This is a genomic window from Bacillus sp. PS237, assembly GCF_037963345.1.
Classification (GTDB): domain Bacteria; phylum Bacillota; class Bacilli; order Bacillales; family Bacillaceae; genus Bacillus; species Bacillus subtilis.
In genome coordinates, this window is record NZ_CP150156.1 from 932,501 (window position 1) to 989,481 (window position 56,981).

The window sequence follows — 56,981 nt, forward strand, 5'->3', positions numbered from 1 at the left end:
ATCGATCGAGGGCTTAACCATATTTTTGAATGATGTCACACCTGTTATCTAGTTTTGAGAGAATAAGTTTTTCAAAAAAACACTTGATTTTCTCAAGAATACATAGTATAATGTTAAATGTCACTGAAATTGTCTGGTGATGATGGCGAAGAGGTCACACCCGTTCCCATGCCGAACACGGAAGTTAAGCTCTTCAGCGCCGATGGTAGTCGGGGGTTTCCCCCTGTGAGAGTAGGACATCGCCAGGCAGACTTCATTCCGCAGTAGCTCAGTGGTAGAGCTATCGGCTGTTAACCGATCGGTCGTAGGTTCGAATCCTACCTGCGGAGCCATTATTGGAGAGCTGTCCGAGTGGTCGAAGGAGCACGATTGGAAATCGTGTAGGCGGTCAACTCCGTCTCAAGGGTTCGAATCCCTTGCTCTCCGCCACTGATACTTATACATAATTACAATTGAAAGTCTGGGCCCGTTGGTCAAGCGGTTAAGACACCGCCCTTTCACGGCGGTAACACGGGTTCGAATCCCGTACGGGTCATTATATGATGGAGGATTAGCTCAGCTGGGAGAGCATCTGCCTTACAAGCAGAGGGTCGGCGGTTCGAGCCCGTCATCCTCCACCATTATATCATCGCGGGGTGGAGCAGTTCGGTAGCTCGTCGGGCTCATAACCCGAAGGTCGCAGGTTCAAATCCTGCCCCCGCAACCAAATTTTAAAATGGTCCGGTAGTTCAGTTGGTTAGAATGCCTGCCTGTCACGCAGGAGGTCGCGGGTTCGAGTCCCGTCCGGACCGCCATTTGAATACTTAGGCTCGGTAGCTCAGTTGGTAGAGCAACGGACTGAAAATCCGTGTGTCGGCGGTTCGATTCCGTCCCGAGCCACCACCTATGCCGGTGTAGCTCAATTGGTAGAGCAACTGACTTGTAATCAGTAGGTTGGGGGTTCAAGTCCTCTTGCCGGCACTGTTTTTTCAAAATTTAATGTGGAGGGGTAGCGAAGTGGCTAAACGCGGCGGACTGTAAATCCGCTCCCTCAGGGTTCGGCAGTTCGAATCTGCCCCCCTCCACCATTTATAGGGGCATAGTTTAACGGTAGAACAGAGGTCTCCAAAACCTCCGGTGTGGGTTCGATTCCTACTGCCCCTGCCAAATTTATGACATCTTGAGATTATGGCGGTTGTGGCGAAGTGGTTAACGCACCAGATTGTGGCTCTGGCACTCGTGGGTTCGATTCCCATCAATCGCCCCATATTATCATTGGGCTATAGCCAAGCGGTAAGGCAACGGACTTTGACTCCGTCATGCGTTGGTTCGAATCCAGCTAGCCCAGTCTCACTTTTTATATCAACTGCATATAATGTATTAAGTCCATTAAAAATGCGGAAGTAGTTCAGTGGTAGAACACCACCTTGCCAAGGTGGGGGTCGCGGGTTCGAATCCCGTCTTCCGCTCCAATTACGGCGGCATAGCCAAGTGGTAAGGCAGAGGTCTGCAAAACCTTTATCCCCGGTTCGAATCCGGGTGTCGCCTTCTTATTGCCGGGGTGGTGGAATTGGCAGACACACAGGACTTAAAATCCTGCGGTAGGTGACTACCGTGCCGGTTCAAGTCCGGCCCTCGGCACCAATTTTACTTACATGGTAAGTTGAATTGGTGTTTGTGTTTTATCATTATAACTAATCATATTAATGATCTACATAAGTAGATCATTTTTTTAATGCTTTGATTTATCATAACAAGTTAAGTTCCGAGGCCTATTATAAAGCGGCTGTATAGCTAGTCTTTCAACACTTTTATTTTATATTTCCATAAAAACTTTTTTGAAATACGTTGACACTTTATGAGATCCATGATATATTTATATTCGTCGGTTAGATACGACGTAAAACTTGCCGGTGTGGCGGAATTGGCAGACGCGCACGACTCAAAATCGTGTTCCTTCTGGAGTGTCGGTTCGACCCCGACCACCGGTATACTGAAAAACCCGTTTCTTAACAGAAACGGGTTTTTATTTTTTATTAAAGAAAAGGAGCCTCGGCTCCTTTTTATACTTACTCAGCGTATTGGTCTAGGATCTCTTCTAGCACCTCTTCTAGCTCTTCTGTATCTTCAAGCTCTGATTGGCTGAAACGGACGCGTACAAGCTGTTCTCCGTCATTATACATCTCTTCCAACCACCCTCGGAGTCCTCTTGCTCTGCGGTCGACTTCGAAAATGATTTCCAAACCGTCTTCGTCTAAAAGGAAAATGAGCTCTAATTCATCAAGCATCTGACGATAATATCCGGAAGTCGGAACGAATTCGAATTCTTGAACGAACGGAAGACGACGCTGGAAGTAGGGCGCTTGTTCGCAGTCTGCTTCGTTAAGACGGAAGCCCAGGTTTTCGATTGCTTCAAGCACATTTTCAATCCAAGGGTGCGCTTCAACGAAAATGCGGTCATGATCGGATTTATCGATACCGCCTTGAATGTCAAGGTCTGTCACCACGGCAACCTCTACTTTCCCTACAGTGATCGGCGTATCTAGAGGCAGAGTGAATGTGAACGGAAATTGATGCTCTTCACCAGGCTGTATGGTAAATGAACCAGTGACCCGGAAAGAATGAATTGTAGCGTATTTCCGGTGCTCTTCATCGTCTTTTACAATGACATACCGTGTGCTAAGCTGTAAATCGATATAACGGATGTCCTGAGCGATTTTTCCGCCTTTGACATGTACCGTTCCCTGTACTTCTTCTCCTGGAAAATATGCGTCTTTTTCTAAAATTGTATCTACTTTTGCAGCTCCAATTCCGGCACTTGCCGCAAGCTTCTTAAAAAATGACATGTTAGATCTTCCCCTTTTTCTTTTTTCTCAACAGATATACGTAAGAAGGAGGAAAAAAGATTCGTTTGATTCATACTTTTTTCCTATTATTCGTCTCGGCCTAGGGACAGACTAAGAATAATATTGAAAATAAAGGAGTCGATGGAAGTGAATAAAGAAAGTTTGGTTGCAGATGAATTACACAGAATGTTTTTGGCTGGTGAGCTGCAAATCACAGTAGAGGAGGATATAAACAATATTTCCGAAAGGCTGAGAAACGGCGATCTCAGTTTAGACCGATTAAGCGGTGAAGACGTGTTTATAAAAGAAACGGTAAATGAGGCTTTAAGAAGAGTGGAGCAATAAAAAAGAGACGGCATCTCATCTTTGAGATCCCGTCTCTTTTTGTGGTCTTTGCTGTAAGATAAAAGCGAATCGATTTGGAATTGCTCACCCGAGCCACCCCTTTTCTAACAGAAGATCTGACAGTTCATCATGGAGATAAACAGCTGTATCTAATTGATCATGCAATGCTCTTCTGATGTGGGGATTTTCGGTTGCTGTTGTTGCGACAGTGTATTTGTTAATGCTGGTTTTTATTGTTGTTAACAAATCAAGAATATCTTTGGGACAAAGACTTTGTTCAATGGGAAACCACCTCCTTTGTTTTTTTAGCAGCTCCTGATAAGAAAGTATTTGACTTTGTTTCTTGCTTCTATACAAAATGCTATAATAAGCAACAAATTTTGTTGGGGGGTGTGATGATGAAGCAGATTATTGCGATGGGGGGCGGGGGTTTTTCGATGGAGCCGGATAATTTGTCCCTCGATCAATATATCCTCAATCAATCAAAACGAGAGCAGCCTCGTATTTGTTTTTTGCCGACGGCGAGCGGAGATTCCCAAAACTATATTCAGCGGTTTTATCATGCATTTCAAACATTGGATTGCGTGCCGTCTCATTTATCTTTGTTTAAGCCACCATCATCAGATTTAGTTTCTTTTGTTATGGAAATGGACGTGATTTATGTTGGCGGGGGAAATACGCGGAATTTACTTGTGTTATGGAAAGAGTGGGGGCTGGACCATATTCTCAGGGAAGCATGGAAGAACGGTGTGGTTGTAGCTGGAATAAGTGCCGGTGCGATCTGCTGGTTTGAAGAAGGGGTGACAGATTCAGCCGGACCGCTGACAAGTTTGAAAAGTTTAGGTTTTTTGCAAGGGAGCTTTTGTCCCCATTATGACGGGGAAAAGGATCGGAGACCGGCATACCACCAGCTGATATCTAACAAGTTCTTATGCAGTGGCTATGCAGCGGATGATGGGGCTGCTCTCCATTTCATAAATGATCAGCTGTTTCAGACTGTGAGTTCAAGGTCGGGTGCAAAGGCATATCGGGTGATGATGGCTGAACATGAAATAGCTGAAATCCCGTTGCCGGTCAAATATTTAGGGTGAAATTGGCTGAATATTATCTATATTCCTCTTTTTTTCAGATTGATTTTATGATAAGATGAGTGCGAAATCAATAGTTACTGGGGGTGCCCGCTTTCGGGCTGAGAGAGAAGGCAAGCTTCTTAACCCTTTGGACCTGATCTGGTTCGTACCAGCGTGGGGAAGTAGAGGAATTGTTTTTGTTATTGTCTTGCTGGGCAATAATATGTTTCTTTCTGACTGTAACCGGGTTCATTTATATGAATCCGGTTTTTTGTGCTGGTTATGGGCTTGATTTTGTCCTTTCAAACGTAGAAAGGGGAAGGAAAAGTAATGCAAAACAATTCAGTGCAGCAAGCCAACATTTCCATTATGTCAAGTTTTTCAGGCAGCAAGAAGGTATACGTGGAGGGTTCTTCTTCGGACATCCAAGTGCCGATGAGGGAGATTGCATTGAGTCCGACGACGGGATCGTTCGGCGAAGAGGAAAACGCGCCTGTGCGTGTCTATGATACAAGCGGACCGTATACGGACCCTGAAGTAACCATTAATATTCAAGAAGGATTAAAGCCGCTCCGCCAAAAATGGATCACAGAGCGCGGTGACGTGGAAGAGTATGAAGGTCGGGCTATAAAACCAGAAGATAACGGTTATAAAAAAGCAAAACCAAACGTAAGCTATCCAGGATTAAAGCGGAAACCGCTGAGGGCGAAGGCAGGTCAAAATGTCACACAAATGCACTATGCAAAAAAGGGGATCATTACACCTGAGATGGAATTTATCGCCATTCGTGAGCATGTGTCTCCTGAATTCGTCAGAGACGAGGTAGCCAGCGGCCGGGCGATTATTCCTTCAAACATTAATCACCCTGAAAGTGAGCCAATGATTATCGGCCGGAATTTTCATGTGAAGATTAATGCAAATATCGGGAATTCAGCGGTTACGTCATCCATTGAAGAAGAAGTGGAAAAAATGACGTGGGCCATCCGCTGGGGAGCGGATACGATGATGGATCTCTCTACCGGAAAAGATATTCATACGACGCGTGAATGGATTATCCGCAATTGCCCCGTGCCTGTGGGAACTGTTCCGATTTATCAGGCGCTTGAAAAAGTAAACGGCGTAGCTGAGGATTTAACGTGGGAGATTTATCGTGATACGCTAATCGAGCAGGCAGAGCAGGGAGTGGATTATTTTACGATTCACGCGGGTGTTTTGCTTAGGTATGTACCGCTGACTGCCAAACGGACAACTGGTATCGTGTCACGCGGGGGAGCGATTATGGCGCAGTGGTGTCTGGCTCATCATCAAGAAAGCTTTTTATACACACATTTTGAAGAAATATGTGAGATTATGAAAATGTATGATATTGCTTTCTCTCTTGGGGATGGTTTGCGTCCCGGATCAATTGCTGATGCCAATGACGAAGCGCAGTTTGCTGAATTAGAGACGCTTGGAGAGCTGACGCAAATTGCCTGGAAGCATGATGTTCAGGTGATGATTGAGGGTCCTGGACATGTTCCGATGCATAAAATCAAAGAGAACGTCGATAAACAAATGGACATTTGTAAAGAAGCGCCTTTTTACACATTGGGGCCGTTGACAACGGATATTGCTCCGGGATATGACCATATTACTTCAGCGATCGGAGCGGCGATGATCGGTTGGTACGGGACAGCAATGCTTTGTTATGTAACGCCGAAGGAGCATTTGGGGCTGCCAAACCGTGATGATGTTCGTGAAGGAGTCATTACATATAAGATCGCTGCGCACGCTGCGGACCTTGCAAAAGGGCATCCCGGAGCGCAAATCCGGGATGATGCGTTATCGAAAGCCCGTTTTGAATTCCGCTGGCGGGATCAGTTTAATTTATCTCTTGATCCGGAGAGAGCCCTTGAATACCATGATGAAACCCTGCCTGCTGAAGGAGCAAAAACCGCTCACTTTTGTTCCATGTGCGGTCCGAAATTTTGCAGCATGAGAATTTCACAGGATATTCGGGATTATGCGAAGAAAAACGATCTCAGTGAAGCAGAAGCCATAAATAAAGGATTAAAAGAAAAAGCAAAAGAGTTTGTCGATACGGGAAGCAATTTATATCAATAAAAAAAATGAAGATGGAGAATGCTCCATCTTCATTTTTTTAGAAAAACAGAGAGCGTCGAAGCGGAGGAATACTCTGTTCAAAGCGGAAAACATTTTCTGGATCATATGTCGTTTTGACACGGCGGAGTCGTTCAACGTTTTCGCCGTAATATGTTCTTGGCCAGTTTCTGATTTCGATATCTGGCCAATTTACGTAGTCTCCCATCGTTTCTTTCGAAAGGGACGTTCTCAGCCCCTCAATCCAGCGGACATTTTGTCTTTTTTCTCCAGGGGATGTCCAGTTTGTTAAGTATTCCTGGGCGATGATTGCGTCACGATAATAAAATGCCGTTTGGTCGGGAGCGACCCGTCCGGCTGCCCCGCCGAGTGCTTGCTGCCAGACACTGGCGTTTTGATTCGGAGCGTGCTCTAAAAAGTGTTTTATTGTTGAGATCGCACGTTCTGATAATGGCTTTTCAATGAAAGAGCCGGAGCGTTTCATTTTTTGAGGCTGATTGCCTCCCGGGCTGTTAAAAAAGGTTACCGCTTCAATGAATGGCGTTGTTTTTACCATTCCGCTTGTCGGACTTCCTGCTTTCAATAAAGGCTTTAACAGTTTTTTTAACTCTGTTTTTGGCCCGACAAATTGGCCGAGGGCTTCTATGCGGTTTACTTCTTTAGGCCAAAACTCTATTGATGATGTAAGCCGGTCATCTGTATACGGGGCCCAGTTCTGCCACGTGTTATATACTTCCTCAAAATCATCCCATCCCCATGTAATAGAAAAAATCGACACTTGAGAGATGGGCACTGCTTTAAATGTCATGGAGGTGACTATGCCGAAATTGCCTCCTCCGCCTCCCTGAGACGCCCAAAATAAGTCTGGATGATTTGAACAGCTGACTGTAATCAGATCAGCGCCCTCTTTTTCGTCTGCTACGATCATCTCAAGCTGCACGAGGCTGTCGCAAGTAAGACCGGCAGCCCTTGTTAAAAGTCCAATTCCCCCTCCGAGAGTTAAACCTGTGAGCCCTACATTAGCAATGGTGCCTGCGGGAAGCGTCAGGCCGTATTGCCAGAGTGTCCGATAGACTTCTCCCAATTCAGCCCCCGCTTCAATATAGGCCAGCTTTTTATCCTGATTCACAGTTATTTTTTTCATCTCGCTTAAATCAATAACAAGACCGTTATTTAAAAGGGAAAAGTTCTCATAGCTGTGTCTGCCGCCTCTAATACGGAAAGGCACACGGTTTTCACGCGCCCATTTCAGCGCATTGAGTGCATCCTGTTTGTTTTGGCAAAACACAATGATGTCAGGATACCTTTCTAAGCTTAGGTTAATATTGGTTCTTGCTTCGTTATAGTCCGGATCATCCCGTGTCACGATACGTCCGGTCAATTTTGTCTTTTCCACACTCCCACATCTCTTTCTCTCGTATTCTAGTTTCTCTAGCTTATGCGTCAGGGGAAAAGAGTGTATAAGGAAAAAGCGGGGATGCAATCTGATACAGTGTCAACACCCTCAAAAAATAGTTGACAGGTCGGTATTGTATGAATTAACATGGTCAGTACAAATTTTTCAAATTTATCGCGCTGATCGGAACACCGAAGGCTCTTATCGTTTAGATAAGGGCCTTTTTTGTATGAAAAAGGGGGGATTATTGATGGGAGTCAAAAAAGAAAAGGGGAGAAAACGATTCAGGAAGCGAAAAACCTACGGGAATCAGATTTTGCCGCTTGAGCTGCTGATTGAAAAAAACAAACGAGAGATTATAAACAGCGCGGAACTCATGGAAGAAATTTATATGAAGATTGATGAGAAGCATACGCAATGTGTAACTAAATATAAAAAAACCCGCTGACTACAACGGGTTTTTGCATTTCTCCATTAAGAATCTTTTTTAATCGGCAATCCAAGGCCTTCTGCCACGCGTTTTCCGTATTCAGGATCCGCTTTGTAGAAGTGCTCGATTTGGCGCAGCTTGATTTCTTCTTTTTCTACCGGCTTCATGGCATTAACGATATTTTCAACAAGGCGGGTACGTTCATCTTCACTCATTAAACGATACAGATCGCCGGCTTGAGTGTAGTGATCGTAGTGATCGTAGCTTACGCTGTCAGCGATACCTTGTACCGGATATGCTGCTTGCTTATCCTCAGGTGACTCTTTTGGACCGCCGAAGCTGTTAGGCTCGTAATACACAGATCCGCCGCCGTTATCATCAAAACGCATTTGCCCATCACGCTGATAATTGTTTACTTTGTTGCGTGCGCGGTTGATTGGCAGCGCTTGATGGTTTGCACCGACACGGTAGCGGTGTGCATCATGATAAGCAAAAAGTCGACCTTGAAGCATTTTATCCGGTGAAACATCAATACCAGGCACGAGGGTTCCAGGTGAAAATGTCGCTTGTTCTACCTCTGCAAAGTAGTTTTCCGGATTTCTGTCTAGAACCATGCGTCCGACCTCGATTAACGGGTAGTCTTTTTGAGACCAAACTTTTGTGACATCAAACGGATCGAAACGGTACGTATTTGCATCTTCTAAAGGCATGATTTGCACATATAGTTTCCATGCAGGATAATCACCGTTTTCGATTGCGTTGAAAAGGTCTTCTGTATGGTAATCAGGGTTTTCACCGGCAATTTTTGCTGCCGTATTGACATCAAGGTTTTTCACGCCTTGTTCTGTTTTAAAGTGATATTTAATCCATACGCCTTCGCCTTCGGCATTTGTCCATTTGAATGTATGGCTTCCGAAGCCGTGCATGTGGCGAAGTGTCGCAGGAATTCCGCGGTCAGACATCAGGATTGTCACTTGGTGCAGTGACTCTGGTGAAAGTGACCAGAAATCCCATACAGCCGTAGGGTTTTTCAGGTGTGTTTTTGGATCTCTTTTTTGTGTATGGATGAAATCAGGGAACTTAATCGCATCGCGGATAAAGAATACAGGCGTATTGTTGCCGACGATGTCGTAGTTTCCTTCTTCAGTATAAAATTTAACAGCAAATCCGCGCGGGTCGCGAACTGTGTCAGCAGAGCCAAGTTCACCGGCAACTGTTGAGAAACGGATGAACAACGGTGTGCGTTTGCCGACTTCAGAAAGGAAAGCGGCTTTCGTGTATTTTGTTACGTCGTTTGTCACTTCAAAATATCCGTGTGCGCCTGCTCCTTTGGCGTGAACAACACGTTCAGGAACACGTTCTCGGTTGAAATGGGCCAATTTTTCGAGTAAATGTACATCTTGAATTAAAGTTGGTCCGCGAGAACCGGCAGTCATTGAGTTTTGATTATCTCCAACCGGAGCGCCCCAGCTAGTTGTCAGTTTATTTGAACTCATGTTATCACCTCTTGGAATTTATAAGAACATAATATCATCTCTAAGTAAAAAGTCAATATTATTTTATAATTATTATAAAATAGTTATCTCTATTAATCGATATATAGTATCGAAATTGTTGAAAAACCTTGTTGTAACAGCTTTTTATGACACTTAATAATTTTTGGAGAAATAATTTTTCCTTCTCTATTTGCGAAACAAGCAGAGTAAGTGATAAACAAGGATATCAAAAATCGTATTTAAAAAAGAGTTGACATATCGGAATAATTTGAATTAACATGTTATTCAAACAAAAAAACAATTGGGCAGCTGATCGGACCGCCGAAGGCTCTCATCTCTACAAGAACAGAGATGGGGGCCTTTTTGTTTTTTTTGAAGGCGGGGTTGGCAGAAAGAGAGGGATAAAAGTGGCTGTGACCATCAGCATCAAAGAAAAGGCATTTGTTCAAGAAGGCCGCAAAAACACGGTCTTAGAAAACATAGAATTATCAATCGCACCAGGCGAATTTCTAACGCTTATCGGACCGAGCGGGTGCGGAAAAAGCACCCTGTTAAAGATTATTGCAGGGCTTGATTCTGAATATGACGGGAGTGTGGAAATTAACGGCCGCAGCGTAACAGCTCCGGGTATTCAGCAAGGATTTATTTTTCAGGAACACCGCCTCTTTCCTTGGCTGACTGTTGAGCAGAATATTGCAGCCGACTTGAATTTGAAGGACCCAAAAGTCAAACAAAAGGTGGATGAACTGATCGAGATTGTCAGATTGAAAGGATCGGAAAAAGCATATCCGCGCGAGCTGTCAGGCGGCATGTCACAAAGAGTAGCCATCGCCCGGGCCCTGCTGCGGGAGCCTGAGGTGCTGCTTTTAGATGAACCGTTTGGTGCACTCGACGCTTTTACAAGAAAACACCTGCAGGACGTGCTGCTGGATATATGGAGGAAGAAAAAAACAACGATGATTCTCGTGACTCATGATATAGATGAATCTGTTTATTTAGGAAATGAGCTTGCGATCCTTAAGGCCAAACCGGGGAAAATCCATAAGCTGATGCCCATTCACCTGGCGTATCCGCGAAACCGGACGACTCCGGATTTCCAAGCGATCAGACAGAGAGTGCTGTCGGAATTCGAGAAAACAGAAGATTTGGAGTACGCAGAAGGATCAGGGATATAGAAAGGGCGGAAGCGGAAATGAAAAAAGGACTCATTGTATTGGTTGCCGTTATTTTTCTGCTCGCAGGCTGTGGAGCAAATGGAGCCAGCGGTGACCACAAACAATTGAAGGAAATTCGTATTGGTATTCAGCAAAGCTTAAGCCCCCTTTTGATTGCAAAAGAAAAAGGCTGGTTCGAAGATGCATTTGAAAAAGAAGGCATCAAAGTGAAATGGGTGGAGTTTCAAAGCGGTCCGCCCCAATTTGAAGGCCTTGCGGCAGACAAACTTGATTTTTCTCAAGTCGGTAATTCGCCTGTGATCGCTGGACAGGCGGCAGGCATTGACTTTAAAGAAATCGGTTTGTCTCAGGACGGCTTGAAAGCAAACGGCATCCTTGTCAATCAAAACAGCGGCATTCAAGACGTTAAGGGCTTAAAGGGGAAGAAAATTGCAGTCGCCAAAGGCAGCAGCGGGTTTGATTTTTTGTATAAAGCGCTTGATCAAGTGGGGTTGTCAGCTAACGATGTGACAATTATTCAGCTTCAGCCTGATGAAGCAGCTTCCGCATTTGAAAACGGATCTGTTGATGCCTGGTCCATTTGGGAGCCGTACTTGTCCTTAGAAACAATGAAACACGGAGCAAAAATCCTTGTGAACGGAGAAAGCACAGATTTATATTCACCGGGTTTTACTTTAGTAAGAACAAAGTTTTCAGAAGAGCATCCAGACGAAGTGGTCCGTTTTCTGAAGGTGTTTAATAAAGCCGTTGTATGGCAAAAGGAACATCTGGATGAAGCAGCGGACTTATATTCTGACATTAAAGATCTCGATAAAAAGGTCGTCGAAAATGTGCTGAAAAATACTGAGCCACTTAATGAGATCATCAGTGACGACATTGTGAAAGCACAGCAGGAAACAGCAGATTTTCAATTTCGAACAAAGGCGATAGATAAGAAGATTGATGTGAAGGATGTTGTCGATAACACTTTTATCAAAAAAGCATTAGAGGAGCATTCCTCAGGAGGTGATCAATGATGAAAGCAGAGGCTGCGGGCTCGCTGCCCAAAACGAATGCGGAAGCGGTGCGAAAAAAGCCCGGAAGGAAGAGATACGGCTGGATGAAGGGGCTTTTACTGCCCGCTGTCATCATTGCCATCTGGCAGGTCATCGGCGGGCTGGGGGTTGTGTCCGCTACAGTGCTGCCTACACCTGTTACGATTGTTCTGACCTTTAAGGAGCTTATTTTGTCCGGCGAACTGTTCGGCCATCTGCAAATCAGCATTTATCGGGCGGCACTTGGTTTTTTGCTTGGCGCGGGGCTTGGATTGATGATCGGGATTTTGGCCGGATTTTCCAAACGGACGGAGCTGTATCTTGATCCGTCGTTGCAAATGCTTAGAACCGTACCTCATCTGGCCGTCACGCCGCTGTTTATTTTATGGTTCGGATTTGACGAAGTATCTAAAATTTTGCTGATTGCGCTCGGTGCCTTCTTTCCTGTCTATATCAATACGTTTAACGGCATCCGCGGGGTTGACGCGAAGCTGTTTGAAGTCGCCCGGGTGCTTGAATTTAAATGGCATCAGCAGATATCCAAAGTGATATTGCCGGCAGCCCTGCCCAATATATTGCTAGGCATTCGCTTATCGCTCGGCATTGCATGGCTCGGGCTCGTTGTGGCAGAGCTGATGGGCTCAAGCTCGGGAGTCGGCTATATGATCATGGATGCGAGACAGTTTTCACAAACGAATAAAGTCTTTGCAGGGATTATCATTTTTGCAGTGGTTGGAAAGCTGACGGATTCCTTCGTCAGGCTGCTTGAACGAAAGCTGTTAAAGTGGAGAAACAGCTACGAAGGATAAAAGATATAAAGGGGAGATGAATATGGAAATTCTTTGGTTTATACCGACTCATGGAGACGCGAGATATTTAGGATCTGAAAGTGATGGACGGACTGCGGATCATCTTTACTTTAAACAAGTCGCGCAGGCGGCAGACAGGCTGGGATATACAGGAGTTCTTCTGCCAACGGGAAGATCGTGCGAGGACCCGTGGCTTACAGCGTCGGCACTGGCAGGAGAAACAAAGGACTTAAAGTTTTTAGTCGCGGTAAGACCTGGTTTAATGCAGCCTTCTCTGGCAGCCAGAATGACATCCACCCTAGACCGCATTTCAGACGGCCGGCTGCTGATCAACGTTGTGGCAGGGGGCGATCCGTATGAGCTGGCAGGCGATGGCCTGTTTATCAGCCATGATGAGCGCTACGAGGCAACAGACGAATTTTTAACCGTTTGGCGGAGACTTTTGCAGGGAGAAACGGTTTCCTATGAAGGAAAGCATATAAAAGTGGAAAACAGCAATCTGCTTTTCCCGCCGCAGCAAGAGCCGCATCCGCCCATCTATTTCGGTGGTTCGTCACAGGCTGGAATTGAAGCTGCCGCAAAGCATACAGACGTGTACTTGACATGGGGTGAGCCGCCTGAACAAGTAAAAGAAAAGATAGAAAGAGTCAAAAAGCAAGCGGCAAAAGAAGGGAGATCCGTTCGATTTGGCATTAGGCTGCATGTCATTGCCCGTGAAACTGAACAAGAGGCATGGGAAGCGGCAGAGCGCTTGATCAGCCACTTGGATGATGACACCATTGCCAAAGCGCAGGCAGCTTTGAGCCGTTACGACTCTTCAGGCCAGCAGCGGATGGCCGTCCTTCATCAAGGCGATCGGACGAAGCTTGAAATCAGCCCGAATCTGTGGGCGGGGATCGGCCTGGTCAGAGGAGGGGCAGGAACAGCTCTTGTCGGTGATCCGCAGACGATTGCCGACCGGATAGCGGAGTACCAGGCACTCGGCATAGAATCGTTTATATTCTCCGGCTATCCGCATTTAGAAGAAGCGTATTATTTTGCAGAGCTTGTATTTCCGCTTTTGCCGTTTGAAAATGATCGGACGAGAAAGCTTCAGAACAAAAGGGGAGAAGCGGTAGGAAACACTTATTTTGTCAAAGAGAAAAATGCATGAGTTTAACTAAAATACAGCCCCCCGAACATGGTATGATATTCAAAAAAAGGGGGCTTTTTTTCTGAAAACATTGAGAAGCGCGGCAGTCATTTGCCTCATAGCTATGCTGTCAGCATGCGGACATTCAAAACAGATGGAAATCAAAGCGGCGGACATATCAGATCTTGAAAAAAACAGAATGGATGTCGCAGCTTCACAGGCATTCACTGCCGAAGCCGTCAATATCGGTGAAGGTATTTCTTCAGCTGACATGTACATCGAACATTATCAAAAGGGAAAGCTTGTTGAGAGGTTTGGACCGGTTCGTGCAGATTATTCAGAGGAAAAAACTGATACCATACAATTTGTTTATTTTGAGAATGAAGAGGGGGAAGGAAAGAATAAACATACCACCATTCATTTTGGCATTGTGGATAAACAGGGAACTATAGCGGCTGATTCATCGGTGAAACGCGACGATAGCACAACACAGGAAATGACTCAGAATATTTCATCGCCGGAACCGATTACTTTCGAGAAGCCTGCTTTGATCGGCAGCAGTATTAGAGGGACTGACGAGACAATGCACACCTCTGAACATAAAAAAGAGCTCATTAAGCATCAAGATGCGTTACTGTATTATGTGGAATTGCATCATTAGAATGGGCGGCTTCAGGCCGTCTGTTTTACAAAGCGGTATGCTTGCTTTTTTGAATGGTGAATGATACATTTTAAATCGTAACAATTTCGATTTAAAGGGAGGCTATGTGACTTGGCTAAAAAATCAAAAGTGGCAAAAGAGTTAAAACGCCAACAGCTTGTTGAGCAATACGCTGGTATTAGACGCGAGTTGAAGGAAAAAGGAGATTACGAGGCACTCAGCAAGCTGCCAAGAGATTCAGCACCGGGAAGGCTTCACAACCGCTGCATGGTAACGGGGCGCCCGAGAGCATATATGAGGAAGTTTAAAATGTCCAGAATCGCTTTCAGGGAGCTGGCCCATAAAGGCCAGATTCCCGGTGTGAAAAAAGCAAGCTGGTAAGAAAAAACTCCGGCCGATTACAGCGCGCCGGAGTTTTTTTCGTTTTTCTTGAAAGAGATGACGTAGGAAAGGTGCTGGATGATCATGATGATAAACACAATAATAATAGGGAAAAACGGAATGCGCGATTGAAATAGCGGATAAAAAATGAGAAGAACCGCTGCGGCAGGCAGCGAGAAGTAGACAGCGATATATGACGCGCGACATGCTTTTGCCGTCATCATCTGCTCTCTTTCATCCTGCTCTTCAAACTCATCAGGCAGAAGTAGCTGCTTTCTGGCAGGGCGGCTTTTTTTCTGTAAGTACAAATAAACCGCAGACGCCGCAACAAACAGAATAAAGGGAGTGAGGTTTAAATCAAATACCATCCCGCCGCTCTTTGTGCCGAAAAAAGATGCTATGCCTTCTGAGGCTTCAAAGTATGAAATCAGCGCCCAGCATGCAAGGCCAAATAAAACAAGGTGAAAAGCTGCTTTTGTTTTCATGCTCATCTTAGTTTTCCTCCTCTAACCAAAAGACATCCTCCATTTTCATGGAGAAGGCTTTGCAGATTTTCAGTGCTAACAGCAGTGAGGGAACATAATCGCCTTTTTCAATCGCTGCCACAGTCTGTCTTGTGACGCCGACCGTTTCTCCGAGTTTTTCCTGAGAATAGCCGAAGCGTGCCCTCAGCTCTTTTACTTTATTTTTCATCATGACGTCTGTCCCCTTCACAATCTCGATTGATTATATTGTATAGTATACTTAACATTATGTAAATGGAACTTAACAACTTTACAAAAAGATAACTTTTTTTCGACAAAATTTTTATATTCCCTTGACGAAAAATAAATAAACATGTAATATAAAAAAAGTCAGAGCGGTACTGTTGCTGACAATCACAAATGCGGGTGTAGTTTAGTGGTAAAACCTCAGCCTTCCAAGCTGATGTCGTGAGTTCGATTCTCATCACCCGCTCCATACATACGTTATTAACGCAGTGTTTCGTTTCTCAGATAAACGAAGTATTGCGTTTTTTTATGTGAAAAAGAACACGGTATTCGTGTTCTTTTACGTAAGCCAATGTACTGTATGGGTGCCGCCGTGAATTTGTTCAAACATTTTCGTTAATGATGATAAGAGGTTAACAGCGCTGCTTTTCTCAATCGATGGCGGGAAAAAAATGATTTGCAGCATATTCTTAGTCTCGTTTGAAACGGGATAGTGGTTGACGCTGTTTTTGAAATCGCCAAAAATGCCGTTTTCATCAGAGAAAAGCAGTATGTTTTCTTTTTCTCCCAATGAGATCCGGACCGGCTCATGAAGCTTTCCGGCATCATAAATCATAATAGGCAGAGAATATTTTAATGCGAAAAAATCGATTGTGTCATGGGCCGAGTCTTTACTTTCCATGAATTGTTCCTTGGATATCGGGACCAGCATGTCCTCCATTGGGGTTGTTTCTCCCTCAAATGAAGGGTTAAGCTGTTTAAAGAGTTTCTGCCATTCCTTGACGAAGGATTCATCGGATATACCGCCGTCCGCATAGTCGAAAAACAAGGATTCTTGAAACAGGCGGAGTCTGCCTTTCAGCATTTGCGGTGAGGAGCCGACTTCGATATTCTCATAAATGACAGCAGCTGCATGTAAGCCGGCCGCACGTTCAGTAATAACAGAATCAAGTTTGATATTCACTAGCATTCACTCCAGTTACGTGATATCAACCTATTATAAACGCTGTGTCGTTTTATCACAAAGAAAGGAGGCTGTGCAAAACATGAACGTTTATCAGCTCAAAGAAGAATTAATTGAATACGCGAAAAGCATTGGCGTAGACAAGATTGGTTTTACGACCGCTGATACTTTTGACAGTTTAAAAGACCGTTTGATTCTTCAAGAATCACTCGGCTATCTCTCCGGCTTTGAAGAGCCAGATATCGAAAAAAGGGTGACGCCGAAGCTTCTTTTGCCGAAAGCGAAATCAATAGTGGCAATTGCTCTCGCATATCCTTCCAGAATGAAGGATGCGCCGAGAAGCACGAGAACTGAGCGCAGGGGCATTTTTTGCAGAGCTTCCTGGGGAAAAGACTATCATGATGTGCTGAGGGAAAAGCTTGATCTGCTGGAGGATTTTCTAAAAAGCAAGCATGAGGATATCAGAACGAAGTCAATGGTTGATACAGGTGAATTGTCTGATCGCGCCGTTGCGGAACGTGCCGGAATCGGATTCAGTGCGAAAAACTGTATGATCACAACACCCGAGTATGGCTCTTATGTGTATTTGGCGGAAATGATCACAAATATCCCTTTTGAGCCTGATGTGCCGATTGAAGATATGTGCGGGTCCTGCACGAAATGCTTGGACGCCTGCCCAACGGGAGCACTGGTTAATCCCGGGCAGCTTAATGCGCAGCGCTGCATCTCTTTTCTGACCCAGACAAAAGGATTTTTGCCTGATGAATTCCGGACAAAAATCGGAAACCGCCTGTACGGGTGCGATACGTGCCAAACGGTATGCCCTCTCAATAAAGGGAAGGATTTTCATCTTCATCCGGAAATGGAGCCTGATCCTGAGATTGCCAAACCGTTATTGAAGCCGCTTTTGGCCATCAGCAATCGGGAATTTAAGGAGAAATTCGGGCATGTCTCAGGTTCTTGGCGCGGAAAAAAACCGATTCAGCGAAACGCCATTCTCGCGCTTGCCCATTTTAAGGATGCTTCCGCACTGCCTGAATTGACGGAACTGATGCACAAGGATCCGCGTCCTGTCATCAGGGGGACAGCCGCATGGGCAATCGGAAAAATCGGAGACCCCGCCTACGCGGAAGAGCTTGAAAAAGCGCTGGAAAAAGAGAAGGATGAAGAGGCAAAGCTGGAAATTGAAAAAGGAATTGAGTTGCTAAAAGCTTCAGGCATGACTAAACAAGGCCTGTCCTGACATACGTATAGAGCAGAAGGAAAAAACACTTGAGATCATCCAAGTGTTTTTTCTCTATAAAAAAGTATGGCGGGTGGGGTGAGCTTGAAGTACATTTTAGAACAATTAGCGGAGGAGCGGCTGGGCTTTCTGGTTAACGGGCATGCTATGAGACAGGAGTCTCAAGTCGGAGACCTTAAAGTCATGGAGCGTAAGAAAAAGCTTCTGGAAAAACGTAAAGTTGACATCATAAAAGCGAAAGCAAAGGCCGTGATTAATCATGTGCGGGTTGAGGATGACGGAACGACCTGCCTTTCGTATACCATCCATTACGAATACGTGTGTAAGGAACAAGATGACAGCTTGTATATAGAAGAGCACATAGAGGAGCGAATGGCTTTCCTGTATGATCACATTTTGATTAGTGATCAGGAAATTGCGAAAAAGCCGGCTGGATTTCATGAAGGGACCAGTATTATTGACTATTCTGAAGCTGAAGAGGAAAGAGAAGCGTTTGGCAGGGCTTTTCAATACGATCGTCTCGGCGCTGTCCAATATGCCGAGAAATTTTGGAACAAGCGCAATCCTGCTTATAAAAATTTCAGCGATAACTGTACAAATTTTATTTCTCAGTGTCTTCATGCAGGAGGCGCGCCGATGCGCGGTCATCCGAACAGGGGATCAGGCTGGTGGATGAAACAAAGCTCATGGAGCTACAGCTGGACGGTGGCTCACTCTATGAAAATGTATTTGTCGAATTCAAAGGCCGGACTGCGTGCGGTGCGGGTGAAATCAGCGGAAGAACTGATGCCGGGCGATGTGATTTGCTATGACTTCGAAGGAGACGGCCGGTTTAATCATACAACGATTGTCGTGGCAAAGGACAAAGGCAATATGCCGCTTGTCAACGCCCAGACTTATGACAGCAGGATGAGGTATTGGTCATATGAGGATTCTACGGCATACACGCCGTCAATACGATATGCCTTTTTTCATATCGTTGATGATACGACAAAAGAGTAATTAATGTTATAATGATGGGCGGATAAGAAAAACAGAGGTGAACATTGTGGCATTACATGTCGTTTTATATCAACCAGAAATTCCCGCTAACACAGGGAATATTGCACGTACTTGTGCAGCAACCAATACAACGCTACACCTGATTCGTCCGCTCGGCTTTTCAACGGATGATAAAATGCTGAAGCGTGCCGGACTCGATTATTGGGAGTTTGTTAACGTTGTGTATCATGATTCGTTAGAAGAATTGTTTGAGGCATATAAAAAAGGCAAGTTTTTCTTTATTACAAAATTTGGCCAGCAGCCTCATACATCATTTGATTACACTGATCTTGACGAGGATTATTTCTTCGTGTTCGGAAGAGAAACAAGCGGTTTGCCAAAGGATTTAATTCAAAATAATATGGACCGCTGCCTGCGTCTTCCGATGACAGAGCATGTCAGATCGTTAAATCTGTCCAATACTGCCGCGATTCTTGTTTATGAAGCGCTGCGCCAGCAAAATTACCGTGATTTAAAATAGTGAAAAACCCGCTCATCGATGATGGGCGGGTTTTTTTGCGGATGTTGAAATGCTTTGTTTCGTTTTTGGGCTTAACAACGTAACAGTGTTATGTTACAATGTACCCATCAAAGGAGCTGGACTTATGGAAGAACAATTAATCTCTAAAAAAGAATTACTTGAAAGAACATCGATTTCATACGGTCAGCTGTATCGATGGAAGCGGAAAAACTTAATACCTGAGGAATGGTTTATTCGTAAATCCACATTTACAGGGCAAGAGACGTTTTTTCCGAGAGAGGAGATTTTAAAACGTATATCAATGATTCAAAAGATGAAAGAAAATTTGTCTTTGGATGAAATGAGGGAAATGCTGTCGCCGAAAATGAAGGATGTCAGCATGACCGCTGATGAATTGCTTCATAAAGGTTTGGTTTCAAGGCCTGCTCTTGAAGCCTATTCAGAAGACGGAGGAAGTCCGGTTTTTTCATCCAGCGATTTGCTTTCGCTGTTTGTGCTTGAGGGCCTGCTGCAGTCTGGAAATGTCAGCCTTGCAGAAGCAAAAATGGCTGCAGAGGTATTAAAGAAGCATGATACTGAAGAGATTGAAAAACAGACGGAGCTGATTGTGCTCCGCAAGCTCGGTGTCACAACTTGTTTTATAGCGGCTGCGGCGGACAGCATTTTGTTTGAATCATCCGTAAAGGTTGTGGAACGGGTAGATTTATTAAAAGCTTCAGAGGAATTAAAAACAACATTTATGCAGGAGGGCCATCAATGGATGTAGTGGAAAAGCTGGTGATAAATGGATCAGGAAGTTCTAAGGGAGGAACATTTCAATCAGTTGAGATTAATGGCAGCGGGACAGTGGCCGGGGACGTGGAGTGTGACACTTTTTCTTTTAATGGAAACGGAAAAGCGGACGGCAGCGTCAAAGCGAAAGCGGTAACTATCAGCGGTTCAGGAAAGATACATGGAGACGTTGAAGCAGAATCTATCCGGATGAATGGCACTGGTTTTATTCAAGGAGAGGTATCTGCAAAACAATTGAAAATCGCTGGATCATCAACATTTGGCGGCACTGTCAAGGCTGATGGAATTGACATTAGCGGAAAAGCTGTCATGGAAGCAGATTGTGAAACAGAAACCTTTCAATCAGAAGGGAAATGCAAAATCAGCGGGCTTTTAAATGCAGACCAGGTGATCATTAAGCTTTCTGCAGGGGAAAGCTATGCGCGGGAGATCGGCTGCCGCCATCTTCAAGTGACCTGCAGAAAAGGAATGCTGACATTGCTCAGATTGATGCCGCAGCCTGTTCTAACAGCAGAGCTGATCGAAGGTGACGTGATTGAATTGACAAATACAAAGGCGAAAACCGTGCGCGGTAATAAAGTGATCATCGGCCCGGATTGCCAGATTGAAACCGTCGAATACAGCGGGGACTATACCTGTGATCCAAGCGCGTCGGTTGAAACATCCACAAAGTTGTAAGGAGGATCGTAATGGAGACAACAAAACTGGGAAATTTAAAATTATATGGCGCTGGGCATGCCGCAGGAGGCGCGTATCACAATGTCAGCATCAAAGGAGAAGGTATAGTTGGAGAAGGGCTGTCTGCTGTAGGCTGCCGCATATACGGAACGGGCCTTTTTCTCGGAAAAGCAGAGACTGAGCGGCTGCGTGTGCTCGGAGAAAGTGAATGTAAAGGCGATCTGACAGCCGGCAAAATCAATATATATGGGACAATGAAAGTCAGCGGCTCACTTCAATTTGATCGATTCAATCTGAAAGGCCAGACTGAAATTGGCGGGAATATGACTGGAGAATCCTGCGATGTGAAAGGGAAGCTTAGCGTAATAGGTGATTGTGAAACAGAAATGTTCCATGTCACAGGCTGTGTTGATGTATCGGGGTTATTAAATTCGGGTGAGATCAAGCTGGGATTGAGCCATGATATAAGCCATGTGCAGGAAATCGGCGGAACAACAATTACAGTGAAAAGACGCGCGAGTTTTTTTAGCCGGAAGAAAGGGAAGCTGATCGCCGATGTCATAGAAGGAGATCGGGTTTATTTGGAGAATACCGAAGCGGCAGTTGTCAGGGGAAAAGAAGTGATCATCGGGCCGGGATGCAGCATCGGAACGATTGAGTACGAATACAAATGTGAATGCGATCCGCATTCACAGATTAAAGAAAAAACAAAACTGTAAAACATTGTTCTGTTATACAAAAAGGGTGCTCTTTCAGGAGCACCCTTTTTTATTCTTTTCCAGGCTTGCTTTCGTATCCTGCGGTAAAAATTGATACTAAAAAAGTGACAATGACACCCATCATGATGATTGTTTTCACCGTCTCTCCCCCTCTTCAATTTTTCCGTGCTGTCCGAGTCTGGATGATTCTGTATTTTTCTTTATTATGAACGGTCGCAGTCTACCTTGTCAACGATGTATGAGTATCTTTATTTTTAAGAAACCAAAGCATGTATCACGAGATGGCGGCATAGATTGTATCAAAGTACCTTATTTGCATAGTGTATCAAACATGATAGAGGAGGTCCTTATGGATATATTAAAGAAAATTGAAAAGTACAGAGAGGAAGAGCAGCGGCTGAAATGGGAAGGAACTTTCGCCGATTATTTGGAGATTATTAAAGAAAATCCGATGGTCGCGCAATCTGCTCATTCTCGAGTTTTTAATATGATAAAAGACAGCGGGATAGAGGAGATTGACGGACGCAAGAAGTACAGTTTTTTTGACCGCGAGCTGTTCGGGCTTGAAGAATCTCTGGAGCGTCTTGTGGAAGAGTATTTTCATCCGGCTGCCAAACGTCTAGATGTCAGAAAGCGGATTCTATTGCTGATGGGGCCTGTGAGCGGCGGTAAATCCACGCTGGTCACAATGCTTAAAAAAGGTCTCGAAGCGTACACGCTGACAGATAATGGCGCTGTATATGCGATTAAAGGCTGCCCGATGCACGAGGACCCTCTACATTTAATCCCCCATCATTTACGCGATGACTTTTACAGAGAATACGGCATTAGAATAGAAGGAAGTCTTTCTCCTTTAAATGTCATGAGGCTGGAGGAAGAGTACGGAGGAAGAATTGAGGATGTGAAGGTGGAGCGCATCTTCTTTTCAGAAGATAAGCGTACGGGAATTGGAACATTCAGTCCCTCTGATCCGAAATCTCAGGATATTGCCGATTTGACGGGGAGTATTGATTTCTCAACAATCGCCGAGTACGGTTCAGAATCAGATCCGCGCGCTTATCGATTTGACGGAGAGCTGAATAAAGCGAACCGCGGGATGATGGAGTTTCAGGAGATGCTGAAATGTGATGAGAAATTTCTCTGGCATTTGCTTTCCTTGACACAGGAAGGGAATTTTAAAGCTGGGCGGTTTGCGTTAATTTCTGCTGATGAGCTGATCGTGGCTCACACGAATGAAACGGAGTATCGCTCATTTATTTCTAATAAGAAGAATGAAGCCCTGCACTCAAGAATCATCGTGATGCCGGTTCCTTATAATTTAAAAGTGTCTGAGGAAGAGAGAATTTATGAAAAAATGATTGCAGAAAGCGATGTGGCGGATGTTCATATTGCCCCGCATACGTTGAAGGTCGCCGCGATGTTCTCAATCCTTACCCGGTTAAAAGAGCCGAAGCGGTCGGATATTGATCTGGTCAAGAAAATGAGACTGTATGATGGGGAAAGTGTGGAAGGATATAACTCTGTCGACGTTGAGGATATGAAAAAAGAATATAATGATGAAGGCATGAGCGGAATTGATCCGCGGTACGTGATCAACCGGATTTCTTCAACGATTATCAGAAAAAATATGGAATCGATTAATTCTCTCGATGTCCTTCGCTCCTTAAAAGAAGGTCTTGATCAGCACCCATCAATTTCAAGCGAGGACAGGGAGCGGTATTTGAATTTTATCTCTGCCGCCCGCAAGGAATATGACGATATTGCGAAAAAGGAAGTTCAAAAAGCGTTTGTTTATTCATATGAAGAATCAGCAAAAACACTTATGGACAATTACCTCGATAACGTAGAGGCCTATTGCAATAAAAACAAGCTTCGTGATCCTTTGACAGGAGAGGAAATGAACCCTGACGAAAAGCTGATGAGATCCATCGAAGAGCAGATCGGCATTTCGGAAAACGCCAAAAAAGCGTTCCGCGAAGAAATTTTAATCCGCATCTCGGCCTATGCGAGAAAAGGCAAGCGGTTTGATTACAATTCCCATGAAAGACTGCGTGAAGCTATTCAGAAAAAGCTGTTTGCTGATCTGAAGGATGTCGTTAAAATTACGACCTCAACAAAAACGCCGGATGAGCAGCAGCTGAAAAAGGTAAATGAAGTCGTGGCCCGTTTAATTGATGAGCACGGCTACAACTCGACGAGCGCCAATGAGCTGCTGAAATATGTCGGCAGCCTGCTGAACCGATAAGCAACGTGACCCGTCCGAATAGGGCGGGTTATTTTGTCCCATTTTCTAAATAGTTTGTCAATTAAACGTGCATATGTGCATATGATGAATATAAATCTTTTCAAAAGACTTGTTTCATAATCTGGCACAAGCCGGAATACGTATGTATCACGACCACAAATGGTTAAGGAGGGGAATTCATGTCCCAAAATGACAGCGGCCATTTTTTGATTTCTGAGGAAAACTGGTCCCTCCATCGCAAAGGCTTCGATGACCAGCAGCGCCACCAGAAAAAAGTGCAGGAAGCGATCAAAAACAATCTTCCGGACCTCGTAACTGAGGAAAGCATTATTATGTCTAATGGAAAAGATGTAGTGAAGATCCCAATCCGTTCACTTGATGAGTATAAAATCCGTTATAACTATGATAAAAATAAACATGTAGGGCAAGGAGACGGCGAGAGCCAGGTTGGAGATGTTGTGGCCCGGGATGGATCAGACAAAAAACAAGGGCCTGGAAAAGGGCAGGGTGCCGGTGATCAGGCAGGCGAGGATTATTATGAAGCGGAAGTTTCATTAATGGATTTAGAAGAAGCGCTTTTTAAAGAATTAGAGCTTCCGAATCTCCAGCAAAAAGAGCGGGACAATATCATTCATACAGATATCGAGTTTAATGATATCCGTAAAACAGGGTTAACCGGTAATATTGATAAGAAAAGAACGATGATGTCAGCCTTTAAACGAAACGCAATGTCAGGAAAACCGTCGTTCTACCCAATTTATCCGGAGGACCTGAAATATAAGACGTGGAATGACATCACAAAGCCCGAATCAAAAGCCGTCGTTTTAGCCATGATGGATACAAGCGGCAGTATGGGGGTTTGGGAAAAATACATGGCCAGAAGCTTCTTTTTCTGGATGACCCGTTTTTTGCGGACAAAATACGAGACTGTGGAAATTGAATTTATTGCCCATCATACAGAAGCAAGAGTGGTCTCGGAGGAGGATTTTTTCTCAAAGGGAGAAAGCGGCGGAACAATTTGTTCTTCCGTATATCGGAAGTCGCTTGAGCTTATTGATGAAAAGTACAATCCCGCCCGCTATAACATTTACCCGTTTCATTTTTCTGACGGTGACAACCTGACATCTGATAACGCGCGCTGTGTGAAGCTGGTCAATGATATTATGAAGAAGGCCAATCTGTTTTGCTACGGCGAGGTCAATCAGTACAACAGGCATTCAACGTTAATGTCTGCATATAAAAATGTAAAAGATGAGAAATTTAAGTACTATATTTTAAAACAGAAATCTGATGTTTTTCAGGCTCTAAAGAACTTTTTCAGAAATGAAGAGTCTGGTGTAAGCCATCAATTTTCGTAATGAAAAGCCCATTTCAGGGCTTTTTTTTATTTAATAAAAGCAAGAAAACGCTTGCGAAAAAAATACGGGAGAAAAAGAAATTTTTCCTTTGACAAATCTTCTTTCATTTATTAATATTTTATCTTGTGAACTATTATTGAGGAATGAGGTGAAAAGGAGTTGACTGAATCAGAACGTGCTTTGCTCACTTTTGAACAGCTCTTCGATACGTCTCGGGCGATATATAAAAAACAGAAGAAGATATTGGAGATTGTGCTTGAGCCTTTTGATATTACAGTCCTTCAATATTTGCTGATGTTTAAAATTCATCAAAGCGGAAGCACCCCGCTAAGCAAGCTGGCAATGTCGCTTGATCTTAAGCCTGCTTCTGTGACGCGGATGACAGATATTCTGTATAAGCGCCAATTGATGAATCGATATGACAGTCCGGATGACCGCCGTATCGTCATGATTCAGTTAACCGAAGAGGGGGAAGAACTGATAGAAAAAGCCGCTGTGCAATATGCAAAAATGGGTGCTGGCTTGTACCAAAAGCTTGATACCTCCCAGCTGCAGTATTTGCGCAAACTAGCCGGAAGTTTAACGAAGCTTGCTGAAGGCTGTTCAGAAAAAAGCGGTAATTAAAAACTTCTCACATATTTTCACCAGCTTTCCGCAAAATGATAGAGGATGAAACGAAAGGAGAAAACAAAATGAACAGAGGACGTTTAATTCTGACCAACATTATCGGTTTGATTGTTGTTCTTGCAATTATAGCTGGAGGTGCTTACTACTATTATCAAAGCACAAACTACGTAAAAACAGATGAAGCAAAAGTAGCGGGCGATATGGCTGCTATTACTGCTCCAGCAGCAGGTAAAGTATCTGACTGGGATCTGGACGAAGGAAAAACAGTGAAAAAAGGCGACACAGTTGCAAAAATCAAAGGTGAACAAACTGTTGACGTAAAATCCATTATGGATGGCACAATTGTGAAAAACGAAGTGAAAAACGGACAAACCGTACAAGCTGGTACAACAATTGCACAAACGATTGACATGGACAACCTATACATCACAGCAAATATTAAAGAAACAGATATTGCGGATATTGAAGTAGGAAATAGTGTAGACGTAGTAGTTGACGGAGACCCTGATACTACATTTGACGGTACTGTAGAAGAAATTGGTTATGCGACTAACTCAACTTTTGATATGCTTCCTTCTACAAATTCAAGCGGAAACTACACAAAAGTAACACAAAAAGTTCCTGTGAAAATTTCAATCAAAAACCCATCTGATAAGGTGCTTCCTGGAATGAATGCATCTGTTAAAATTTCTGAGTAAAACAGATCAGTCATCAAACCATGAAAGGAGGTTGTCTTAGATGGCTACAGGCAAAGAAAAAAATGCAAAAAACCCTATGTCATTGCTGATTGTGCTAATGGCGGGTTTATTTTTGGCAATTCTAAACCAAACACTGCTTAATGTTGCAATGCCGCACTTAATGACTGAATTTGGCGTAAGTGCAACGACGATTCAGTGGCTGACAACAGGTTACATGCTTGTTAACGGTGTATTGATTCCGTTATCTGCTTTCCTGATTACACGATTTGGCCAGCGGAGTCTCTTTCTCGTCGCGATGTTTTGTTTTACGCTCGGTACGTTAGTCTGCGGTATCGCACCTAACTTCTCTACAATGCTGATCGGCCGTTTGATTCAGGCCGTGGGCGGAGGTATCTTGCAGCCGCTCGTTATGACAACCATTCTGTTAATTTTCCCGCCTGAAAGCAGGGGGAAAGGAATGGGGATTTTCGGGCTAGCGATGATGTTTGCTCCAGCGGTCGGCCCGACTCTTTCCGGGTGGATTATTGAGCATTATACATGGCGCATTATGTTTTACGGACTTGTGCCGATCGGCGCAATTGTTATCATTGTGGCTTTCTTCATCTTTAAAAATATGGTGGAGCCGCAAAAAATCAAACTCGATACTCTTGGCGCAATCCTCTCGATTGTCGGATTCGCCTCCTTATTATACGGAGTCAGTGAAGCCGGATCTGACGGCTGGACCGACCCGATTGTATTGTCTACAGTTATTATCGGAGCCATTGCAATTGTTGCTTTTGTTGTTCAGCAATTGCGTCATGATGATCCGATGCTTGATTTCAGAGTGTTTAAATATGACATTTTCTCACTCTCGAGTGTCATTAATATCATTATTACAGTGGCACTTTACACTGGTATGTTCCTTTTACCGATTTATCTGCAAAACCTGGTCGGCTTTACGGCGCTTCAATCCGGTCTGCTTCTGCTTCCGGGTGCGATCGTTATGCTGATTATGTCACCGATCTCAGGTATTTTGTTCGATAAATTCGGACCGAGACCGCTTGCGATTATCGGGCTTCTCGTGACAGTGGTAACAACGTATCAATACACGCAATTGACAATTGATACACCATATACACACATCATGCTGATCTATTCAATTCGTGCATTTGGTATGTCTCTCTTAATGATGCCAGTCATGACAGCCGGGATGAACCAGCTTCCTGCCCGTCTGAACAGCCACGGAACGGCGATGAGTAACACGCTTCGCCAAATCAGCGGATCAATCGGAACAAGTTTAATTACGACGATTTATACAAACCGGACGACATTCCATTATTCACAAATTGCAGATAAAACAAGCACGGCGGACCCGAACTTCCTCCATGCGTTCCAAAATGCAGTTTCGAATTTAATGGTGAATATGAATGTGTCTTATGATACGGCGAAAACATATGTGTACTCACATATTTATAAACACGCATCACTCGATTCCAATGTCATGGGGATAAATGATGCCTTTATGTGGGCAACCTTATTCTGTGTAGCAGGTTTGATTTTAAGTATCTTCCTGCGTGACGTCAGAAAAGATAAATTGCGTAAGAAGAAAAAAGAGGAGCTTTCATTACTTCCTGCTCCAAAAGAAGCTAAGGAATCTTAATCTGTACAGGGAGGTTTCCTGAATGAAAATTTATGTAGTGTATGATAGTGAAGGCGAACATACTAAAGTGCTTGCAGAAGCGATTGCTGAAGGCGCGAGAGAAAACGACGCGGCTGAAGTGTTCATCGACCATGTAGATCAGGCTGATATCCGCAAGCTTAAAGATATGGATGCGATTATTTGGGGATGCCCAGGGCATTTCGGAACAATCAGCTCCGGTCTTAAAACTTGGATCGACAGACTTGGCTACTTGTGGGCTGAAGGCGAGCTGATCAACAAAGTCGGTGCTGTCTTCTGCACAACGGCAACAACACACGGCGGCTTGGAAATGACAATGCACAATTTAATCACGCCGATGTTCCACCAAGGCATGATTGTTGTCGGACTGCCTGGCAACGTGCCTGAAAACGCACTTTATGGCTCTTATTACGGAGCAGGTGTCACTTGTCCGGTAGACAGTGATGAGTTAATGTCTGAGGAAGGTATTCAGCTTGGACGCGCGTTGGGAAGACGTGTCAGCCAAGTCACAGGAAACCTAACAGCAGGACAGTAAGGAGAGGTTGAAATGGCCATTATTATAGCAATAATTGCTGCTGTCATTGTCATTGCGGCCCTTATTACATTTAACGTCCGCAACGCCTCACCTGGACCTGAGAAGCAAGAAGCAACCGATAGAATCGCACCTCCAGAAGAGGAAAAAAACGAAGCGCATTACCCTGCTGAAGCAAGGGCTGCCGAGCATACGCCATCCGTTGTCAAAAACGATTCTCCAAAAGAGAAGCGTGACACAATGGGTGATGATATTTACAGGCAGGCGCTGCAAAAGTTTAAGCATTCTGATGAAGTTCATGCAGAAGAAGAGGTCACTGAGGAAAGTGACAAAATGCAGGACCGCAGCTATCGTGATGCGCTGCTCTCTATGAAAAATAAGAAAAAGTAATGAAAAAGGCAAATCCGTTTACTCATGCGGGTTTGCCTTTTTTGCTGTTTCCATCAATTATGTTTTTATCAAATAAATCCATGGAATATGTTGTATTCCACCTTGATCTAGTGTACTATGTTACTCATACACCGAGGATTTTTTCCGGGAGGTAAAGACATGAATTCTTTTTTAGGTTTATTAAAGAAAGATATCAAGCTTTCAAGAATGTGGCTGCTAGTATGGATATGCGGAATCATTTTCTTATTGGGAACAGGCCATATTATAGCTTCTCGCACGAAAGAACCTCTAGTCATTTTTGGTTTTTTTGTTGCAGTTGCTTTTTTTCTGCTTTTCTTATCTCCTGTTTTTGTTTTTTATCACCTTCGCAAGGAAGGGAAATCACAGCTTTGGCTGTACAATCCAAATGGCGGCTTATGGCTGTTTTCTTCTAAATTGGCAGCATCTTTGCTCTATCAATTTGTGATTCAGTTGGCATTAACAGCCTATGGCATATGGATGTATCATATGCTCTCTGTAAAAAATCTGCTGGAGCATCAAGTTGATATAACGAGTACAGTGGCTTTGCTGAATATGTATGGGCTTATTTCTTCGTTAGATATGTCAGTAACAGTCATTGTGTTTTGGACTGTTTTTCACTCTCTCAGAAATTGGCGCGGAATGCGGTGGGCTGCGATGGTTCTGTTGGTCGCAATGTGGTTATTCTTCGATGAATACATCATAAGCCCTTTGGTTGAATCTCAAAAGCATTTCTGGCCTGTAACAGTCTATTGCAATTTTGATTTCCACTTCCACAATGTTTGGAGATTGGAACTAAAACCTATCCATCTGTCTGTGCTAGGGTTTCCTATTGCTATAGTCATCACATTCTTGCTGCTCATCATGGCTTCAAAACTGCTTGATCGTAAAGTAGAGGTGTAAATATGGACAATCAATTCCAATCCTCGAAACCGATTTATCTGCAGATCGCTGATCAGATCTTTTATAGGCTGGTCAGGAAGGAGCTGCTCCCAGGAGACAAGCTTCCTTCAGTAAGAGAAATGGCGATTCAAACTAAAGTAAATCCCAATACAATTCAAAGAACTTACAGTGAGATGGAAAGGCTGGGTATTGTGGAGACAAGAAGAGGTCAAGGGACGTTTATTGCGGAAAAAGCAGAAATCGTAGACGAGCTGAAAGACAAGCTGACACGAGAGGTGCTGGAAGGCTTTGTCAAGCAAATGAAAGAGCTGGGGCTAACGAAAGAAGAAATGTTAGAAGGGATTAAAACATTCACAGAGGGAGGCTAAAATGGAAATCAAGCTAGAACATGTATCAAAAAAATACGGCCGCCATACGGCCGTCAATGATGTGTCAATCACCCTATCATCCGGACGGATTTATGGCCTGATTGGACCGAACGGCAGCGGCAAGTCAACGACCCTGAAAATGATGGCTGGCCTTCTGTTTCCGACTTCAGGATTTGTAAAAGTTGATGAAGAGCAGGTTACGAGAGAAATGGTGCGTCAAACGGCTTATCTTACTGAGCTTGATATGTTTTATCCGCATTTCACTGTTAAAGATATGGTGAATTTTTATCAGTCGCAGTTTCCTGATTTTCATACAGAACAGGTTTATAAGCTATTGAATGAGATGCAGCTGAATCCGGAAAAAAAGATCAAAAAGCTATCAAAAGGAAATCGGGGCAGGCTGAAAATCGTTCTTGCTTTAGCGAGACGGGCAGACGTCATCTTGCTTGATGAACCTTTTTCCGGGCTTGATCCGATGGTCAGGGATTCCATCGTAAACAGCCTTGTGTCGTACATTGATTTTGAGCAGCAGATTGTCGTGATCGCGACACATGAAATTGATGAAATTGAGACTTTGTTAGATGAAGTAATCATCCTCGCCAATGGAGAAAAAGTTGCGCAGCGTGAAGTAGAAGATATTCGTGAACAGGAAGGCATGTCTGTTTTGCAATGGTTTAAATCAAAAATGGAAGTTTGCTAGAAAGAGGAGGAATATGATGAAAACAGTGTTGGAATTGAAAAACGTGACTAAAAACATCAGAGGCCGAACGATCATTGATGATCTCAGTTTTACGATTCGTGAAGGCGAGGTATTCGGTTTTTTAGGACCAAACGGAGCGGGGAAAACGACAACCATCCGGATGATGGTGGGGTTAATGAAGCTGTCGAAAGGTGATGTCCTCATTTGCGGCCAATCAATTACGAAAGAATATGCCAAGGCGATTAAGCATATCGGAGCGATCGTTGAGAATCCCGAGCTGTATAAATTTTTGAGCGGATATAAAAATCTCCAGCAATTCGCAAGGATGGTCAAGGGTGTCACGAAGGAAAAAATTGATGAAGTTGTTGAACTGGTCGGTTTAACAGACAGAATCCACGACAAGGTGAAAACATATTCTCTGGGGATGAGACAGCGTCTTGGCTTGGCACAATGCCTTCTGCACGATCCGAAAGTGCTGATTTTGGATGAACCGACAAACGGCCTTGATCCGGCGGGGATCAGAGAAATCAGAGATCATTTAAAGAAGCTGACCCGAGAAAGAGGAATGGCTGTCATCGTTTCAAGCCACCTGCTGTCAGAAATGGAACTGATGTGTGATCGAATTGCGATTCTGCAAAAAGGAAAGCTGATCGATATTCAAAATGTAAAAGATGAAAACATTGATGAGAATGATACATATTTCTTCCAGGTTGAGCAGCCGAGTGAAGCCGCTACTGTTTTAAATCAGTACGATTTGCTGAGTAAGACAAATGGTGTAGAAATCAAACTGGCTAAAGAGGAAGTCCCTGCGGTTATTGAATTGCTGGTGATGCAGCAAATCCGTATTTATGAGGTCAAGGTCATAACAAAATCATTAGAGGACCGTTTCTTAGAAATGACAGGTGAAACAAAAGAGGAGGTTCAGCATGCTTAATTTGATTTATAATGAGTGGCTCAAAATTTTCAGCCGTGCCGGAACATGGGTGATGATCGGAATTCTGGGGCTGACAATGGTTGGATTTGCATTTTTGGCGAATCATTTTTCTGCCGGTGAATCAAATTCCCATTGGAAACAAGAGCTTCAAGCACAAAACGCCGAATTAAAGAAAGAAATCAAAGAAGATCCTTCACTGAAAGATGGGTATAAAGAAACAATCACACTCAATGACTATCGCATCGAGCATAATATCCCTAGTGACACGGGCTATACGGTATGGTCTTATGTAACGGATTCAGCAAACTTTACCATCCTTACCGGTCTGTTTACTATTATCATCGCGGCCGGAATTGTCGCGAACGAATTTAATTGGGGAACGATTAAGCTATTAATGATTCGGCCGCTCAGTCGTTTTCAAATTTTGATGTCCAAATATATTACAGTTCTCCTGTTTGGGCTCCTGTTGCTGTTGATTTTATTTATCGGTTCTACTTTATTAGGGTTGATCTTCTTCGGAACGGGTGGTGAAACCGCCGCGAATATTCATTTAATCTATAAGGATGGCCATGTCATTGAGCAAAACATGATGGGGCATTTGGCTACAACGTATCTTTCTGAATCCGTCTCGGCTTTAATGGTGGCGACGATGGCGTTTATGCTGTCTGCGGTATTCAGAAACAGCTCTCTTGCGGTTGGTTTTTCCATCTTCTTGTTGGTTGCCGGTACGACTGCAACTGCATTTATTGCAGCGAAATTTGACTGGGCAAAGTATATATTGTTTGCTAATGTCGACTTGACTCAGTATGTGGATGGCACACCGTTAATAAAAGGGATGACTATGACGTTTTCTCTCGTCATGCTGGCGATCTACTTTATCATCTTCCTGTTGCTTGCTTTCGGAATCTTCATGAAGCGGGATATTGCAAACTAATAAAAAAAGCTGTTTTGCTTATGCAAAACAGCTTTTTTGTCAAAATAAAAACTGCAGGTTTGCACCTGCAGTTTTTCATATCAATTTATGCTTACGCTTCTTTAGTAACGTTAGCAGCTTGTGGTCCGCGGTTTCCTTCAACGATTTCAAAAGAAACAGCTTGGCCTTCTTCTAAAGTTTTGAAGCCTTCGCCTTGAATAGCAGAGAAATGAACGAATACATCGTCTTGACCTTCTACTTCGATGAATCCGAAACCTTTTTCAGAGTTGAACCATTTTACTTTACCTTCTAACATGAAATTTCCTCCTAAAGCGATCATAACGCTTAAATTCACTATTCTTGCTCTTAACAAACTTTCAAGACGAAAACTCTTACAAAACTTTCTTCTTAAAGATAGTTCGAACAAAAATAATTACCTTTACTCTACCAGTAATCTTCAGAAAAAACAACTGCTTATTGAAATTTTTTTCGGAAAATACCATATTTATTTTTCAATTTGATATTTATTTACGGAAATTCATCTGTTTTCTCGATATGTGATCATACGTTTGCCTTAGTATTCCTTCATTTTGGGAAGATAAGTAATAGGAATTGACAACCTTATTGGATATGAGTAAGGTAAAAGTTAATCAATATTACAAATGACAACGTTTATCAACTAAGAGAGCGTATGATTTTTATGTCTGATATTGCTTGCATGCTCTAATACATAGATAGGAGTATGGTCACAATGAAAAAGTGGCTTATATGCAGTTTCGTCCTTGTTCTTCTCGTTTCATTTACTGCATGTTCACCGTCTGCAGAACATGAATCGATAAAAATCGGGATTGCTGAGTCTGACGGGGCAATATGGAACTATATTGCTCAAAAGGCTGAAGAGGCAGGGCTGGATATTCAGCTGATCCCTTTTTCTGATTATGCGGAGTCTGATATCGCACTTGCTAACAAAGAAATTGATGCCAACGCCTTTCAAACCATTTCATATTTTCAGTCGTTCACTGAAAAATACAAACTTAATTTGGCACCGCTCGGGACGACATACATAACGCCCATGGGCATTTATTCAAAACGATATGAACGAATCCGAGATATATCGCGGGGAGCTGTCGTTTCTGTTCCGGATAAAGCGTTCGATTTTGGCAGGGCGCTTACGGTGCTCCAGGAAGCGGGTTTGCTAACGCTGAAAAACGGATTTAACGGAACAGGTTCAGTTGATATGATTAAAGATAATCCGAGACACCTGAAATTAAAAGCTGTCCGGCAACAGGATGCAGTGAGCGGTGCCGACGTGTTTGTCATGAAACCATCAGAAGCAAAAAAAGCGGGCTTGAACCCGAAAAAGCATACGCTAAAGAGCGGCGGACTCATGTCTGAGGAAGAGATGAATTTGATTGTTGTCAGAGCGGAGGATCAAGATCGGGAAGCGCTGCAAACCATTCTTGAGCTTTATCAAGCTGATGATACAGCGGCATTTATAGAAAAAGAATATCAGGGAGATCTTGTCCCGGCTTTTCTGCCTTTGAAACGTCTTTCAGATTGGAAGAATGAATTCGAACATTGAATTCATTCTTTTTTTTCTGAAAAACACACTCTGTTCCGTCCCGTTTCTTTCGCTTTGTAAAGCATTTGATCGGCAAGAATGGGCAAGGATCCTGGCTGTTCCGTATTATTGGGGTAATGAGCGGCCCCTAGTGATATCGTAACTGAAAGCTCGTCGCCGTTTGTTAATACAATCGGTGCATCACTTACAGTGCTCCTGATCCGTTCAGCGATCCGGGCTGCTTTATCAAGAGAACAGTTCGGCAGGAGCACGGCAAATTCTTCACCGCCGATCCGAGCGGCAGGATCAGTATTTCGGATGGTCTGCTTCAGACGTAACCCTAGCTCTTTGAGCACCTGATCTCCTTCATGATGGCCATATTGGTCATTGATGGTCTTAAAATGATCGATATCCATATAAATCAGTGCAAATTGAAAATGCGGGGTATCGGCCGCCTGCTGATACAGAGCTTTTGTGGTTTCTTCAAATTTTCTTCGGTTATACACGCCTGTTAAAAAGTCAAAGTGCGCCTGAAACTTATATTGTTTAAAAAGAAGATGTGCATTTGTTTCATGATCAATAATATATAAACTGAGCATGCCGCCCGCTATTGATATGATCCAAAAATACAAATGAAGTTCGTATGAATGTAAATCTATAAGAAAATAAAAGGAAAAGGAGATCAAGCTATTTGTGATTATTAAAAGATAGAAAGCATGTTTTAGTTGAACTTTTTTTCTTCTAGAAACAATGAGTGACGGAATGGCAGCGATACAAATGATAATAACCGAGTATAGTGCAGATGTGTTCATCGTAATCAGCAAGCGGCCTGCAGTGATCATGGCCAGGGCCGTTGCCGTTGAAACCCAGCCTCCATAAAGAGCGGCAATCATAATAGGGATATTTCGAAGATCAATAATTGAATGCTGATAGGTAAATCCAAAAACCATCAGAATAACCCCGAGCAAACCGCAGGCCAGTCCTTTAACAGCTTGAAAGGATATGCTGTCTTTTTTATGTACTAGCCTTTCTTTAAACAGGTGGGTGAAGAGATAATTAAATGTGATTAAAATGGTCAAATTTACAAACAGTTCTTTCAGCAAATATTATCACCCTTATATAAGGTACTAAAGATGGAAGGGAAAGAAAAGAACAAAAAAGGCATTATATAAGGTTTTTTTACTTGAATTGATAAGTTAAAATAATTCGCACTTGACCCATCGGAATTAGTGTAATATAGTAAATGAGAAAATTTGAAGGGAGAGTTTACCTGCTTTGGAGACTTTACTGGTTGTATTACATGTATTTATTTTATTTTTACTTATCTTAGGGCTCTTTGTTATGCAGAAAAAACATGTTTCCTTCTCTAAACGTGTATTTACTGCGCTGGGGCTGGGGATTGTATTCGGATTTGCGCTTCAGCTGATTTACGGCCCGACTTCAAATATAGTCATTCAAACAGCCGACTGGTTTAATATTGCCGGGGGCGGATATGTCAAATTGCTTCAGATGGTTGTCATGCCGCTCGTCTTTATTTCGATTCTCGGCGCCTTTACAAAGCTGAAGCTGACAAAAAATCTTGGGAAAATCAGCGGTTTGATTATCGGGATTTTAGTAGCAACAACAGCAGTTGCTGCAGCTGTCGGTATCGCGTCCGCGCTTTCATTTGATCTGCAGGCGATTCAGGTTGACCAAGGAAGTACAGAGCTTTCACGGGGACAGGAGCTTCAGCAGAAATCAGAGGATATGACAGCGAAAACGCTGCCGCAGCAGATTGTTGAACTGCTGCCTGGAAACCCGTTTTTAGATTTTACGGGAGCTAGACCGACTTCAACGATCGCTGTCGTTATTTTTGCCGCTTTCCTTGGAGTGGCATTCCTCGGCGTAAAACACAAACAGCCGGAACAGGCAGAAACATTTAAAAAACTGGTTGATGCCGTTTATGCCATTGTCATGCGTGTTGTCACACTCATTTTGAGACTGACGCCTTATGGGGTGCTGGCCATCATGACAAAAACAATTGCAACGAGTGATCTTGACAGCATTCTAAAACTGGGCATGTTCGTGATTGCATCATATGCCGCGTTAATCACTATGTTTATCATTCATTTGCTGCTGCTGACGTTCAGCGGCTTGAATCCGGTGATTTATTTGAAAAAAGCGGTGCCTGTACTTGTATTTGCATTTACGTCAAGGTCTAGCGCAGGTGCTTTACCGCTGAATATTAAAACACAGAGAAGCATGGGTGTACCGGAGGGAATCGCAAACTTTGCCGGTTCGTTCGGTCTTTCGATCGGCCAAAATGGATGTGCCGGCATTTATCCTGCGATGCTGGCGATGATGATTGCTCCGACTGTCGGCCAAAATCCATTTGACCCGGTGTTTATTATCACTGTTATCGCAGTCGTTGCCATCAGCTCCTTCGGGGTTGCCGGAGTCGGCGGCGGAGCGACATTCGCGGCGCTTCTTGTTTTATCATCATTAAACATGCCTGTCGCGCTCGCCGGTTTGTTAATCTCAATTGAACCGTTAATCGACATGGGGCGTACTGCTTTGAATGTCAGCGGAAGCATGACATCCGGTCTTATTACAAGTAAGGTCACAAAAGAAATTGATCAAGGGGCATTTCATGATCAATCCAGAGTGATTGAAGCTGAAGAAGCGTAACATATGAAAACGTGTAATCCAAGAGGATTACACGTTTTTTTAACGGCCAGGCTCTAAGTCCTCCAGCATTTCCATCATCGTGTTGTCGTCCATGACATTCATTGCGTTTTGTTCAAAATGAATGGGTTCAGCATAATGCGGCTGTCTTTTTTTCGCGGCTGTCTCAGTTTGCCTAGTTTGAGACTGTGTATGCTGATGCTGTGGTTGCTGCTGTCCAGCGTGCTGGTGCTGACGGCCATTTTGCCGCTGGCTTTGATGCTGCGAACGGTCCTGGTTATCACCGCTGCTTCCGCTGCTTCCGCTAAATGCTTGTTTGACCATGTTTCCTACATTAGAAGCATCAAACGTGTTATTTTCTGAATTTCGTCTGTTCATTTGTCCTGTGATAAACCCGCTGATTCTTTGGCGGATCTGAGGTGATAATGCAGTAATAAGCATAGTTGATCCTATGATCAATGCTGCGGGGCTGATTCCTCTTCGCTGGTTGAACAACATGATCCCTCCTTTGCAGTGTATTCATATTTTCCCCCTCGTTAGACAAATTAACCGTTATATTTCCCGGGAAAGCATTTCCTCCAGATTTGCATGCATAATTAAAGCCAGTTAGAAAAACCTATAAGTAAAGTGATAAAGGAGGAATTCACATGTTTGGAAAAAAACAAGTCCTTGCGTCTGTGCTTCTTATCCCTTTGCTTATGACTGGCTGCGGTGTAGCCGACCAAGGTGAGGGCAGACGTGATAATAATGATGTAAGAAACGTAAATTATCGAAATCCGGCCAATGACGATATGCGGAATGTAAACAATCGGGATAACGTTGACAACAATGTTAATGATAATGTCAATAACAATCGTGTAAATGACGATAATAACAACGACCGAAAACTTGAGGTTGCTGATGAAGCAGCTGATAAAGTAACAGACCTAAAAGAAGTAAAGCATGCCGATATCATTGTGGCTGGAAATCAAGCCTACGTTGCAGTCGTTTTAACCAATGGAAATAAAGGTGCAGTAGAAAACAATCTGAAGAAAAAAATAGCCAAAAAGGTAAGATCTACTGACAAAAACATTGATAATGTTTACGTTTCAGCTAACCCTGATTTTGTAGAGCGTATGCAAGGATATGGAAAGCGTATTCAAAATGGTGACCCAATCGCCGGATTATTTGATGAATTTACACAAACTGTACAGCGTGTATTCCCTAACGCTGAATAAATGAAAGAAGCCGCACAATTTGTGCGGCTTTTTCTTTGCGTTAATGACACACTGCGAACTCAGGCTGCATAGAGTAAAAATAAAAAGGTACAAGACGGACCGGCTCAGGGAGGGAGACGTTTGCGGGATGGCATAGGAAAGCGTGCGGCATCCGCTCTATTCCTGTGCGGAGTCCTTGTGATGCTGGCTGTAAGCTCAGCCATCGTATCAAGCGCGATGTATATCCTGTCTTTTCCAGGTCAGGCATCTGGAATAACAAAAGAACAAGTGACGAAGCACATGAAGAAAGAGTCATTCAAACAGGCCGATATTTATTACACTTCTAAGGAAAAGTCCTTACTGCCATTGACGAAAGAAACGCTTGAATATGCGGTCAGTATTAATCAGATTATGATTGGATATTCGAATCAAAAGCCTATTGACATTATTTTTTTTCCTAATGTAAAACAGATGGAGGCTTACTCCGGTTTATTGGATGTAGTTGGTTTTTATTCTGAACGGGAGCAGCTGATCGGATTGTTGCCTGAAGAGAAAAAGAAACTGTTAGAAGGGGACGAGGTAGCGGTTTATTTGTACCAGAGATTGTTGATTCATGAATACTCGCACCATGCGTTTCACCAGAAATTGAAGGAGCTTGAGACGGATCCCGATGAGTTTCCGTTATGGTTTCATGAAGGGTTAAGCGAGTGGATTGCGAACTATGAATTGCTCATAGATCCGATCACGTTTTCTGTCGTGCCCTTTGACCGTTTGCAGACTGATCGAGACTGGCAGGAAGCTAGAGCCGAATATGACACTGATGTCTATTTGCAAAGCTTTTATATGATCGATGAGCTGACGGACAAATACGGGAAAGACATTATTTCAGAAATGATTAAGGAAACGGCAAAAAAAGGGGACTTTGAAAAAGGGTTTAAATCAGCAACAAAGGAAAGTCTTGATCAATTTGAAAAAGATTTTAAGAAAAAATTTGAAAAAAACAGTGCGGCATTGGATAGTATCTATCCAATGCCTTTGTTATTAGTGAAGTCCTTGCTGACCCATTCCGCCTTGTGTCGGAGGCATTTGTCCTTGGGCAGGGGCGAATGAATTTCGCAGCTGTTCCATATCCTGCGCATCAAGCTGAGGAACCTGGTAATAGCCGTGTTTGTTTTGGTATAGGAAAATTTCAAATGCCATTTCAACATACTCCTGAATTTGCGCAGACAGTACGCGTCTTACGGCCGGATTTGTCATTTCCAGAGAAGCCATCGTCAGCATAGAAGCTTGTGCTTTAATCGCGCAAAGCATTTGTCGGCTGATGATGCTGTCATCAATATCATTCATGGATTGAACAGGTTTTTTAGGCTGTGACGGCTGCATGCCGTAAACAGTCTGGTTGTCTTCCTTCATCATATAAGTTGCTGTTTTTTGTGAAGGTTCGCTTCCTGTTTTGAAGCATTCTGCAGTTATATTGTATTGAGATGTGATGAATTGATGTTGACGATCAAGGATGTTTAGTAATTCTTGATCCTTACAGAATTGTCTCAGCATCATAAACTGATCAAGCACAGTAAGTGTTCCGGAAAGCACCTCATGCATATCAAACATTTCATGTCCGCCGTGGTTTTTATGCGGTTTGCCAGGAATACCTTTGTTCATTTGGGATTGCTGCTGCTGATTGAACTGATCCAAACCGAATTCCTCCTTTTTTTTCAGATCAGCTGTATTTTGTGTCAGTCTGCCGTGTATTATGCAGAAGCCTGAAAGGAATTATATGCTGTCTGTCGAAATGATAAGCAGACAAAATCGTTGTCATTATGTGTATAAGGGAGGAAATATGATGAGGCGTATTCTGCATATTGTGTTGATCACGGCATTAATGTTCTTAAATGTAATGTACACGTTCGAAGCTGTAAAGGCAGCTGAACCGCAACAGCCTATATCGATTGAGAAGGCAATACAGCAAAAAGAAGGACAGGCACTTGTCGAAGGATATGCAGTCGGCCAGGCTGTTTCCCCGCAGCATTATAAACTGACAAGCCCTTTTTCAAATGATTATAATGTTGCGCTGGCAGACCGTAAAAACAAAACATCGCCCGAACACATCCTTCCTGTGCAAATCCCCTCCGCCTTCAGAAGCCAATTTGGGCTGCAAACCAATCCGCTTCTTCTTGGGAAAAAGATAACGGTTCAAGGAAAGCTTGAAAATTACTTTAACACGACAGGACTTAAAAACGTTCAGTCGATGAACGTAACCGATGACACAAAAACTCCGCCGGCTGAACAGCAAGTGACCATAAATGAAGCACGGGGAAGGCTGAATGAAGAAGTAACGATAAAAGGGATCATTACAGCTGATCAAAACGCAATCGGAGGCGGGAAGCTGTCGACCTTTTTGCAAGATGAAACCGGAGGCATTAACATTTATTCGCCATCCCCTGAACAATTTCCCGAATTAAAAGAGGGTATGGATGTCACGGTGACAGGGAAAATCACGTCTTACCAGGGGCTGAAAGAAATCGTTCCAAACTCATCAGGCATCAAAATCAACCAGTCAAATCAATCCCTCCCCGCCCCCAAACACTTAACAATCAATGAACTTATTAACGGCAGCCTAGGTGATCAGTATGAAGGACGCCTTGTGAAACTAACCGCTTTTGTTTCCTCAATTCCAAGTTCTCCTGCCGGCGGCGGTTACAATGTAACAATGATTGATGACGACCATCATGCAATGACGCTCCGGGTTATGAATGAAACAGGGGTGATAAACGAGCTTGATGAGGGCAAATGGTATGAATTTACCGGTGTGTTAAGCAGATACCAAACCTTTCAGCTGCTTCCGCGAAAATCGGCTGACCTGAAGCTGCTTGAAGAGCAGCCCGCACCTCCGTCTGCAGAGGGAGAATATGAAGGGATTGTTGACCGGGTAGTTGACGGCGATACCATTCATCTTAAATCTCCGGTGCTTGGAACGACAAAAATCCGGTTTGTAAATGTAGATGCACCCGAAACATATCACACACCAAAAAATGACGCAGATGAAAATCAATTAAGATTTGGCAAAAAAGCATCTGACTATCTAAAAACGGTTCTGTCCCCGGGTGATAAAATTACTGTCAAGGTCGGGAGTGAAGCCAAGGACAGCTATGGCAGATTGCTCGGACAAGTCATAACCGAATCAGGTTCAAACGTGAACTTAGAGCTTGTAAAAAACGGCTATGCTCCGACGTATTTTATTTGGCCGGTTGACAATGAAGAGGATTATCAGCAATTTCAGGCCGCAGTAGCCGCTGCAAAAAAAGATCAAAAAGGAATTTGGAATGAAAACGATCCCCTCATGGAAATGCCGTTTGAATTCAGAGCCAGAGAGCAAGGGAAAGGCCTGACAAGATATGTGGGGGACTCGTCGAATAAAACATATGTGCAGCCAGCTGACTGGAAGAAGATAGCTGTGGAAAACAGAATTTTCTTCGCCTCAGCAAGTGAAGCGGAGAGCGCGGGATATAAAAAAAGGCAAACGGCACCTCAAGAACATGTGCCGCTTAGAATTCTCAGCATGAATGATTTGCATGGCAAAATCGATCAGCAATATGAGCTTGATCTTGATGGAAATGGAACTGTAGACGGCACGTTTGGACGCATGGATTATGCCGCCGCATATTTAAAAGAAAAAAAGGCTGAAAAGAAAAACTCGCTGATTGTGCACGCGGGAGATATGATCGGCGGAAGCTCTCCAGTTTCCTCTCTTCTTCAGGATGAACCGACTGTAGAACTGATGGAGGACATCGGATTTGATGTCGGAACCGTGGGAAACCACGAATTTGATGAAGGCACGGATGAACTTCTGAGGATCTTAAATGGCGGTGATCATCCGAAAGGCACAAGCGGATATGATGGACAGAACTTTCCCCTTGTATGTGCCAATTGTAAAATGAAATCAACTGGAGAGCCCTTTTTGCCGGCTTACGACATCATTAATGTGGAGGGCGTACCCGTTGCTTTTATCGGAGTTGTCACACAGTCGGCAGCTGGCATGGTTATGCCTGAAGGAATAAAAAATATCGAGTTTACAGATGAAGCAACAGCGGTGAATAAGGCGGCCGAAGAGCTCAAGAAAAAAGGCGTGAAGGCCATCGCGGTTCTCGCACATATGTCAGCTGAACAAAACGGCAACGCCATTACCGGTGAGTCTGCTGATCTTGCAAACAAAACAGATTCTGAAATTGACGTGATTTTTGCCGCGCATAATCATCAGGTTGTTAACGGTGAAGTGAATGGAAAACTGATTGTTCAAGCGTTTGAATATGGAAAAGCGATAGGTGTCGTTGATGTAGAGATCGATAAAACGACAAAAGACATTGTCAAAAAGTCCGCGGAAATCGTATATGTTGATCAAAGTAAAATCGAACCGGATGTCAGCGCGTCAGCCATTTTAAAGAAATACGAAACAATTGCGGAACCGATTATCAGCGAGGTAGTCGGCGAAGCCGCTGTTGATATGGAAGGGGGGTATTCAAATGACGGCGATACACCTCTTGGAAACCTGATTGCGGATGGTATGAGAGCTGCCATGAAAACGGATTTTGCCCTTATGAATGGCGGCGGCATACGTGAAGCGCTGAAGAAGGGTCCAATTACGTGGGGAGATCTTTACAATATTCAGCCGTTTGGAAATGTGTTAACGAAGCTTGAGATTAAAGGAAAAGATTTAAGAGAGATTATCAATGCGCAAATCTCGCCGGTTTTTGGGCCTGACTACAGCATCAGCGGGTTTACGTATACGTGGGATAAAGAAACCGGAAAAGCAGTTGATATGAAAATGGCAGATGGCACCGAGATCCAGCCCGATGCCACATATACATTGACCGTCAACAACTTTATGGCGACGGCGACAGGAGCCAAATATCAGCCAATCGGACTGCTGGGAAAAAATCCGGTGACAGGGCCTGAGGATTTGGAAGCGACAGTTGAGTACGTGAAGAGTTTTGATGAGCCAATTGCGTATACAAAAGAGGGAAGAATTAAGCTTGCTGAAGCCAGTGATATTGAAGACCCTGTAACAGAAGACCCGATAACGGAAGAGCCTGGAGATGATCCGGGGACGGAGGATCCGATTAAAGAGGATCCAAGGCCAGGTGAAGATTTGCCTGATATAAAAGAAACTCCGGGAACAGCACCGGTTCATCAGCTTCCGCCTTCAGCCATTTCGAGATTCAATGAAATACCAATCAACAACACAAAAACCGCTGATACTGCTAATAGCATCAGCACATTGCCGTTACAAACCGAGACTGCGGAAAGCGGGTCTGATCATCAGCTTCCGGATACGTCAGCGGGCTACTATAACTTTATGGTAATCGGTGCGGCGGTGACATTGTCAGGAACTTATCTATATGTCAGAAGAAAAAGGAGCGCCTCCAGAACGTGAAAAAAGTTATTCCACTATTCATCATTGCTGCCGGCCTAGTGATCGCAGGCTATGGAGGCTTTAAATTGATCGATACGAATACGAAAACGGAACAGACATTAAAAGAAGCAAAGCTGGCGGCTAAAAAGCCGCAGGAAGCTTCGGGGACGAAAAATAGCACAGATCAAGCAAAGAACAAAGCATCATTTAAGCCTGAGACCGGCCAAGCGAGCGGCATTTTAGAAATACCGAAAATCAATGCAGAGCTTCCGATCGTGGAGGGCACCGATGCTGATGATTTAGAAAAAGGTGTCGGGCATTACAAGGACAGCTATTATCCTGATGAAAACGGACAAATTGTGCTGTCAGGGCATCGGGATACCGTGTTTCGCCGGACGGGAGAGCTGGAAAAGGGGGATCAGCTCCGTCTTCTCCTGTCATATGGAGAATTCACATATGAAATTGTAAAAACAAAAATTGTCGATAAGGATGACACATCTATTATCACGCTCCAGCATGAAAAGGAAGAGCTGATTCTGACGACCTGCTATCCGTTTTCATACGTCGGAAATGCCCCGAAGCGCTATATTATATATGGAAAACGAGTGACTTAAAAAGCCGAGGCAGTGCCTGCGGCTTTTCTTCATGAAAAATATGTGCGGCAAAGGTTTTTCATATCAGCAGGGAAAGGGGCTTCAGCAACTATGAGCTCGTCTGTTATCGGGTGAACCGCTTGTACTTTATTGGCGTGCAGTGCCTGCCTGTTTAGCAGCTTGCTCCCGCCTCCGTAAAGCGAGTCTCCTGTCAACGGATGGCCGAGGCTCGCCAGATGAACACGGATTTGGTGTGTTCTGCCTGTTTCCAGCTCTAATTCAACGAGCGACAGCCGTTCTTTCGCATTGCTGGCCATTACCTTGAAATGAGTGACGGCTGTTTGCCCGCCTGGTGAAACCCGGCGTCTTGTCGGGTGTGAGCGGTCTCTGCCGATCGGTGAATTAATTGTCCCTTTTTTCGTCCGTAGCTTACCTTCAGCGATAGCGGTATACGTACGCTTCAGCGTCTTTTTCTCTAACTGCTGGTCTAAGATGGCGTGTGCCAAACGATGCTTGGCAAAAACGATAGCGCCAGATGTATCCTGATCAAGACGATGGACGTGGCGCACCTTACATGTTTCGCCATTTATCTGATAATGATACGCGATCAAATTAGCCAGTGTGCCGGTTTGCCCATCCTCATTCGGATGCGTCGCGATGCCAGCGGGTTTATTGATGATGAGCATATGATTGTCCTCAAATAAAATATCAAGCTCGCCATACTCCGGAATGACCGAAGATGCTTCACTTTCCTGAAGATCAATGAACACGCGGTCTCCCTTTTTTACAATCATATTGTTTAAGACGGATTCGTGATTGACCTTTATCTGTTGATGGGACATCCAGTCTTGTATCACTGGTTTAGAAGCTTTGAGCGCTGTTTTGAGTACGGAAAACAGCCATTGGCCGTCCTGTTTTTCATTGATGAGGATCTCAAGCCCTCTGCCTTTTTGGTTCATGTTAAATGGCTCCTTTTCGAAGCGGAAGGCTGCTGTTTCTCATAGGAAACACTTACCTTAGCTTTCGCGTTTTTTTCTGTGCTATTCTTGAGTAAGACTTAGGATATTCGATGGCAAGAAAGGTGATTGACGTGAGAATTGTGAACGCAGCAACTGCAGAACAGGAGAGCTTTATCAAGGAGCTGTCTATGGAGCTGATCCATGATGTATTTCCTCTTTATTTCTCCGAACTGGACATTCAGCGCTTTAAAAAGAAAGGCGTTCTGTCTTTAAATAACCATTATTACCAAGGAACATTAAAAGAAGCATTTCAAATTATGGCTTGTCTGCAAATGATACATATTATCCTGACCAAGCCTTCGCCGCACTCTGATTTGAGTGATCAGGCGATTTTTGAAAAAAACAGCAAGATGCTGAATGATTTTGGGATTTATTTTCCGTTTGCTTTTTCTGACTTTCAAAAGAAGACTAACAAAGCCTTTTTCGGTCAAAGAAGGCTGATATAATCATGCGGCAAGGGCTTTTCTATTTTTAGAAAAGCTCTTTTTGTATCAGAGAAATCATATCATAAAACCTTTCCTCTAACTCCCTTTTTAAACGGCTCGTGTCTGAACATACTAATGATTGAAAGGGGTGCTGACAATGAGTTCAGTTAAAGATACAATGACAACGCAGGTGGCAACCGTTTCTCCGAATCAAACGATTCAGGAAGCGGCTTCTCTAATGAAACAGCATAACGTCGGGGCGATCCCCGTTGTAGAGCAAGGTGTTTTAAAAGGAATGCTGACTGACCGTGACATTGCATTAAGAACTACAGCTCAGGGCCGTGATGGCCAGACACCCGTTTCAGAAGTGATGTCAACAGAACTCGTATCAGGAAACCCTAATATGAGTCTGGAAGACGCGTCGCAGCTGATGGCCCAGCACCAAATCCGCCGCCTTCCTATTGTAGATCAAAACAATCTAGTCGGGATCGTTGCGCTTGGAGACCTGGCAGTCAATCAGATGTCGAACGAGTCTGCGGGATCAGCGCTGACAAACATTTCTCACCAAAACATTCATTAATAAGAAAGAGCTTGCAGTGTGCAGGCTCTTTCTTCACATAAAACCTTACTTTTTGAAAGCAGACTTGTTTCGGGGTATAGTGAGTGTATACATATGTCTCAATTCGTACTAAAGGAGTTGTACCCAGTGATTAAAGCGTTAATTTTTGATTTTGACGGGCTTATTCTAGATACAGAAACACACGAATATGAGGTTCTTCAGGAAATATTTGAAGAGCACGGCTCAGTGCTGCCGCTATCTGTCTGGGGAAAGGTCATCGGAACTGCTGCGGGTTTCCGGCCTTTTGAATATTTAGAAGAGCAGATCGGGAAAAAGCTGAACCATGAAGAGCTCACACAATTGAGAAGAGAGCGGTTTGCCAAACGCATGGAATCAGAAAAAGCGAGACCTGGTGTCGAAGCGTATTTGAATGCGGCAAAGGATTTAGGCTTAAAAATAGGCCTTGCCTCCAGCTCTGATTATAAATGGGTGTCCGGCCATTTGAAGCAAATCGGCCTGTTTGATGATTTTGAAGTTATTCAAACGGCGGATGATGTGGAAGAGGTGAAGCCGAATCCTGAACTCTATTTATTGGCGGCAAAGAACCTGGGGGTATCGCCAGCGGAATGTCTCGCGTTTGAGGATTCTGTCAATGGTTCGATTGCTGCGAAACGTGCAGGCATGAAGTGTGTCATTGTCCCGAATAAAGTAACGGGTACCTTGATGTTTGAAGACTATGATCACAGGCTTGAATCAATGGCGGAGATGGAGCTCGCCCTATTGCTTGATCATCTGAACTCACAAAACTAGAAAGGAGCGAGTAGGTTGTCTGAGAAATTAGATTTGACCCGGTTTGAAAAGAAAATGGTTATCCGCAATATCGAAGAGAAAGACATCGACAAGATTATCGATCTTCAAAAGGACTGCTTTCCAGGAATGGAGCCTTGGAAGCGGGAGCATTTAATCAGCCATTTGGAGCATTTTCCGGAAGGACAGTTTTGTGCAGAATTCGAAGGTGAAATTATCGGTTCGTGCTCAAGTCTCCTGATTAACTTTGATGAATATGATGACCGCCATACGTGGCAGGACATTACAGATGACGGTTATATCACCAACCATAATCCTGACGGCTTGAATATGTACGGAATTGAAGTCATGGTGCACCCGAAATACAGACGAATGAAGATCGGCCACCGTTTGTACGAGGCGAGAAAGGACTTAGCCAGACGCTTAAACCTGAAAAGCATCATCATAGGCGGACGGATTCCAAACTATCACAAATATGCAGAGGAAATGACAGCGAGAGAGTATGTTGAACAGGTGACACGCCACCAAATTTACGATCCGGTTCTTTCTTTTCAGCTGATGAACGGCTTTACCCTTATGCGAATTAACCCGAACTATCTCCCGGATGATACAGCTTCGATCAAGTATGCGACGCTGATGGAATGGAATAATGTCGATTATCTACCGCAGCAGACAAAACGCTATTATAAATCGGCGTTCCCTGTTAGAATTTGTGTGATCCAATACGAAATGAAGAAAATTTATTCCTTTGAGGAATTTGCGAATCAAGTAGAATACTATGTCGATGTTGCTTCCGACGCAAGATCTGATTTTGCGGTGTTCCCGGAAATTTTCACAACCCAGCTGATGTCCTTCCTTGAGGAACGGTCACCGAGCTTGGCGGTGCAGAGAATTACCGAGTATACAGAAGATTACATCAGCCTGTTTACTGACTTGGCTGTGAAGTATAACGTCAACATTATCGGCGGATCTCATTTCGTCGAAGAGGAAGGCAAGATCTATAATATCGCTTACCTGTTCAGACGGGACGGAACGATCGAGAAGCAATACAAACTCCATATTACGCCGAATGAACGCAAATGGTGGGGGATCAGCGCAGGAGACCAAGTTCGCGTGTTTGATACGGACTGCGGGAAAATCGCGATCCAGATCTGTTATGACATTGAATTTCCTGAGCTTGCCCGGATTGCGGCTGATAAAGGAGCCAAAATCATCTTTACGCCATTTTGTACAGAAGACCGTCAAGGCTATCTGCGTGTCAGATACTGTTCGCAGGCTAGAGCGGTTGAAAATCAAATTTATACGGTTATCTCTGGAACGGTCGGAAACCTTCCGCAAACGGAAAACATGGATATCCAATACGCCCAGTCAGGCATCTTTGCCCCGTCTGATTTTGAATTCGCCCGAGACGGCATTGTCGGCGAAACAAACCCGAATATTGAAATGGTCGTCATCGGCGATGTTGACCTGGAAATTCTCAGAAGACAGCGCCAAAACGGTACAGTGCGCCAGCTAAAAGACAGACGACGTGATATTTATCATATTCAATATAAAAAATAATTCCCAAAAAACCCGCCTGAATTGGCGGGTTTTTTTAAACAAAAGCGGAATTGTTTAGGTGCTTTCTTTAAAATAAAAGTAAATTGTATAGTGGATGTGCCTTATGGAGTTTCTGTATTTTCGCCATTTCCTATATCATACAGAAAACGGCTAGGCTTCACATTGCTATTGCAATGGCTGTCCAAGTTGTTTCGAGTGCGACCTTTATCAGTACGATGCTGAGCATTGTCACTTTGCCTGTTTTGCTTTGGAAGCTGCATCCTCTTTCTTCTTGAGAAAGGGGATGTTTTATTATTTACGCGGTTTATTGACTCTGACCCGGTCTGGCTTTATATTGAAGGCAGGGAAATCATCACCAAGACATCACATAAAGAGAAGGTCTGTTTCAATTGAATTGGCATTATAGGGAACGCTAATGAAATGGAGATGATGGGGATGGAAAACATTCAGCAAAATCAGGGATTAAAGCAAAAAGATGAGCAATTTGTGTGGCATGCCATGAAGGGAGCGCATCAAGCGGACAGCCTGATAGCCCAGAAGGCCGAAGGGGCCTGGGTAACCGACACAGACGGACGCCGCTATTTGGATGCGATGTCCGGTTTGTGGTGCGTCAACATTGGTTACGGCAGAAAGGAGCTTGCGGAGGCTGCCTATGAGCAACTAAAGGAGCTGCCTTACTACCCGTTAACGCAAAGTCACGCACCCGCAATTCAACTGGCGGAAAAGCTGAATGAATGGCTTGGCGGCGATTATGTTATTTTTTTTTCCAACAGCGGATCGGAAGCAAACGAAACTGCTTTTAAAATTGCCCGCCAGTACCATCTGCAAAACGGCGACCACAGCCGTTATAAATTCATCTCAAGATATCGGGCATACCACGGCAATACATTGGGAGCGCTCTCAGCTACCGGACAGGCGCAGCGGAAATATAAATACGAGCCTTTGAGCCAAGGGTTCCTGCATGCAGCTCCGCCAGATATATACCGGAATCCTGATGATGCAGACACGCTTGAAAGCGCAAATGAAATCGACCGCATCATGACATGGGAATTAAGCGAAACGATTGCCGGGGTCATTATGGAGCCCATCATTACAGGCGGAGGCATCCTAATGCCGCCGGACGGATATATGAAGAAGGTGGAGGACATTTGCCGGCGCCACGGAGCCCTTTTGATTTGCGATGAAGTGATCTGCGGGTTTGGACGGACAGGTGAGCCGTTCGGGTTTATGCACTACGGTGTGAAGCCTGATATCATTACGATGGCAAAGGGAATCACAAGCGCGTATCTGCCATTGTCAGCGACTGCTGTGAAACGGGACATTTTCGAAGCGTATCAGGGGGAAGCTCCTTATGACCGTTTCCGCCACGTGAACACGTTCGGCGGAAGCCCGGCTGCCTGTGCTTTGGCGTTGAAAAACCTGCAAATTATGGAGGACGAACAGCTGATTCAGCGATCCCGTGATCTTGGAGCAAAGCTTTTAGGTGAGCTTCAAGCTCTGAGAGAACACCCGGCAGTCGGGGATGTTAGAGGAAAAGGGCTGCTGATCGGAATCGAACTCGTCAAAGACAAATTGACTAAAGAGCCGGCTGATGCCGCCAAAGTAAACCAAGTGGTTGCGGCGTGCAAAGAAAAAGGGCTGATCATCGGCAAAAACGGCGATACAGTCGCCGGCTACAACAATGTCATCCAGCTTGCGCCGCCATTTTGCCTGACAGAAGAGGACCTTTCCTTTATCGTGAAAACGGTGAAAGAAAGCTTTCAAACGATATAATATAAAAGTGAATTATTAAAGGAGCACATGATGAGTTTTCACAACCAGCCGATCTTACCGGCTATTCGCAATATGAAGCAATTTGATGAGTTTTTGAACAGTTCATTCTCTTACGGTGTTATTCTTGATATTCATCTCGGCCAGCTGAAGGGCGTGATCAAAGAAGCGCAAAAGCACGGAAAGAACATGATGGTGCACGTCGATCTCATTCAAGGGATTAAGCATGACGAATACGGTGCGGAATTTATATGTCAGGATATCAAGCCCGCTGGGATTATTTCCACAAGATCGAATGTGATTGCCAAAGCGAAGCAGAAGAAAATTTATGCCATTCAGCGCCTGTTTTTGCTTGATACAAGCGCGATGGAGAAAAGCATGGAGTTTATCGGCAAGCATAAGCCTGACTTCATCGAAGTGCTTCCCGGCATCGTTCCGTCACTCATTCAGGAAATAAAAGAGAAAACAGGGATTCCCATCTTTGCCGGGGGTTTCATCCGTACGGAAGAGGATGTAGAGCAGGCATTGAAAGCGGGGGCTGTAGCTGTCACAACATCTAATACCAAATTGTGGAAAAAATATGAAAACTTTTTGACGGAAAGTGATTGACACCGCTTTCATGCACTGATACAATTGCACTAGGTTAATACATTGTGATGGAGAACTCGGAGACCACAGCAGCTCTTTACGGCAAATGTTTATGCACCCGTAAAGCGGTTTGTTGTGGTTTTTTTATTCTCTTCTTCTCTATCATGCTTTTTAATCGTGACTTTAGGAGGAATGTGCTATGACAGCATTTTGGGGAGAAGTCATCGGTACGATGCTGCTTATCATTTTTGGTGCAGGTGTTTGTGCAGGTGTCAATTTAAAGAAATCGCTTTCATTCCAGTCTGGCTGGATTGTTGTTGTATTTGGATGGGGATTGGGTGTTGCCATGGCGGCATACGCGGTTGGCGGCATCAGCGGTGCCCATTTGAATCCGGCGCTAACGATAGCGCTTGCATTTGTAGGAGATTTTCCTTGGAAAGAGGTTCCGGTTTATATTGCGGCGCAAATGATCGGAGCGATCATCGGTGCGGTGATTATTTATCTGCATTACCTCCCGCACTGGAAGTCAACGGATGATCCCGCTGCCAAGCTGGGTGTTTTCTCAACAGGGCCCAGCATTCCGCATACATTTGCAAACGTTTTAAGCGAAGTGATTGGGACATTTGTCCTTGTACTTGGAATCTTGGCCATAGGTGCAAATCAATTTACAGAAGGACTTAATCCTTTAATCGTCGGTTTCCTCATTGTAGCAATCGGTATTTCTCTGGGAGGCACCACCGGCTATGCTATCAATCCTGCACGTGACTTAGGTCCGCGGATCGCCCACGCTTTTCTTCCGATTCCGGGGAAGGGCTCATCAAACTGGAAATACGCATGGGTTCCGGTAGTCGGCCCGATTTTAGGCGGATCATTCGGCGGTGTATTTTACAACGCTGCATTTAAAGGGCACATCACAAGCAGCTTCTGGATTGTAAGCGTTATATTGGTTGTGGTATTGTTAGGACTCTATGTTTATACGAAATCACATTCTGCTAAAACATTATCAAATTCTAAATATATTTAATCAAAGGGGAGACATCTTATGGAAACGTACATTTTATCCTTAGATCAGGGGACGACAAGTTCAAGAGCGATTCTGTTTAATAAAGAAGGCAAAATTGTCCACTCTGCTCAAAAGGAATTTACACAATACTTCCCGCATCCTGGCTGGGTTGAGCATAATGCCAATGAAATTTGGGGCTCTGTCCTCGCGGTTATCGCCTCAGTCATCTCTGAATCAGGAATCAGCGCTTCTCAAATTGCCGGCATCGGCATCACGAACCAGCGCGAGACGACGGTTGTGTGGGATAAAGATACAGGAAGTCCTGTCTATAATGCAATCGTTTGGCAGTCCAGACAGACGTCCGGCATTTGTGAGGAACTTCGTGAAAAAGGATATAATGATAAATTCAGAGAAAAAACAGGGCTTTTAATCGATCCTTACTTCTCCGGCACGAAGGTGAAGTGGATTTTAGACAATGTGGAAGGCGCAAGAGAAAAAGCGGAAAAAGGCGAGCTGCTGTTTGGAACGATTGATACGTGGCTCATTTGGAAAATGTCAGGCGGAAAAGCGCATGTGACCGATTACTCCAATGCCTCAAGAACACTGATGTTTAATATTTACGATTTAAAATGGGACGATGAACTGCTCGACATTCTAGGCGTACCGAAATCCATGCTCCCTGAAGTGAAGCCGTCCTCTCATGTGTATGCGGAGACTGTTGATTATCACTTCTTCGGAAAAAATATCCCGATTGCTGGAGCGGCAGGCGACCAGCAGTCCGCATTGTTCGGCCAGGCATGCTTTGAAGAAGGCATGGGGAAAAACACTTACGGCACAGGATGTTTCATGCTGATGAATACCGGGGAAAAAGCAATTAAGTCCGAACATGGGCTTTTGACAACAATCGCTTGGGGCATTGACGGAAAAGTGAACTATGCGTTAGAAGGGAGCATTTTTGTCGCAGGCTCTGCCATCCAGTGGCTTAGAGACGGTTTGAGAATGTTCCAGGATTCATCGCTAAGCGAATCTTATGCAGAAAAAGTGGATTCAACTGACGGCGTGTATGTTGTTCCAGCATTTGTCGGACTGGGAACGCCTTACTGGGACAGCGATGTGCGCGGTTCGGTTTTCGGCCTGACAAGAGGGACAACAAAAGAGCACTTTATCCGTGCGACACTGGAGTCATTGGCTTATCAGACCAAAGATGTGCTTGACGCAATGGAAGCAGATTCAAACATTTCATTAAAGACGCTCCGTGTAGACGGAGGAGCTGTAAAAAACAATTTCCTAATGCAGTTCCAAGGAGACCTGTTGAATGTTCCTGTGGAGCGCCCGGAAATTAATGAAACGACTGCACTTGGCGCGGCTTATTTGGCGGGTATCGCTGTGGGATTCTGGAAGGACCGTTCTGAAATCGCGAACCAGTGGAATCTGGATAAACGGTTTGAGCCTGAATTGGAAGAAGAAAAACGAAATGAGCTGTATAAAGGCTGGCAAAAAGCCGTGAAAGCAGCTATGGCTTTTAAATAAAGTAATACTATGGTATAATGGTTACAAGTTAATAAGAACGGTCCTGAGATGAGGAGAGACCACAGCACCAAAGTGTAAGCATGCACTTTGGCTGTTGTGGTCTCTTTTTCTATTTACCGTGACAACAAGGAGGAAACGTAATGATGAATCATCAATTTTCAAGTCTTGAAAGAGATCGCATGCTGACAGACATGACGAAAAAAACATATGACCTATTTATTATCGGAGGAGGAATTACAGGAGCCGGAACAGCTCTTGACGCGGCATCAAGGGGAATGAAGGTCGCACTAAGCGAAATGCAGGACTTTGCGGCGGGAACATCAAGCCGATCAACGAAGCTGGTACATGGCGGCTTGCGCTATTTAAAACAATTTGAAGTGAAAATGGTCGCTGAGGTAGGAAAAGAGCGGGCGATTGTGTATGAAAACGGCCCGCATGTCACTACACCGGAATGGATGCTGCTTCCGTTTCATAAAGGCGGCACATTCGGTTCATTTACAACATCTATTGGGTTAAGGGTTTATGACTTCCTTGCAGGTGTGAAAAAGTCAGAACGAAGAAGCATGCTTTCAGCAAAAGAAACGCTGCAAAAAGAGCCTTTGGTGAAAAAAGACGGCTTAAAAGGCGGCGGGTACTATGTGGAATACCGCACTGACGATGCGAGACTGACCATCGAAGTCATGAAGGAAGCGGTTAAATTCGGGGCAGAGCCTGTGAATTACTCCAAAGTGAAGGAGCTTCTTTACGAAAAAGGCAAAGCCGTCGGCGTATTAATTGAAGATGTGCTGACAAAGAAAGAATATAAAGTGTATGCGAAAAAAATTGTCAATGCTACAGGCCCTTGGGTCGATCAGCTCAGAGAAAAAGACCATTCGAAAAACGGAAAGCATTTGCAGCATACAAAAGGCATTCACCTTGTATTTGACCAGTCTGTCTTTCCGCTGAAACAGGCTGTATATTTCGATACACCTGATGGCCGGATGGTATTTGCGATTCCTCGTGAAGGCAAAACATACGTGGGAACAACAGACACTGTTTACAAAGAGGCGCTGGAGCATCCGCGGATGACAACGGAGGATCGTGATTATGTCATCAAATCAATCAATTACATGTTCCCGGAACTGAATATCACTGCGAATGACATCGAATCCAGCTGGGCGGGGCTGCGTCCGCTGATTCATGAAGAAGGCAAAGATCCTTCTGAAATTTCACGGAAAGACGAGATTTGGACATCTGACTCAGGCCTGATCACCATTGCCGGCGGAAAACTGACTGGATACAGAAAAATGGCGGAGCACATCGTTGATCTTGTCCGTGATCGCTTAAAAGAAGAGGGCGAAAAGGATTTTGGACCATGTAAAACGAAAAACATGCCAATCTCTGGCGGGCACGTCGGCGGTTCGAAAAATCTTATGTCCTTCGTTACCGCGAAAACAAAAGAAGGAATTGCAGCCGGTTTATCAGAAAAAGACGCAAAACAGCTTGCGATCAGATACGGCTCTAACGTAGATCGCGTCTTTGACCGGGTAGAAGCGCTGAAAGATGAGGCCGCGAAACGCAACATTCCGGTTCATATTCTTGCTGAGGCAGAATACAGTATAGAAGAAGAGATGACTGCAACCCCTGCTGACTTCTTTGTCCGCAGAACGGGACGTTTATTTTTTGATATCAATTGGGTAAGAACATATAAAGATGCCGTTATTGATTTTATGAGCGAGCGATTCCAATGGGATGAGCAGGCGAAAAACAAACATACAGAAAACCTCAACAAGCTTTTACACGATGCGGTCGTACCGCTTGAGCAATAAATCATAACGGGCTGTCTGCAGCCCGTTATTTCTTTTTACGTGCCGAAAGGGGGAGATCTCAGGTTATCAAGTGACAGAGGCACCCGCTTCATATAAAATAATGGCATAAGCTGATACATAGGAGGACGAATATGACTTGGAGAAAGAGCTATGAACGCTGGAAACAGACAGAACATTTAGATCTGGAATTAAAAGAGCGCCTTATTGAATTAGAGGGAGATGAACAGGCCCTTGAGGACTGTTTCTATAAAGACCTTGAATTCGGTACCGGCGGAATGCGCGGGGAAATCGGCGCCGGGACAAATCGGATGAATATTTACACTGTGCGCAAAGCATCGGCCGGGTTTGCGGCATACATCTCGAAGCAAGGTGAGGAAGCGAAAAAACGGGGCGTTGTCATTGCTTATGATTCCCGCCATAAGTCTCCGGAGTTCGCGATGGAAGCGGCAAAAACACTTGCGACACAAGGCATCCAAACATACGTGTTTGATGAGCTTCGCCCGACGCCAGAGCTGTCATTCGCTGTTAGACAGCTGAACGCTTATGGTGGAATTGTGGTAACGGCAAGCCATAACCCGCCTGAATATAACGGCTACAAAGTATACGGGGATGATGGCGGCCAGCTGCCTCCAAAGGAAGCGGACATCGTCATTGAGCAGGTAAACGCGATTGAAAATGAGCTGACGATCACAGTGGACGAAGAAAATAAGTTAAAAGAAAAAGGCTTAATCAAAATCATCGGTGAAGATATTGATAAAGTTTATACAGAAAAACTGACGTCCATTTCTGTACATCCTGAATTATCGGAAGAAGTAGATGTAAAGGTTGTTTTCACACCGCTGCATGGAACTGCAAATAAACCGGTCAGACGCGGTCTTGAAGCACTCGGCTACAAAAATGTAACGGTTGTCAAAGAACAGGAACTGCCGGATTCAAACTTCTCCACTGTTACATCGCCGAACCCGGAAGAGCATGCGGCATTCGAATATGCCATTAAGCTTGGGGAGGAGCAGAATGCAGATATTCTCATCGCGACAGATCCTGATGCTGACCGCCTCGGCATCGCGGTGAAAAACGATCAAGGCAAATATACAGTGCTGACAGGAAACCAAACCGGAGCGTTGCTGCTTCATTACCTGCTTTCTGAAAAGAAAAAACAAGGCATCCTGCCTGATAACGGTGTTGTTCTCAAAACGATCGTCACAAGCGAAATCGGCCGTGCTGTAGCTTCTTCATTCGGCCTTGATACGATTGATACGCTGACAGGCTTTAAGTTTATCGGTGAAAAGATTAAGGAATACGAAGCATCAGGCCAGTATACCTTCCAATTCGGTTATGAAGAGAGCTACGGTTATTTAATCGGGGATTTTGCCCGCGATAAGGACGCCATTCAGGCTGCGCTTTTGGCAGTTGAAGTTTGCGCGTTCTATAAAAAACAGGGAATGTCATTGTATGAGGCGCTCATCAATCTCTTTAACGAATATGGTTTTTATCGTGAAGGGCTGAAATCCCTGACGCTGAAAGGCAAACAAGGAGCAGAGCAAATTGAAGCGATTCTTGCTTCCTTCAGACAAAATCCGCCGCAGAAAATGGCGGGCAAACAGGTTGTCACAGCAGAAGATTACGCTGTAAGCAAACGGACGCTTCTGACTGAAAGCAAAGA

General features: G+C 44.1%; 57 protein-coding genes, 17 tRNA genes, 2 rRNA genes and 1 riboswitch (2 of these 77 running past the window's edge). Of the genes, 64 read left to right on the forward strand and 12 right to left on the reverse strand.

All coding sequences use genetic code 11. The features are described 5' to 3' along the window. From NST22_RS04725 to NST22_RS04810, 18 genes are all read left to right on the forward strand, one after another. Positions 1-21: ribosomal RNA gene (locus NST22_RS04725) — 23S ribosomal RNA — on the forward strand (it extends 2,907 nt beyond the left edge of the window). A 111-nt stretch (positions 22-132) separates the two neighbouring features. Next, positions 133-248: ribosomal RNA gene (rrf, locus tag NST22_RS04730) — 5S ribosomal RNA — on the forward strand. Positions 249-257: 9 nt separating this feature from the next. Beyond that, a tRNA-Asn gene (locus NST22_RS04735) sits at positions 258-332 on the forward strand. Positions 333-337: 5 nt separating this feature from the next. Next, a tRNA-Ser gene (locus NST22_RS04740) sits at positions 338-429 on the forward strand. A gap of 34 nt (positions 430-463) precedes the next feature. Further along, positions 464-535: transfer RNA gene (locus NST22_RS04745), tRNA-Glu, on the forward strand. A gap of 9 nt (positions 536-544) precedes the next feature. After that, positions 545-620, forward strand: a tRNA-Val gene (locus NST22_RS04750). A gap of 9 nt (positions 621-629) precedes the next feature. Continuing rightward, positions 630-706: transfer RNA gene (locus tag NST22_RS04755), tRNA-Met, on the forward strand. Positions 707-717: 11 nt separating this feature from the next. Beyond that, positions 718-794: transfer RNA gene (locus tag NST22_RS04760), tRNA-Asp, on the forward strand. Positions 795-806: 12 nt separating this feature from the next. Further along, a tRNA-Phe gene (locus NST22_RS04765) sits at positions 807-882 on the forward strand. Between the two features lie 5 nt (positions 883-887). Then, a tRNA-Thr gene (locus NST22_RS04770) sits at positions 888-960 on the forward strand. A gap of 22 nt (positions 961-982) precedes the next feature. Continuing rightward, positions 983-1,067, forward strand: a tRNA-Tyr gene (locus NST22_RS04775). A 5-nt stretch (positions 1,068-1,072) separates the two neighbouring features. After that, positions 1,073-1,146: transfer RNA gene (locus tag NST22_RS04780), tRNA-Trp, on the forward strand. 24 nt (positions 1,147-1,170) lie between these two features. After that, a tRNA-His gene (locus NST22_RS04785) sits at positions 1,171-1,246 on the forward strand. Positions 1,247-1,255: 9 nt separating this feature from the next. After that, a tRNA-Gln gene (locus NST22_RS04790) sits at positions 1,256-1,327 on the forward strand. Positions 1,328-1,376: 49 nt separating this feature from the next. After that, positions 1,377-1,451, forward strand: a tRNA-Gly gene (locus tag NST22_RS04795). A gap of 5 nt (positions 1,452-1,456) precedes the next feature. Then, positions 1,457-1,527: transfer RNA gene (locus NST22_RS04800), tRNA-Cys, on the forward strand. Between the two features lie 7 nt (positions 1,528-1,534). Further along, positions 1,535-1,623 (forward strand) — tRNA-Leu (locus NST22_RS04805). Between the two features lie 265 nt (positions 1,624-1,888). Further along, a tRNA-Leu gene (locus NST22_RS04810) sits at positions 1,889-1,970 on the forward strand. A 78-nt stretch (positions 1,971-2,048) separates the two neighbouring features. Here NST22_RS04810 and spo0M read toward each other — a convergent pair. Continuing rightward, complete coding sequence (gene spo0M / locus NST22_RS04815) at positions 2,049-2,825, reverse strand: sporulation control protein Spo0M (protein ID WP_003233481.1); 777 nt, start codon at positions 2,823-2,825, stop codon at positions 2,049-2,051. Between the two features lie 141 nt (positions 2,826-2,966). On the opposite strand from spo0M, the gene NST22_RS04820 reads away from it, so the two are divergent. Beyond that, positions 2,967-3,170 (forward strand): hypothetical protein, encoded by a 204-nt coding sequence (locus NST22_RS04820; protein ID WP_003233478.1) that lies wholly within the window; start codon positions 2,967-2,969, stop codon positions 3,168-3,170. 84 nt (positions 3,171-3,254) lie between these two features. Here the strand turns inward: NST22_RS04820 and NST22_RS04825 are convergent, their stop codons facing one another. Continuing rightward, the gene (locus NST22_RS04825; protein ID WP_010886449.1) at positions 3,255-3,527 is read right to left on the reverse strand and encodes a spore coat protein; all 273 of its coding nucleotides are present in this window, start codon (positions 3,525-3,527) and stop codon (positions 3,255-3,257) included. Positions 3,528-3,568: 41 nt separating this feature from the next. On the opposite strand from NST22_RS04825, the gene NST22_RS04830 reads away from it, so the two are divergent. Both NST22_RS04830 and thiC read left to right on the forward strand, forming a co-directional pair. Further along, positions 3,569-4,261 carry a Type 1 glutamine amidotransferase-like domain-containing protein gene (locus NST22_RS04830; RefSeq protein WP_003245002.1) on the forward strand — a complete coding sequence of 231 codons (693 nt, stop codon included), beginning with the start codon at positions 3,569-3,571 and terminating at the stop codon, positions 4,259-4,261. A 69-nt stretch (positions 4,262-4,330) separates the two neighbouring features. Beyond that, a riboswitch (TPP riboswitch) is annotated at positions 4,331-4,438 on the forward strand. A gap of 132 nt (positions 4,439-4,570) precedes the next feature. Then, positions 4,571-6,343, forward strand: a complete 1,773-nt coding sequence (gene thiC / locus NST22_RS04835) for a phosphomethylpyrimidine synthase ThiC (protein WP_003233473.1) — start codon at positions 4,571-4,573, stop codon at positions 6,341-6,343. A 37-nt stretch (positions 6,344-6,380) separates the two neighbouring features. Here thiC and NST22_RS04840 read toward each other — a convergent pair whose 3' ends face one another. After that, positions 6,381-7,736 carry an FAD-binding oxidoreductase gene (locus NST22_RS04840; RefSeq protein WP_003233470.1) on the reverse strand — a complete coding sequence of 452 codons (1,356 nt, stop codon included), beginning with the start codon at positions 7,734-7,736 and terminating at the stop codon, positions 6,381-6,383. Positions 7,737-7,986: 250 nt separating this feature from the next. Here NST22_RS04840 and senS point away from each other — a divergent pair, with 250 nt between their 5' ends. Beyond that, complete coding sequence (gene senS, locus NST22_RS04845) at positions 7,987-8,184, forward strand: transcriptional regulator SenS (RefSeq protein ID WP_003245192.1); 198 nt, start codon at positions 7,987-7,989, stop codon at positions 8,182-8,184. Between the two features lie 26 nt (positions 8,185-8,210). Here the strand turns inward: senS and katA are convergent, their stop codons facing one another. Then, positions 8,211-9,662, reverse strand: coding sequence for a catalase KatA (katA, locus tag NST22_RS04850; RefSeq protein ID WP_003245322.1), 1,452 nt, complete (start codon positions 9,660-9,662; stop codon positions 8,211-8,213). A gap of 407 nt (positions 9,663-10,069) precedes the next feature. Between katA and NST22_RS04855 the strand changes: the two genes are divergently transcribed. From NST22_RS04855 to rpsN, 6 genes are all read left to right on the forward strand, one after another. Continuing rightward, positions 10,070-10,837, forward strand: a complete 768-nt coding sequence (locus NST22_RS04855; RefSeq protein WP_010886450.1) for an ABC transporter ATP-binding protein — start codon at positions 10,070-10,072, stop codon at positions 10,835-10,837. A 17-nt stretch (positions 10,838-10,854) separates the two neighbouring features. Then, positions 10,855-11,853 (forward strand): aliphatic sulfonate ABC transporter substrate-binding protein, encoded by a 999-nt coding sequence (locus tag NST22_RS04860; RefSeq protein ID WP_003245431.1) that lies wholly within the window; start codon positions 10,855-10,857, stop codon positions 11,851-11,853. Then, positions 11,850-12,680: an ABC transporter permease gene (locus tag NST22_RS04865; protein WP_010886451.1), complete on the forward strand. Its 831-nt coding sequence runs from the start codon at positions 11,850-11,852 to the stop codon at positions 12,678-12,680. The genes NST22_RS04860 and NST22_RS04865 overlap by 4 nt, the downstream gene beginning before the upstream one ends. Before the next feature lie 22 nt (positions 12,681-12,702). After that, complete coding sequence (gene ssuD, locus NST22_RS04870) at positions 12,703-13,833, forward strand: FMNH2-dependent alkanesulfonate monooxygenase (RefSeq protein WP_003245787.1); 1,131 nt, start codon at positions 12,703-12,705, stop codon at positions 13,831-13,833. A gap of 103 nt (positions 13,834-13,936) precedes the next feature. Further along, positions 13,937-14,473 (forward strand): hypothetical protein, encoded by a 537-nt coding sequence (locus NST22_RS04875; protein WP_003245073.1) that lies wholly within the window; start codon positions 13,937-13,939, stop codon positions 14,471-14,473. Between the two features lie 111 nt (positions 14,474-14,584). Then, entirely contained in the window at positions 14,585-14,854 is a 270-nt protein-coding gene (gene rpsN / locus NST22_RS04880; protein ID WP_003233455.1) for a 30S ribosomal protein S14, read from the forward strand. Positions 14,855-14,871: 17 nt separating this feature from the next. Here rpsN and NST22_RS04885 read toward each other — a convergent pair whose 3' ends face one another. Both NST22_RS04885 and NST22_RS04890 read right to left on the reverse strand, forming a co-directional pair. Next, positions 14,872-15,345 (reverse strand): lipoprotein, encoded by a 474-nt coding sequence (locus tag NST22_RS04885; RefSeq protein WP_003245008.1) that lies wholly within the window; start codon positions 15,343-15,345, stop codon positions 14,872-14,874. 1 nt (position 15,346) lies between these two features. Next, the gene (locus tag NST22_RS04890; protein ID WP_009966860.1) at positions 15,347-15,547 is read right to left on the reverse strand and encodes a helix-turn-helix transcriptional regulator; all 201 of its coding nucleotides are present in this window, start codon (positions 15,545-15,547) and stop codon (positions 15,347-15,349) included. 193 nt (positions 15,548-15,740) lie between these two features. Here NST22_RS04890 and NST22_RS04895 point away from each other — a divergent pair. After that, positions 15,741-15,814, forward strand: a tRNA-Gly gene (locus tag NST22_RS04895). Between the two features lie 90 nt (positions 15,815-15,904). On the opposite strand, the gene NST22_RS04900 is transcribed toward NST22_RS04895, so the two are convergent. Beyond that, complete coding sequence (locus NST22_RS04900) at positions 15,905-16,528, reverse strand: B3/4 domain-containing protein (RefSeq protein WP_003245517.1); 624 nt, start codon at positions 16,526-16,528, stop codon at positions 15,905-15,907. An 82-nt stretch (positions 16,529-16,610) separates the two neighbouring features. On the opposite strand from NST22_RS04900, the gene queG reads away from it, so the two are divergent. The 19 genes from queG (at position 16,611) to NST22_RS04995 (ending at position 32,846) form a co-directional block, all read left to right on the forward strand. After that, entirely contained in the window at positions 16,611-17,771 is a 1,161-nt protein-coding gene (queG, locus tag NST22_RS04905) for a tRNA epoxyqueuosine(34) reductase QueG (RefSeq protein WP_003245522.1), read from the forward strand. A 66-nt stretch (positions 17,772-17,837) separates the two neighbouring features. After that, positions 17,838-18,773 (forward strand): amidase domain-containing protein, encoded by a 936-nt coding sequence (locus NST22_RS04910; RefSeq protein ID WP_010886452.1) that lies wholly within the window; start codon positions 17,838-17,840, stop codon positions 18,771-18,773. 37 nt (positions 18,774-18,810) lie between these two features. After that, positions 18,811-19,293 carry a tRNA (uridine(34)/cytosine(34)/5-carboxymethylaminomethyluridine(34)-2'-O)-methyltransferase TrmL gene (gene trmL / locus NST22_RS04915; protein ID WP_010886453.1) on the forward strand — a complete coding sequence of 161 codons (483 nt, stop codon included), beginning with the start codon at positions 18,811-18,813 and terminating at the stop codon, positions 19,291-19,293. A gap of 124 nt (positions 19,294-19,417) precedes the next feature. Beyond that, positions 19,418-20,059, forward strand: coding sequence for a YhbD family protein (locus NST22_RS04920; RefSeq protein ID WP_003245603.1), 642 nt, complete (start codon positions 19,418-19,420; stop codon positions 20,057-20,059). Then, positions 20,050-20,763 carry a polymer-forming cytoskeletal protein gene (locus tag NST22_RS04925; protein ID WP_003244751.1) on the forward strand — a complete coding sequence of 238 codons (714 nt, stop codon included), beginning with the start codon at positions 20,050-20,052 and terminating at the stop codon, positions 20,761-20,763. Before NST22_RS04920 ends, NST22_RS04925 begins: the two co-directional genes overlap by 10 nt. An 11-nt stretch (positions 20,764-20,774) precedes the next feature. Continuing rightward, positions 20,775-21,482, forward strand: a complete 708-nt coding sequence (locus tag NST22_RS04930) for a hypothetical protein (RefSeq protein WP_003245825.1) — start codon at positions 20,775-20,777, stop codon at positions 21,480-21,482. 349 nt (positions 21,483-21,831) lie between these two features. Further along, complete coding sequence (prkA, locus tag NST22_RS04935; RefSeq protein WP_003233433.1) at positions 21,832-23,727, forward strand: serine/threonine protein kinase PrkA; 1,896 nt, start codon at positions 21,832-21,834, stop codon at positions 23,725-23,727. 179 nt (positions 23,728-23,906) lie between these two features. Next, positions 23,907-25,085, forward strand: a complete 1,179-nt coding sequence (gene yhbH / locus NST22_RS04940) for a sporulation protein YhbH (protein WP_003233432.1) — start codon at positions 23,907-23,909, stop codon at positions 25,083-25,085. Between the two features lie 159 nt (positions 25,086-25,244). Beyond that, positions 25,245-25,709: a MarR family transcriptional regulator gene (locus NST22_RS04945; RefSeq protein WP_003233431.1), complete on the forward strand. Its 465-nt coding sequence runs from the start codon at positions 25,245-25,247 to the stop codon at positions 25,707-25,709. A gap of 35 nt (positions 25,710-25,744) precedes the next feature. Next, the gene (locus NST22_RS04950; protein WP_003233430.1) at positions 25,745-26,410 is read left to right on the forward strand and encodes an HlyD family efflux transporter periplasmic adaptor subunit; all 666 of its coding nucleotides are present in this window, start codon (positions 25,745-25,747) and stop codon (positions 26,408-26,410) included. Between the two features lie 40 nt (positions 26,411-26,450). After that, on the forward strand, positions 26,451-28,049 hold the full coding sequence (locus NST22_RS04955; RefSeq protein WP_003233429.1) for an MFS transporter: 1,599 nt from the start codon (positions 26,451-26,453) through the stop codon (positions 28,047-28,049). A gap of 22 nt (positions 28,050-28,071) precedes the next feature. Beyond that, positions 28,072-28,602, forward strand: coding sequence for an NAD(P)H-dependent oxidoreductase (locus tag NST22_RS04960; protein ID WP_003233428.1), 531 nt, complete (start codon positions 28,072-28,074; stop codon positions 28,600-28,602). Positions 28,603-28,614: 12 nt separating this feature from the next. Next, the gene (locus tag NST22_RS04965) at positions 28,615-28,989 is read left to right on the forward strand and encodes a hypothetical protein (RefSeq protein WP_003233427.1); all 375 of its coding nucleotides are present in this window, start codon (positions 28,615-28,617) and stop codon (positions 28,987-28,989) included. Next, positions 28,989-29,144, forward strand: a complete 156-nt coding sequence (locus NST22_RS04970) for a hypothetical protein (RefSeq protein WP_003233426.1) — start codon at positions 28,989-28,991, stop codon at positions 29,142-29,144. Before NST22_RS04965 ends, NST22_RS04970 begins: the two co-directional genes overlap by 1 nt. A 4-nt stretch (positions 29,145-29,148) precedes the next feature. After that, complete coding sequence (locus tag NST22_RS04975; RefSeq protein WP_003245465.1) at positions 29,149-29,910, forward strand: hypothetical protein; 762 nt, start codon at positions 29,149-29,151, stop codon at positions 29,908-29,910. A 2-nt stretch (positions 29,911-29,912) separates the two neighbouring features. Beyond that, positions 29,913-30,278: a GntR family transcriptional regulator gene (locus NST22_RS04980; protein ID WP_003233424.1), complete on the forward strand. Its 366-nt coding sequence runs from the start codon at positions 29,913-29,915 to the stop codon at positions 30,276-30,278. A gap of 1 nt (position 30,279) precedes the next feature. After that, entirely contained in the window at positions 30,280-30,978 is a 699-nt protein-coding gene (locus tag NST22_RS04985; RefSeq protein ID WP_003233423.1) for an ABC transporter ATP-binding protein, read from the forward strand. A 16-nt stretch (positions 30,979-30,994) separates the two neighbouring features. Next, on the forward strand, positions 30,995-31,912 hold the full coding sequence (locus NST22_RS04990) for an ABC transporter ATP-binding protein (RefSeq protein WP_003245448.1): 918 nt from the start codon (positions 30,995-30,997) through the stop codon (positions 31,910-31,912). Next, positions 31,905-32,846, forward strand: coding sequence for an ABC transporter permease (locus tag NST22_RS04995; RefSeq protein WP_003233421.1), 942 nt, complete (start codon positions 31,905-31,907; stop codon positions 32,844-32,846). Before NST22_RS04990 ends, NST22_RS04995 begins: the two co-directional genes overlap by 8 nt. 91 nt (positions 32,847-32,937) lie before the next feature. Here the strand turns inward: NST22_RS04995 and cspB are convergent, their stop codons facing one another. After that, complete coding sequence (gene cspB / locus NST22_RS05000) at positions 32,938-33,141, reverse strand: cold shock-like protein CspB (RefSeq protein ID WP_003224086.1); 204 nt, start codon at positions 33,139-33,141, stop codon at positions 32,938-32,940. A gap of 435 nt (positions 33,142-33,576) precedes the next feature. On the opposite strand from cspB, the gene NST22_RS05005 reads away from it, so the two are divergent. Then, positions 33,577-34,407, forward strand: coding sequence for a MetQ/NlpA family ABC transporter substrate-binding protein (locus NST22_RS05005; RefSeq protein WP_003245726.1), 831 nt, complete (start codon positions 33,577-33,579; stop codon positions 34,405-34,407). Between the two features lie 2 nt (positions 34,408-34,409). On the opposite strand, the gene dgcK is transcribed toward NST22_RS05005, so the two are convergent. Continuing rightward, positions 34,410-35,489: a diguanylate cyclase DgcK gene (dgcK, locus tag NST22_RS05010; RefSeq protein ID WP_003244833.1), complete on the reverse strand. Its 1,080-nt coding sequence runs from the start codon at positions 35,487-35,489 to the stop codon at positions 34,410-34,412. A gap of 172 nt (positions 35,490-35,661) precedes the next feature. Here dgcK and tcyP point away from each other — a divergent pair, with 172 nt between their 5' ends. After that, positions 35,662-37,053 carry an L-cystine transporter TcyP gene (gene tcyP / locus NST22_RS05015; protein ID WP_003244685.1) on the forward strand — a complete coding sequence of 464 codons (1,392 nt, stop codon included), beginning with the start codon at positions 35,662-35,664 and terminating at the stop codon, positions 37,051-37,053. A 39-nt stretch (positions 37,054-37,092) separates the two neighbouring features. Here the strand turns inward: tcyP and NST22_RS05020 are convergent, their stop codons facing one another. Continuing rightward, positions 37,093-37,548, reverse strand: a complete 456-nt coding sequence (locus tag NST22_RS05020) for a hypothetical protein (protein ID WP_003245285.1) — start codon at positions 37,546-37,548, stop codon at positions 37,093-37,095. A gap of 149 nt (positions 37,549-37,697) precedes the next feature. Here NST22_RS05020 and NST22_RS05025 point away from each other — a divergent pair, with 149 nt between their 5' ends. Beyond that, positions 37,698-38,267, forward strand: coding sequence for a YhcN/YlaJ family sporulation lipoprotein (locus NST22_RS05025; protein ID WP_003245125.1), 570 nt, complete (start codon positions 37,698-37,700; stop codon positions 38,265-38,267). A gap of 120 nt (positions 38,268-38,387) precedes the next feature. After that, on the forward strand, positions 38,388-39,356 hold the full coding sequence (locus tag NST22_RS05030) for a hypothetical protein (protein WP_339232959.1): 969 nt from the start codon (positions 38,388-38,390) through the stop codon (positions 39,354-39,356). On the opposite strand, the gene NST22_RS05035 is transcribed toward NST22_RS05030, so the two are convergent. Continuing rightward, the gene (locus NST22_RS05035) at positions 39,288-39,941 is read right to left on the reverse strand and encodes a spore coat protein (protein WP_009966881.1); all 654 of its coding nucleotides are present in this window, start codon (positions 39,939-39,941) and stop codon (positions 39,288-39,290) included. The two genes, NST22_RS05030 and NST22_RS05035, sit on opposite strands and share 69 nt — an antisense overlap. Before the next feature lie 82 nt (positions 39,942-40,023). Here NST22_RS05035 and yhcR point away from each other — a divergent pair, with 82 nt between their 5' ends. Continuing rightward, positions 40,024-43,677 carry an endonuclease YhcR gene (gene yhcR / locus NST22_RS05040; protein WP_010886455.1) on the forward strand — a complete coding sequence of 1,218 codons (3,654 nt, stop codon included), beginning with the start codon at positions 40,024-40,026 and terminating at the stop codon, positions 43,675-43,677. After that, entirely contained in the window at positions 43,674-44,270 is a 597-nt protein-coding gene (srtA, locus tag NST22_RS05045) for a sortase SrtA (RefSeq protein ID WP_003244666.1), read from the forward strand. The genes yhcR and srtA overlap by 4 nt, the downstream gene beginning before the upstream one ends. Before the next feature lie 29 nt (positions 44,271-44,299). Here srtA and NST22_RS05050 read toward each other — a convergent pair whose 3' ends face one another. Beyond that, positions 44,300-45,208 carry an RluA family pseudouridine synthase gene (locus tag NST22_RS05050; protein WP_003244785.1) on the reverse strand — a complete coding sequence of 303 codons (909 nt, stop codon included), beginning with the start codon at positions 45,206-45,208 and terminating at the stop codon, positions 44,300-44,302. A 110-nt stretch (positions 45,209-45,318) separates the two neighbouring features. On the opposite strand from NST22_RS05050, the gene NST22_RS05055 reads away from it, so the two are divergent. The 10 genes from NST22_RS05055 to pgcA all read left to right on the forward strand — a co-directional run. Next, a complete protein-coding gene (locus NST22_RS05055) occupies positions 45,319-45,714 on the forward strand; it encodes a YhcU family protein (protein WP_003233401.1) in 396 nt (131 codons plus the stop codon). A 136-nt stretch (positions 45,715-45,850) separates the two neighbouring features. Further along, a complete protein-coding gene (locus NST22_RS05060; protein WP_003245462.1) occupies positions 45,851-46,273 on the forward strand; it encodes a CBS domain-containing protein in 423 nt (140 codons plus the stop codon). 126 nt (positions 46,274-46,399) lie between these two features. Then, a complete protein-coding gene (locus NST22_RS05065) occupies positions 46,400-47,062 on the forward strand; it encodes an HAD family hydrolase (protein WP_003245030.1) in 663 nt (220 codons plus the stop codon). Positions 47,063-47,077: 15 nt separating this feature from the next. Then, positions 47,078-48,619: a bifunctional GNAT family N-acetyltransferase/carbon-nitrogen hydrolase family protein gene (locus NST22_RS05070; protein ID WP_003245514.1), complete on the forward strand. Its 1,542-nt coding sequence runs from the start codon at positions 47,078-47,080 to the stop codon at positions 48,617-48,619. Between the two features lie 420 nt (positions 48,620-49,039). After that, entirely contained in the window at positions 49,040-50,392 is a 1,353-nt protein-coding gene (locus NST22_RS05075) for an aspartate aminotransferase family protein (protein WP_010886456.1), read from the forward strand. A gap of 27 nt (positions 50,393-50,419) precedes the next feature. Next, entirely contained in the window at positions 50,420-50,998 is a 579-nt protein-coding gene (glpP, locus tag NST22_RS05080; RefSeq protein WP_003233388.1) for a glycerol uptake operon antiterminator GlpP, read from the forward strand. A gap of 178 nt (positions 50,999-51,176) precedes the next feature. Continuing rightward, positions 51,177-52,001: a glycerol uptake facilitator protein GlpF gene (gene glpF / locus NST22_RS05085; protein WP_003233386.1), complete on the forward strand. Its 825-nt coding sequence runs from the start codon at positions 51,177-51,179 to the stop codon at positions 51,999-52,001. Positions 52,002-52,019: 18 nt separating this feature from the next. After that, positions 52,020-53,510, forward strand: a complete 1,491-nt coding sequence (glpK, locus tag NST22_RS05090; protein ID WP_003233384.1) for a glycerol kinase GlpK — start codon at positions 52,020-52,022, stop codon at positions 53,508-53,510. Between the two features lie 140 nt (positions 53,511-53,650). Beyond that, a complete protein-coding gene (gene glpD, locus NST22_RS05095; RefSeq protein ID WP_003233382.1) occupies positions 53,651-55,318 on the forward strand; it encodes a glycerol-3-phosphate dehydrogenase in 1,668 nt (555 codons plus the stop codon). A gap of 131 nt (positions 55,319-55,449) precedes the next feature. Then, positions 55,450-56,981 carry the 5' portion of a phosphoglucomutase gene (gene pgcA, locus NST22_RS05100; RefSeq protein WP_003244986.1) on the forward strand. 214 nt of this gene lie beyond the right edge of the window, so the window shows 1,532 of its 1,746 coding nt (coding positions 1-1,532); the start codon lies at positions 55,450-55,452; its stop codon lies off the right edge, out of view.

What these genes read in the sequence shown, in the direction of transcription:
- spo0M (WP_003233481.1), bottom strand. Translation starts at nt 2,825, where the DNA reads ATGTCATTTTTTAAGAAGCTTGCGGCAAGTGCCGGAATTGGAGCTGCA.
- NST22_RS04820 (WP_003233478.1), top strand. Translation starts at nt 2,967, where the DNA reads ATGGAAGTGAATAAAGAAAGTTTGGTTGCAGATGAATTACACAGAATG.
- NST22_RS04830 (WP_003245002.1), top strand. Translation starts at nt 3,569, where the DNA reads ATGAAGCAGATTATTGCGATGGGGGGCGGGGGTTTTTCGATGGAGCCG.
- thiC (WP_003233473.1), top strand. Translation starts at nt 4,571, where the DNA reads ATGCAAAACAATTCAGTGCAGCAAGCCAACATTTCCATTATGTCAAGT.
- senS (WP_003245192.1), top strand. Translation starts at nt 7,987, where the DNA reads ATGGGAGTCAAAAAAGAAAAGGGGAGAAAACGATTCAGGAAGCGAAAA.
- katA (WP_003245322.1), bottom strand. Translation starts at nt 9,662, where the DNA reads ATGAGTTCAAATAAACTGACAACTAGCTGGGGCGCTCCGGTTGGAGAT.
- NST22_RS04860 (WP_003245431.1), top strand. Translation starts at nt 10,855, where the DNA reads ATGAAAAAAGGACTCATTGTATTGGTTGCCGTTATTTTTCTGCTCGCA.
- NST22_RS04865 (WP_010886451.1), top strand. Translation starts at nt 11,850, where the DNA reads ATGATGAAAGCAGAGGCTGCGGGCTCGCTGCCCAAAACGAATGCGGAA.
- ssuD (WP_003245787.1), top strand. Translation starts at nt 12,703, where the DNA reads ATGGAAATTCTTTGGTTTATACCGACTCATGGAGACGCGAGATATTTA.
- NST22_RS04875 (WP_003245073.1), top strand. Translation starts at nt 13,937, where the DNA reads ATGCTGTCAGCATGCGGACATTCAAAACAGATGGAAATCAAAGCGGCG.
- NST22_RS04885 (WP_003245008.1), bottom strand. Translation starts at nt 15,345, where the DNA reads ATGAGCATGAAAACAAAAGCAGCTTTTCACCTTGTTTTATTTGGCCTT.
- NST22_RS04890 (WP_009966860.1), bottom strand. Translation starts at nt 15,547, where the DNA reads ATGAAAAATAAAGTAAAAGAGCTGAGGGCACGCTTCGGCTATTCTCAG.
- queG (WP_003245522.1), top strand. Translation starts at nt 16,611, where the DNA reads ATGAACGTTTATCAGCTCAAAGAAGAATTAATTGAATACGCGAAAAGC.
- NST22_RS04910 (WP_010886452.1), top strand. Translation starts at nt 17,838, where the DNA reads ATGGCGGGTGGGGTGAGCTTGAAGTACATTTTAGAACAATTAGCGGAG.
- NST22_RS04920 (WP_003245603.1), top strand. Translation starts at nt 19,418, where the DNA reads ATGGAAGAACAATTAATCTCTAAAAAAGAATTACTTGAAAGAACATCG.
- NST22_RS04925 (WP_003244751.1), top strand. Translation starts at nt 20,050, where the DNA reads ATGGATGTAGTGGAAAAGCTGGTGATAAATGGATCAGGAAGTTCTAAG.
- NST22_RS04930 (WP_003245825.1), top strand. Translation starts at nt 20,775, where the DNA reads ATGGAGACAACAAAACTGGGAAATTTAAAATTATATGGCGCTGGGCAT.
- prkA (WP_003233433.1), top strand. Translation starts at nt 21,832, where the DNA reads ATGGATATATTAAAGAAAATTGAAAAGTACAGAGAGGAAGAGCAGCGG.
- yhbH (WP_003233432.1), top strand. Translation starts at nt 23,907, where the DNA reads ATGTCCCAAAATGACAGCGGCCATTTTTTGATTTCTGAGGAAAACTGG.
- NST22_RS04950 (WP_003233430.1), top strand. Translation starts at nt 25,745, where the DNA reads ATGATAGAGGATGAAACGAAAGGAGAAAACAAAATGAACAGAGGACGT.
- NST22_RS04955 (WP_003233429.1), top strand. Translation starts at nt 26,451, where the DNA reads ATGGCTACAGGCAAAGAAAAAAATGCAAAAAACCCTATGTCATTGCTG.
- NST22_RS04960 (WP_003233428.1), top strand. Translation starts at nt 28,072, where the DNA reads ATGAAAATTTATGTAGTGTATGATAGTGAAGGCGAACATACTAAAGTG.
- NST22_RS04965 (WP_003233427.1), top strand. Translation starts at nt 28,615, where the DNA reads ATGGCCATTATTATAGCAATAATTGCTGCTGTCATTGTCATTGCGGCC.
- NST22_RS04970 (WP_003233426.1), top strand. Translation starts at nt 28,989, where the DNA reads ATGAAAAAGGCAAATCCGTTTACTCATGCGGGTTTGCCTTTTTTGCTG.
- NST22_RS04975 (WP_003245465.1), top strand. Translation starts at nt 29,149, where the DNA reads ATGAATTCTTTTTTAGGTTTATTAAAGAAAGATATCAAGCTTTCAAGA.
- NST22_RS04980 (WP_003233424.1), top strand. Translation starts at nt 29,913, where the DNA reads ATGGACAATCAATTCCAATCCTCGAAACCGATTTATCTGCAGATCGCT.
- NST22_RS04985 (WP_003233423.1), top strand. Translation starts at nt 30,280, where the DNA reads ATGGAAATCAAGCTAGAACATGTATCAAAAAAATACGGCCGCCATACG.
- NST22_RS04990 (WP_003245448.1), top strand. Translation starts at nt 30,995, where the DNA reads ATGAAAACAGTGTTGGAATTGAAAAACGTGACTAAAAACATCAGAGGC.
- NST22_RS04995 (WP_003233421.1), top strand. Translation starts at nt 31,905, where the DNA reads ATGCTTAATTTGATTTATAATGAGTGGCTCAAAATTTTCAGCCGTGCC.
- cspB (WP_003224086.1), bottom strand. Translation starts at nt 33,141, where the DNA reads ATGTTAGAAGGTAAAGTAAAATGGTTCAACTCTGAAAAAGGTTTCGGA.
- NST22_RS05005 (WP_003245726.1), top strand. Translation starts at nt 33,577, where the DNA reads ATGAAAAAGTGGCTTATATGCAGTTTCGTCCTTGTTCTTCTCGTTTCA.
- NST22_RS05020 (WP_003245285.1), bottom strand. Translation starts at nt 37,548, where the DNA reads ATGTTGTTCAACCAGCGAAGAGGAATCAGCCCCGCAGCATTGATCATA.
- NST22_RS05025 (WP_003245125.1), top strand. Translation starts at nt 37,698, where the DNA reads ATGTTTGGAAAAAAACAAGTCCTTGCGTCTGTGCTTCTTATCCCTTTG.
- yhcR (WP_010886455.1), top strand. Translation starts at nt 40,024, where the DNA reads ATGCTGTCTGTCGAAATGATAAGCAGACAAAATCGTTGTCATTATGTG.
- NST22_RS05050 (WP_003244785.1), bottom strand. Translation starts at nt 45,208, where the DNA reads ATGAACCAAAAAGGCAGAGGGCTTGAGATCCTCATCAATGAAAAACAG.
- NST22_RS05055 (WP_003233401.1), top strand. Translation starts at nt 45,319, where the DNA reads ATGGCAAGAAAGGTGATTGACGTGAGAATTGTGAACGCAGCAACTGCA.
- NST22_RS05060 (WP_003245462.1), top strand. Translation starts at nt 45,851, where the DNA reads ATGAGTTCAGTTAAAGATACAATGACAACGCAGGTGGCAACCGTTTCT.
- NST22_RS05075 (WP_010886456.1), top strand. Translation starts at nt 49,040, where the DNA reads ATGGAGATGATGGGGATGGAAAACATTCAGCAAAATCAGGGATTAAAG.
- glpP (WP_003233388.1), top strand. Translation starts at nt 50,420, where the DNA reads ATGATGAGTTTTCACAACCAGCCGATCTTACCGGCTATTCGCAATATG.
- glpF (WP_003233386.1), top strand. Translation starts at nt 51,177, where the DNA reads ATGACAGCATTTTGGGGAGAAGTCATCGGTACGATGCTGCTTATCATT.
- glpK (WP_003233384.1), top strand. Translation starts at nt 52,020, where the DNA reads ATGGAAACGTACATTTTATCCTTAGATCAGGGGACGACAAGTTCAAGA.
- glpD (WP_003233382.1), top strand. Translation starts at nt 53,651, where the DNA reads ATGATGAATCATCAATTTTCAAGTCTTGAAAGAGATCGCATGCTGACA.